A 57,671-nucleotide genomic window follows, 5' to 3' on the forward strand; every position below is an offset into this window, starting at 1 on the left:
CTGTGAAAATCTGGAGGATACAAAAAAGCATGAGCCAGACGCCACGCCATATCAATACCGATCGTTCGCTGAAGCGCCCGGAGCGGGCGGCAGATGCACCGCGTCACGCCGCGTCCAGCACGGATGCAAAGCAGAGCACAGGCGGTGCACACAATGAGCCGCCCCGCCGTCCGGCACAGGGCAGCGGACAGAATGAACCGCCGCGCCGCCGCAATAAGAAAAAGAAAACGCCCCTCTGGCTGCCTTTTGCAGTGGTCATGGCCATCATCGCGGTGATCTCCGGTGTGGTGGTGTATGGCGTAAGCCTTGTGAACAAGGTGGAGGACAGCATCCGTCCGGACGACAGCACCCCCACCATTGAGGAAGAGGTCAAGACAGCTGAGGAATACAAGGGCGATGTAGTGAACATTCTGGTCTGCGGCATCGACTATGAAGAGGGCCGTAATTATTCCAACGACCCCACTTCCAACGACGGCATGACCGACATGATCCTGTATGTGCAGTTCGACATCAAGAACGGCGCACTGCGGATGCTGCAGATCCCCCGCAACAGCCTTGTCACCACCAAGAACAAAAAGATTACCCTTTCCAATGGAAAGACCTACGCCGCCACGAATTATCAGATCAACTCGGTGGCGATCTCCAACGGCGGCAGCATCGCCGCTCTGGCCGATGTCATCTACGACCAGTTCCGGCTGCCCATCGATTACTATGTGACGGTGGATATGCAGGCACTGGTGGATATGGTGGATAACTTTGGCGGCATCGAGGTGTATATCCCCCACGACATGTCCTACGGCGGCAGCAAGCTGCTCAAGGGCTACCGCAATCTGAACGGTGCATCGGCAGAGTTCTTTGTGCGCTGCCGCCACGGCGACGGCTACGCCAATTCCGATATCGACCGCCTGAACATGCAGCGCTATTTCTATGCCGGCCTGTTCAAGCGTGCCCGCGCCATGGGTGTCACCGATATCCTGAACCAGCTGCCGCTGGTGTTCAAGAACTATATCAAGACGGATATGGACATTTCCACCATTGCAAAGCTGGTGGTGTCCTTCCTCAAGCTCGACAGCTCCAACATCATTCTGGCGCAGACGCCGGTGTTCATGGGCGTGCCCAATGTGGGCAAGACCGACACCTTTGCCGGTTACTCCTGCGTGGTGCCGGATGCGGGTTCCATTGCAAACCTGCTCAACCAGTATTTCTGCACCTACACCGGCCCCATTGATGTGAGCGAAATGAACCTTGTCACCGACGAGTGGCCCCACGGCAGTGCATCCACCGATGCCAACGTGCAGTATATGGGCCGCATCGATAAGGAGTCGGACGATGCCATCCTGAACGGCGATACAGACCTTGATGGCGCTGTTACCACCGACGGTCAGGCCGCAGGCTCCGCAAACTGAAACTGACAGAAAGGAAAAACATATGGAGAACTTCAACGACAGCAAGGCGCTTGCCATTGAGATCGCAAAGATCCTGGATAAGAAAAAGGCCCACGATGTGCGCGTGCTCAAGGTGGAAAGCCTGACCGTGCTCACCGATTACTTTGTCATTGCCTCCGGCACTTCCACCACGCAGGTGGCGTCTCTGGCCGACGAGGTGGAGTACGAGCTTTCCCAGAAGGGTCTGGAGCCCTACAGCACGGAGGGCTACGACTCCAAGAACTGGGTGCTGCTGGATTATTCCAACGTCATCGTGCACGTATTCGTGCCCAACACCCGCACCTATTACGATCTGGAGCACCTGTGGGCAGATGGTGAGCCCATTGATATCTCCGAGTACCTCACCCCCGACAGCACCCTTGAATAATTCAGGCAAACAGCTGTCTACCTGAAAAAAAGAACCCTCTCAGTCAGGGCGTCCGCCCTGACAGCTCCCCCGAAAGGGGGAACTTGCGCAAAAGAGGGAAGGCTGCGGTCTGCACAAAACCTCTCCCCTTCGGGAGAGGTGGCATCGCGCAGCGATGACGGAGAGGGTTTTCTGGCAAAGGCAGATGGCTTGAAAGCATACGCCCCCAAGCAACGGTATTTTGGATAAAGTCTGGAGCTGATTAACAACATGAAGTACGATTACAAGGCAGTTGAAGCCAAGTGGCAGAAGGTGTGGGAGGACGAAAAGACCTTCCATGTCGAGATCGACCACAAAAAACCCAAGTTCTATGCACTGGTCGAGTTCCCGTATCCGTCGGGTGCCGGCCTGCATGTAGGCCATCCCCGCAGCTACACCGCGCTGGACGTGGTCAGCCGCAAGCGCCGTCAGAACGGCTACAATGTGCTGTATCCCATGGGCTGGGACGCTTTTGGCCTGCCCACTGAGAACTTTGCCATGAAGAACCACATCCACCCGGCCATTGTCACCAAGAACAATGTGGACCACTTCCGCAGCCAGCTGAAGGCTCTGGGCTTCTCCTTTGACTGGGATCGCGAGATTAACACTACCGATCCGGAGTATTATAAGTGGACCCAGTGGATCTTCCTGCAGCTGTATAAGCATGGTCTGGCTTACAAGAAGGAAATGAACGTCAACTGGTGCACCGGCTGCAAGTGCGTGCTGGCCAACGAGGAAGTTGTCAACGGCGTGTGCGAGCGCTGCGGCAGCGAGGTCGTTCACCGTGTCAAGAGCCAGTGGATGCTCAAGATCACCGCTTATGCCGATAAGCTGATCGATGGTCTGGACGGTCTGGATTACATTGAGCGCGTTGCCACCCAGCAGAAGAACTGGATCGGCCGCAGCCACGGCGCAGAGGTCAACTTCGGCACCACCGCAGGCGATACCCTGACCGTGTACACCACCCGCTGCGACACCCTGTTCGGCGCCACCTACATGGTCGTTTCTCCGGAGCACGCCATGGTCAAGGAGTGGCTGGACAAGGGCATCCTCAAGAACGCCGATGCTGTCAAGGCCTATCAGGCCGAGGCAGCCCGCAAGAGCGACTTTGAGCGCAGCGAGCTGAACAAGGAAAAGACCGGCGTCAAGCTGGAAGGTGTCATGGGCATCAACCCGGTCAATGATACCGAGATCCCCATCTTTATCTCGGATTACGTTCTGTCCACCTATGGCACCGGTGCCATCATGGCTGTGCCCGCCCACGATACCCGCGACTGGGAGTTTGCCAAGAAGTTCGGCCTGCCCATCATCGAGGTGGTCAAGGGCAATACCCCCTCCAATCTGGACGAAGCTGCTTTCACCGATGTGGCCACCGGCACGCTGGTCAACTCCGGCTTCCTGAACGGCCTGTCCGTTACCGATGCAAAGAAAAAGATGATCGAATGGCTGGAGGCAAACGGCAAGGGCTGCGATAAGGTCAACTACAAGCTGCGCGACTGGGTGTTCAGCCGTCAGCGCTACTGGGGCGAGCCCATCCCCATGGTCAAGTGTGAAAAGTGCGGCTGGCAGCCCCTGCCCGAGAGCAGCCTGCCCCTGACCCTGCCGGACATCACCGATTTTGAGCCGGGCCCGGACGGCGAGAGCCCGCTGGCCCGCCACAAGGATTGGGTCAAGACCACCTGCCCCTGCTGCGGCGGCCCTGCTACCCGTGAGACCGATACCATGCCCCAGTGGGCCGGTTCTTCCTGGTACTTCCTGCGCTACATGGACCCCCACTGCAAGGATGCCATTGCGTCCAAGGAGGCTCTGGAATACTGGTCTCCGGTGGACTGGTACAACGGCGGCATGGAGCACACCACCCTGCATCTGCTGTACAGCCGCTTCTGGCATAAGTTCCTGTACGATATCGGCGCTGTGCCTTCTCCGGAACCCTACCAGAAGCGCACCGCTCACGGCATGATCCTGGGCCTGAACCCCCACAGCTTTGTCAACCTGCCCGCTGAGGAGCAGGAAAAGCTGCTGAAGGAGTACGGCAGCCAGAAGGCCGCTGAAAAGGCTCTGGAAGAAAAGTACGGCGAAATGGCACGCCACCCCATCGTGAAGATGTCCAAGTCTCTGGGTAACGTCATCAACCCGGACGAGGTGGTGGACCAGTACGGTGCCGACACCATGCGTCTGTACGAGATGTTCATGGGCGACTTCGAGCAGGCTGCACCGTGGCAGACCTCTGCCATCGCAGGCTGCAACCGCTTCCTTGACCGCGTGTGGGCACTGTCCGACAAGCTGGTGGAGGGCGAGGGCTATCGTCCGCAGGTGGAGACTCTGATGCACCAGACCATCAAGAAGGTGGGCGCTGACATCGAGACCCTGAAGATGAACACCGCCATTGCCCAGCTCATGACGCTGGTGAACGCCCTGTATGACAACGGCGGCGCAACCAAGGCCGAGCTGGAGACCGTTGTCCAGCTGCTGAACCCGTTTGCTCCCCACATGACCGAAGAGCTGTGGGAGAAGCTGGGCCACAGCCACGCTGAGCAGCTGGCTTACTATCCCTGGCCCAAGTACGAAGAGGCCAAGTGCGTGGAGAGCACGGTGGAGATCGCTGTGCAGGTGAACGGCAAGGTGAAGGCCCGCCTGAAGGTGGCAGCCGACATCGACGCTGCCGCTGCCATTGCTGCCGCCAAGGCTGACCCCGCTGTTGCCGCCGCTCTGGAAGGCAAGCAGCTGGTGAAGGAGATCTACGTCAAGGGACGTCTGGTCAATCTGGCCGTCAAAGGCTAAACCCCGATACCCTGCCGTACGGCTGGATATATAACTACCCGCAGAGGCGGACGAACGCATAAAACACCCGGGAGCGTCTGTTCAAAATCTTTTCAAAGATTTTGAGCAAAAAACTTTCAAAAAAAGGTTGACGAACCAGAGAAAATGCGCTATACTGTCTACTGTTAGTTACCATGTAACAACGAAATTCCTGCCTCACGGTCCAAGGGAGGGAATAAGATGTCGGAAATTCGTGTTAAAGAGGGCGAGTCGCTGGAAAGCGCACTGCGTCGCTTCAAGCGCAGCACTGCTCGCAGCGGTGTGCTCGCAGAGGTCCGTAAGCGCGAGGCTTACGAGAAGCCGTCTGTCAAGCGCAAGAAGAAGTCCGAAGCAGCCCGCAAGCGCAAGTTCAAGTAATTGATCGCTTGAAATCGCTGTTGCTTTAGATTTCATACGCGTTGCTAACGCCGATGTAGGAGAGCCTGATTTCAGGCTCTCCTATTTTCATTGCAGGGAGAACGGCCTCGCCCTCTCAGTCACCTGCGGTGACAGCTCTCCCAAAGGGAGAGCCTCTGGCGAACCCGGAAACCTTGCGTGGACTGCCAAGGCCTCTCCCTTTGGGAGAGGTGGATGCGAACAACGTGAGCAGACGGAGAGGGCGAGCATGCTACAGACAGGGAGAACTATTATGCTCATTACCCCCGAATATGTTTTCAAGGATGTCACCCACATCACGCCGGAATGGCTGTCGGCAAAAGGCATCACTGCGCTGGTGCTGGATATCGATAACACTCTCACCGCCGACCGCAGTCAGGAGCTGCCGGAAGAAGTGGCCGGGTGGCTGGACATCATGCGCAGGGCGGGTGTCAAGCTCACCATCGTGTCCAACGGCGCGGAAAAGCGGGTGCGGCCCTTTGCCCAGAAACTGGGCCTTGCGTACCTGTACCGTTCCGCAAAACCGCTGCCCTTTGCGCTGATGGCGGCACAGCACCGCATGGGCGTGAAGCGACGTCAGATGGCGATGGTGGGCGACCAGCTCTATGCCGACCGCATGGCGGCAGCGCTGTACGGCATTCCGGGCCTGATGGTGGTGCCCCGCGGCCCGGATCTCGGTGCGCAGGTCATCCTCAAGCGCAAGTGGGAGAAAAAACACTGGCAGAAATACTATGACCGGGGAGGCAGGACCCTGTGAGTGATTGGAAGATCCGGTTCGGCACTGCAGGCACCAGCGACAGCTTTGCAGCCCAAGGGTACAAGAGCAGTCTGGACGTGCCGGAATACACCGCAAAGATGGGGCTGAACGCCTTCGAGTACCAGTGCGGACGGGGTGTGCGCCTGGGACTGGACAAGGCCGCAAAAATGGCCGCACTGGCCGGGCCAAAGGATATCCTGTTCAGTGTGCACGCACCTTATTATATCAGCATGTCCAGTCTGGAAGAGGACAAGCGGCTCAACAGCATCCAGTATCTGCTGCAGAGCGCGGCAGTGTGCAGGGCACTGGGCGGCAGGCGAATTATTTTCCACTCCGGCAGCTGCGGCAAGCAGAGCCGGGAAGCGGCCCTTGAAAAAGCGCTGGATACCATGCGCCGTGCCGTGGAAGCGCTGGATGAAGCGGGCTTTGCCGATATGACTCTCTGCCCGGAAACCATGGGCAAGATCGGCCAGCTGGGCACGCTGGACGAGGTGCTGGCGCTGTGTGCGGTGGACAGGCGCATCACGCCCTGCATCGACTTCGGCCACCTGAATGCCCGCACTCTGGGCGGCATCCGCTCGAAAGAGGACTACGCTGCCATCCTTGACCGCATGGCAGAAAAGCTGGGGGACCAACGGGCAGAGCGGTTCCACGTGCATTTTTCCCGTATCGAGTATTCGGCAGGCGGCGAAAAGCGCCACTGGACCTTTGCAGAGACCCAGTTTGGCCCGGAGCCGCAGCCGCTGATGGAACTGCTGGCCCAGCGGAAGCTGCAGCCGGTCATCATCTGCGAGAGCGCAGGTACGCAGGCTGAGGATGCACAGACGATGATGAGAATGTACAAAGAGGCATTGTGATGGGCAGGCCGTCAGGGAGCTTTCTCCGCGAACAGCGACGGGTTGCGGCACCCATCATCCGCTTCGCTATCGCTTACGTCTTGCTGGCCGCTGCCCCAACAGCTTCTCCCTGTTTTCTGCCGCGGGCAGCGGTCGTCGCTGTTGCAAGACTCCAGTCCCGCCCCGACGCTTGCGCGCCGGGGCCCCACCACCAGGTCATTCGCTGGAAAAACTCCCCGCTGCCCTGCCCGTGAAAGGACCCATGTTGCCCGGTTTATGAAATATTTTCTGTTTTCATCGTCTTTTTTGCCGAAACCCCTTGCCAAATGCAAGAGGATTGGGTAAAATAAATAGAGATATGCGTTAAGCATTTGAGATTAAACTAATGGAGGAATTCCTATGATTTCTGCAGGCGAGTTTCGCAATGGCGTGACCTTTGAGCAGGACGGCCAGGTTCTTCAGGTCGTTGAGTTCCAGCACGTGAAGCCCGGCAAGGGTGCTGCCTTTGTCCGTACCAAGACCAAGAACGTGATCACCGGCTCTGTGGTTGAGACCAGCTACAACCCGACCGCAAAGTTCCCGCAGGCTTTCATCGAGCGCAAGGACGTGACCTATAGCTACGAGGATGGCGATCTGTACCACTTCATGGACAACGAGACCTACGATGACATCCCTGTCAACGCAGCCGATGTGCCCGATAACTTCAAGTTCTGCAAGGAGAACGAGCTGTGCAAGCTGCTGAGCTACAAGGGCAAGGTGTTCAGCGTCGAGATCCCCAACTTCATCGAGCTGGAAGTTACCCAGACCGAGCCGGGTGTCAAGGGCAACACTGCCACCAACACCCTGAAGCCCGCTACCGTCGAGACCGGTGCTGAGATTCGTGTGCCTCTGTTCATCAACGAGGGCGACCACATCCGCATCGATACCCGCACCGGCGAGTATATGGAGCGCGTCTGATCCTTTTAACGCCAAACCGGGCTGCGGGCAACCGTCTGCCCGGTTTTTTAAAACTCCGATTTTTCTCATTTTAAGGAGGGCATTCGTATGGAACTGAACAAAAAGGCAGCTTATCTGCAGGGTCTGGTCGATGGTCTGGGCATTGATGATACCACCAAAGAGGGCAAGATCATCAAGGCCATGAGCGCACTGCTGGGTGAAATGGCTGAGGTCATCGAGAGCGTGGACGAAGATCTTTCCCGCGCCTACGACCAGATCAACGACCTGAGCGATGAGCTGGAAGATCTGGAAGCAGATCTGTACGAGGAGGACGAAGACGGCGAAAGCGAGGACGCTGAGGACGAGGACACCGATGACGACGACGATGCCAAGGATGATGACATCGCCAGCGAGCCGTTCTATGAAGTGGCCTGCCCCAACTGCGGCGAGACTGTTTATGTCAGCGAGGATGATCTGGATGCAGGCGAAGCCAACTGTGCGCACTGCGGCGTGACCTTTGAGGTCGCTCTGGAAGGGGACGGCGAAGATGACGCCGAGGACGGCCCCGTGCAGTACGAAGTGACCTGCCCGGAGTGCGGCACGACCTCTGTGTTTGAAGAGGACGAGCTGCTGGACGGCGCACCCAAGTGCCCCAACTGCGGCAAGCCCCTCGACTTTGAAGTGACCGAAGAGTAAAAATCCTGCCGCGGAAGACAAACAAAAAAGCTGCTGCACATTTGCTGTGCAGCAGCTTTTTGCTTACTGTGCGTTTGCCTTCTGCAGCCAGATGCTGCCGATGTCCAAAGCGTTGTACAGACCGATCTTGGTCGTCTGACGCATCACGCGCTCCTGCGGAGCCTTGGTGGTGTCGGTAGAGAGCAGCATCAGGTGGACCTTGTCTGCAACCTGCTGATCGCCCACAGGCTTGGTGGTCATGATCTGCAGATAGAGCACGTATGGGTCGGTCATATTGCCGTAGTACAGCTCATTGTCCTTGCGGACGAGGGGCTTGCCTTTATAAGTCAGTTTTGGAGTGAATGCCATCGTGAAAGCCTCCCTATCAATAGTAGTTCAGTTCAGTATAACACATCTGTGGTGCAGGATGCAAGCTTTTGTACCCGCAAAAGGCAGGCTTTTTGCACACAATGGCATGCCTGCGTGCAAAAAAATCTGCAATTTTAGGCACTCTGGCAGAAAACAGGGCTTGTAGAGGCGCACAGATATGGTATACTAAAAGCAGAAAAAGCCCGGGCGGACCGGTGCGGAAAAGTGAGGGAAAACACCATGGCAGACTATCAGGAATACCGGCGGCGGGTGCTGCGCAGGCGCTGGCGCAGGCGGTTCATGGCGACAGGGCTTTTGCTGCTGCTCTTGATGGTGGGAGCCATCGGGATGCTGTGGAAAAGCCTGCACCGCGAAACGAGCCCCTCCGGCATGGGGCAGAACACCATCCTGCAGGAAGTGACACAGGACGACACATGGAACACGGTTTCCTATGCAGCGGCGCGGCCGCTCACGGTGCAGGCGCTTGCAGGCAGCACGGCCACGGCACTGGATTTCCGCATGGCGGCTGTGCCGCAGAGCACGGCTGTGGAAAAAAGCTGGTTCAACGATGTGAGCTTTGTGGGCGACAGCCTGACGCAGGGGATGCAGCTGTATGAGGAGGGAATGCAGAATGCCATGTTCTGCGCCTACAAGGGTGTGGGCCCGAATGTAATCGTCAACGGCACCACCTGCAAGCGTGCCGATGGCACGACCGAGGTGCCGCTGGAAGCCCTGACCGCCCAGAACCCAAGGGCGGTGTATCTGCTGCTGGGGACCAATGTACTGGGCCGCGATACGGACTATTCCAGCTTTCTGACCTACTACCGGCTGATGCTGGACATGCTGAACCAGACATTGCCGAACACCAAAATTTACGTGCAGTCGATCACGCCGGTGCGTCCGGAGGTGAGCCAGAAGTCCGGTCACGAGGGACTGAACCGTGACAGGCTGTACCAGATCAACAATGAGCTGGCAGCTATCGCACTGGAAAAGGACTGCTATTTCCTCAACCTGTGGGAAGTGCTGGCAGACGAAAACGGCGATCTGATCGAGAGCTATGCTCAGCCGGACGGATACCACCTGAGACCCGCCGGTTATGCGGCATGGGTGGACTACCTGCGGAACCACACTGCAGAGTAAAAAGAACAAGGGGCTGCTGCACTGAGTTTGGTGCAGCAGCCCCTTGTTGTGTGGGACGATTTGAAATGCCCTCCGCGTTGCTCTGGGCCACGTTTTCACAGAGAAAAGTTGCTAACGGAAGCGGCGCCCCTTCTGTGAAGTTTATTTAAAAGACGGAAAGTTTCAGGTCAGAACAGACCGGTGATCTTGCCGTTGGCATCCACATCGATGCCCACAGCGGCGGGCTTTTTGGGCAGGCCGGGCATGGTCATGATATTGCCGCAGATGACCACCACGAAGCCGGCACCGGCAGCAAGGCGCACCTCGCGTACCTCCATGGTAAAGCCGGTGGGGGCACCGATGAGCTTTGCGTTGTCGCTGAAGCTGTACTGGGTCTTGGCGATGCAGACAGGCAGATTCCCGTAGCCCATGTCGGTGAGCTCAGCCAGTGTCTTGCTGGCGGCGGCGCTGTAGTTCACGCCGTCGGCGCGGTAGATCTTGGTGGCGATGGCGCTGATCTTATCCTTCAGCGGCATCTCCAGCGGGTAGGTGTACTGGATGGGACGATCCTCCAGAACCTCCAGCACCTTTTCGGCCAGAGCCTTGCCGCCCTCGCCGCCCTTGGCGAACACCTCGCTCAGCACGCAGGAAACGCCCTGCTCGGCGCACACCTGCTCCACATAGGCCTGCTCTTCGGCGGTATCGGTGGGGAAGGCATTGATGGCGACCACCACCGGCAGTCCGAAGCCGTTTTTCAGGTTGTCGATGTGGCGGATCAGGTTGGAGGCACCGGCCTTGACGGCTTCGAGGTTGGGCTGGCTCAGGTCGGCCTTTGCCACGCCGCCGTGGCTCTTGAGGGCACGCACGGTAGCCACCAGCACGCAGGCGCTGGGTGCGATGCCTGCATAGCGGCACTTGATATCCAAAAACTTCTCTGCGCCCAGATCGGCACCGAAACCGGCCTCAGTGATGGTGTAGTCGGCCAGAGAAAGGCTCAGCTTGGTGGCCAGCACGCTGTTGCAGCCGTGGGCGATGTTGGCAAAGGGGCCGCCGTGGATGATGGCGGGATTGTTTTCCAGCGTCTGCACAAGGTTCGGGTCCAGTGCGTCCTTCAGCAGGGCGGTCATGGCACCGGCAGCACCGATCTCACCGGCGGTGACGGGCTTGCCGTCGTAGGTGTAGGCGCACACGATCTTGGAAAGACGCTCCTTCAGGTCGGAAATGCTGGTGGCGAGGCAGAAGATCGCCATCACCTCGCTGGCAACGGTGATATCAAAGCCGTCCTCGCGGGGGGTGCCGTTCACCTTGCCGCCCAGACCGTCCACGATGAACCGCAGCTGACGGTCATTCATGTCCATGCAGCGCTTCCATGTGATGCGGCGGGGGTCGATGTTCAGCGGGTTGCCCTGCTGGATGCTGTTGTCGATCATGGCAGCCAGCAGGTTGTTGGCTGTGCCGATGGCGTGCAGATCGCCGGTAAAGTGCAGGTTGATGTCCTCCATGGGCACCACCTGTGCGTAGCCGCCGCCGGCAGCACCGCCCTTGACGCCGAACACCGGGCCAAGGCTGGGCTCACGCAGGCAGAGCATGGTTTTTTTGCCCAGAGCATTCATGGCATCGGCCAGACCCACGCTGGTGGTGGTTTTGCCCTCGCCCGCCGGGGTGGGGCTGATGGCGGTGACAAGGATCAGCTTGCCCTGCTTTTTGGCATCGTGGATCAGGCGGTGATCGATCTTGGCCTTGTAGCGGCCATAGGGGATCACGTGCTCATCGGAAAGGCCCAGCTGGGCGGCGATCTCGGTGATGGGTCTCATCTTTGCTTCCTGTGCGATCTCGATATCGGTTTTCATCAGACATCCTCCTTTGGAAGTTGTTTTCACAAGCATTGCACGCCGCCTGAACGGCCTTTTTGCCCGCATCCTGTGTTGCTTTCCCTCTTGCAATCCGTCAGGATCACTGCGAAAAATCGCCTTGTCTGCGGGCAAAAAATCTCGCCATTCAGCGTACTCTGCTCATAAAAACAACTTCCGACAACAAAAAAGGCAGCTTTGCGCAGCAATTGCGCAAGGCTGCCCAGACGGTCGGCATTGACTCTCCTGCGCATCCGCACTGTGGTGCTCCACAAGGTTCCGTCAGCGGAAACGCGGTCTCTATGCTGTAAAGATAGCACATCACCGGGGTGTTTGTCAAGGAAAAACAGTGTTAAATATTTTGCGTTATAAGATGGGTTGTGGTATACTTATCATGGTTTATTCTGAAATTTTAGAAAGCAGGAATCCCTTTTATGCTGCAAAACCCTGAATTGCATTATCTGGATAACGCCGCCACCACGATGGTTGCTCCCGAGGTGGCGGATGTGATCGACAAGGCCATGCGGGAACACTGGGCAAACCCGTCCAGCCTGTACGGCCCCGGTGCCCGCAGCGAGGAAGCGCTGAACACCGCCCGTGCCGTTGTGGCCCGCACACTGGGCTGCAAGAGCCGGGAGCTGTACTTTACCTCCTGCGGCAGCGAGAGCAACAATCTGGCTCTGCTGGGCGCGGTGCGCACCCGCACCTTTGGCAAGGGCATCGTGGTGTCCGGCTTTGAGCACCCCAGTGTCCAGCGCCCGCTGGAAGAGCTGGCGAAGCAGGGCTATGATGTCACGGTGGTCAAACCCCGCCCGGACGGCACACTGGACATGGACCGGATGCTGGAGCATGTGGACAAAAACACCATCCTTGTGGCCTGCATGATGGTGAACAACGAGGTAGGCACCCGCAACGATGTGGAACGCCTTGCCGCCGAGGTCAAGCGCCGCAACAGCCGCACCATCGTCCATGTGGATGCGGTGCAGGCGTGGATGCGTGTGCCCATCAAACTGGACAACATCGACACCCTGTCGGTGAGCGGCCACAAGATCCATGCCCCCAAGGGCATTGGTGCGCTGTACCTGTCCGACCGTCTGGTGCAGGCGTTCCGGCCGCCCTATCTGGGCGGTGAGCAGGAGCGCGGCCTGCGCCCCGGCACCGAGAACCTGCCCTATGCCATGGGTCTGGCGGCAGCCGCCACCCGTCTGGCAAAGACCATGAAGAGCCGTGACACCGCCATGCGGGCGCTGAACCAGCGCCTGCGGGAAGGGCTGAAGGTTTTCCCGGAGGTGGAGATCAACAGCCCGGAAAACGCTGTGCCCGAGGTGCTGAACTTCAGCGAGAACTGCATCAAGAGCGAGACCATGCTGGCATGGCTGGCCGAAGCACAAATTTACGTTTCGTCGGCCAGCGCCTGCGGCCGGGGCCAGCCCAGCCATACGCTGGCGGCCATGGGCAAAGACCCGCTGGCCATCGATACGGCGATCCGGGTGTCCTTCTGCGGCGACAACACCCCCGAGGATGTGGATGCCTTCCTTGACCGCTTTGAGGACGGCATGAAGCATCTGCAGAAGATCCGGAAGTGATTCCGCAGGCAGGACCATCTGGAATGGCCTCCGCTTTGCTCTGGCCATGTTTAGAGGAAGGATCATTCTGATTAGGGCGTTTGTCGTGCCCTGCGGGGCACTCCAAACGCATTTTTACAGAAGGGGTCCGGACCGGCAGATGCAGCAAATTGTTTCTCTGCATTTTTGTCAGGATACTTTCGCGAATAGGAGGATGGATGCCGCTGACCGTTACGACCCTGCCCGTGAAAAAGTGTTCTGGAAATGACCGCAGTCATTTCCAGAACACAAGTATAAATATTAAACTTTCCGCTGAGAATGGCCAGAGCGCAAGCGGCGGCCATGTTAAATCGTAACCTAGGAGATACAACATTTATGCATGAAATCATTATGGGCTATCAGGGTGAGATGTCCCTGAAAGGCCTCAACCGCAACCAGTTCGAGTCGGCGATGATGAAGATCCTGCGCTACCGGCTCAAGACCGTGGGCAAATTCAAGGTCTACTGCACTCAGTCCACCTTTTACATGGAACCCGAGGAAGAGGATGTGGACATGGATCTTGCCTTTGACCGGGTGAGCAAGGTGTTCGGCCTTGCGGCACTCAGCCGCGCCGTGGTCTGCGACAAGGACTTTGACACCATCTGCCAGACCGCTGAGGATTACCTCGGTGCCAGCCTGCATGGCATCCGCACCTTCAAGGTGGAAGCGCGCCGCTCCGACAAGACCTACCCCATGACCAGCCCTGAACTGATGCGGGAACTGGGTGCCTATCTGCTGGGCAAACACAACTACCTCAAGGTGGATGTGCATAACCCGGATTTTAAGGTGATCGTAGAAATTCGTGATTACGGTGCCTACATCCACGGCCCCAAGGTGCCCGGTGAGGGCGGCCTGCCCGTGGGCACCAGCGGCCGTGCACTGAACATGCTGTCCGGCGGCATCGACAGCCCGGTAGCGGCATACCGCATGGCTAAGCGTGGTCTGGCTCTGGACCACATCCATTTTGCGTCTCCGCCGTACACTTCGGAGCGCGCAAAGCTCAAGGTGAAGGCACTGGCGCAGCTCACCAGCATCTATACGGGCAGCTCCAATCTGTTCGTCGTGCCCTACACCAAGCCGCAGGAGTACATCCGGGATAATGCTCCGGATGTGCTGTTCACGGTGCTGATGCGCCGCAGCATGATGCGCATTGCCAACGTCATTGCCAAAAAGCAGGGCTGTGAAGCCCTTGTTACCGGCGAGAGTCTGGCTCAGGTGGCCAGCCAGACCGTCAAGGCCCTGCAGTGCACCGATGCTGCGCAGGACCTGCCCATCCTGCGCCCGCTCATCGGCATGGACAAGACCGAGATCGTGGAGACGGCCCGCCACATCAACACGTTTGAGACCAGCATCCTGCCCTATGAGGACTGCTGTACCATCTTCACCCCGCCGCATCCGAAGATCCGCCCGGAGCTGGCCGAAATTCTGGAAGCCGAAGCCGCCATGCCCGGCCTTGCCGCGCTGGAAGCCGAAGCTGCAGAGAGTGCCGAGCGCATCCGCATCCGTATCACCGATCAGGTAGAATTTGAGGGTTGATTTATCCATGACAGCAGAGATCATCAGTGTGGGTACCGAGCTGCTGCTCGGCAACATTTTGAACACCAACGCCCAGTATCTGAGCCGCGAGCTGGCGGCACTGGGCATTACGGTCCAGCGCGAGAGCACCATCGGCGACAACCACGACCGTCTGGCAGATTTTGTCAACGAAGCAAAGCAGCGGTGCGACCTGCTGGTGTTTACCGGCGGGCTTGGCCCCACCGCAGACGACCTGACCAAGGAGACGGTTGCTGGCTGCTACGGTGACATGCTGGCCTTTGACCCGGAAGAATGGCAGAAGATCGTGAATTTCTTCACGCGCACCGGGCGCAAGACCACCCCCAACAACCGCAAGCAGGCCATGGTGCCGGCGCACGGCCACAAGATCATCAATAACCACGGCACTGCCCCCGGGGCATGGTTCGAGCAGGATGGCCATTGCGCCGTGCTGATGCCCGGTGTGCCTCACGAAATGAAGGCCATGTGGGAGGAGAGCGTGCGCCCGCTGCTGCTGGCCCGCCAGAACTGCACCCTGCATTCCATAACGCTGCGGGTGCTGGGCGGTGAAAGCGATATCGAATACCGTGTGCGGCATCTGCTGGAAAATGCAAATCCCACCGCCGCCATCTACTGCAAGACCGGCGAATGCGAGATCCGCATCACGGCCCGGGCAGAAAACGACAGTTCAGCCGAAAAAATGTGCCGCGCATACGCCACAAAGTTCTATGATCTGCTGGGTGATGCGGTGTATGATGAGGATGTGACCGGTCTGGAAGAGACTCTGGTGCACACCCTGAAGGAAAAGGGGCTCACCATTGCCACGGCAGAAAGCTGCACCGGCGGCATGATTGCCCAGCGGCTGACCAATGTGTCCGGTGCAAGCGAGGTGTTCGGCTTCGGCTTTGTCACCTACTGGGAACAGGCCAAGGCAAAAATGGTAGGTGTGGAACCGGCAGTCATTGCAAAATACAATGTGGTGTCTGCCCCTGTGGCGGCACAGATGGCGCTTGGCGCGGCAGAAGCTGCCGGGGCCGATATCGCTGTCAGCGTCACCGGTCTGGCAGGCCCCAACGGCGGCGATGCCGTCCGTCCGGTGGGCACAGTGTATCTGGGTGCGGCCTGCGGCGAGACCGTATATGTGAAAAAGCTCTTCGTCTCCCGCCCCGACCGTGCGCTGGTGCGTGCCCGCGCGGCACAGATGGCACTGGAACTGGCGCTGCGTCTGGCTCAGGGCAAAGTTCCTGCAGATACACAGGCACTGGCAAAAAGCGACCGGCATGACGCTGCGGCTCTGACGGCACTGGACAGCACCTTCCTCAAGGGTTAATACGAGCGGCCCCGGGCCGCGGGGGTGAAGCAGTTGATACACGAAGAAAAAACGCAGACCACCTGTGTGCTGCGTCTGTTTGGCGCACCGCTGTGGACGGTGCAGCAGGCAGCACAGCAGGCAGACATTGCAGCTCGATGCCGTGGCCGTGGGGCAGAGGTGCTTGCGGCCCTGCAGGCCGAAACGCCTGCCGGGCTGGAAAAGGCCCGCAAGGCCCTGAACGGCCGCTTTGCGGCAGAGCTCTATGGAGAAGGGGAGATGACCCTTGTTCATGCAGCGGTGCAGGCGCTGGAAACGCACCGCAGGCTGCTGGTATGCTGTGATGCGGACGCAGGCACCCTGCTGGAAGCCCGGCTGGAAACGGTGCCGGGTGCGGAAAAGGTGTTCGACTTTGGAGCTTTGAGCTATGCGGACGCAAAGATCCGGGAAAAGCTGAGCGCCAGAACCTGCCGCGTGAAAGGCGGGCCCATTCCGGCAAAACTGGCCCGTGTGCAGGCGGCACAGCGTCTTGTGGGCGCAGATCTTGCCGCCGGGTGTGTGGAGCGCGCCGAGGACACCGTGCTGTTTCTGGGCAGCCGCAGGGGCTGCTGGGTGCGCACAGTGGCGAATACGGACGCACCGGCCCTCTGGCTGCTGGACATGATCCGTCGTGCTGCATCCGGTCTGCCGCAGGCGGCGGGGACAAGCTGGCAAAAATACGGCAAGGCGGTCCCGGCGGATGTGCTGACGGCGCGGTCGCTGCCGGATAAGCCGGAAAACACCGCTCCAGCAAAGCCGCCCCGCAAACGGCACAGGGTGCGGAATGCCCTGATTTTTCTGCTGGTTCTGGCACTGGCCGCGTTTGCCGCCGCGTGGTATTACACCGGCGGCGACCTGACCGCCCTGCCCCAGAGACTGCAGAGCCTTGGTGCCGACAGCCTGCCCCACGCGGGGGCAAAGCTAATATAAAAAAGACCCCGGAGGGTGCGAACCTTCCGGGATCTTTTGTTTATAAAGGCGATTTTTTAAGAGATGCAGTGTGCTGCTCCGAACCCATCCGTGAAAAAGAACCTCCGGAAAATCCGCAGATTTTTCGGAGGTTCAAATAAATGATAAATTTTCCGAATGGTTATGCCTTGTGGTCGCTCAGCCACCGCAGAGCCATATAAACATAGGCCGCAGAGCCCTCGTACAGCACGCTGTCGTCAAAGCGCACCTTGGGGTGGTGCTGGCCGTAAACATAGCCCTCCTTGGCATTTCCGGCGGAGAGGAACATGCTCACGGTAGGCACTTCATGGCTGACAAAGGCAAAGTCCTCGCTGCCGCCGCCGGGCTTGCCGCCGGTGAGGGCGGTCATGTCCATGGCACCCCGGCCCAGCAGTTCGGTCATATAGGTGAGCGAATCTTTGGCAAGGGGCGTGTCCACCACCATACAGGGGCAGTGGTCGCTGAATTCCACCTCGGCGGTGCAGCGATAGGCTGCCGCCACGCCCTGCGCGATCTCGGTCATGCGCTGGTGAATCTGCTCACTGACTGCGCCCTCGGGGTCTACCGTGCGGATGGTGCCCCACATATCGGCAGAATCCGGGATGACGTTGGAGGCCTTGCCTGCCTCGAACCGGCCCGTGGTGAACACGCCGAACTTGGCGGGGTCCAGCTCACGGCTGTTGATCTCCTGCAGGGCAATGTGGATGTGGGCCGCTGCAGTGATGGGGTCGATGCAGGCGTTGGGCATGGAGCCGTGGCCGCCCTTGCCGTGGACGGTGATGTGGTACTGCTCGCAGCTTGCCATGGTGATGCCGCCGCCCGGCACCAGCACCGTACCCACCGGCAGGGGCATCCCGGCCAGAACGTGGAACATCACCGCGGCGTCCACCTTCGGGTTTTCCAGCAGGCCGTTTTTCAGCATGTCCAGCGAGCCCTGAAAAATCTCCTCGGCAGGCTGGAACTCCAGCTTCACGGTGCCTTCGATTTCGTCTTCGTGGGCCTTCAGCAGCTTTGCTGCGCCCAGCATCATGGCGGTGTGCATATCGTGGCCGCAGCCGTGCATCCTGCCCGAGATCTCGGAAGCAAATTCCTCACCGGATTCTTCCTGAATGGGCAGGGCGTCCATGTCGCCGCGCAGCAGGATGGTCTTGCCGGGGCGCTTGCCGCCTGCCAGCGCGAGAACGCCGCATCTGCCGCAGTCCTGCGGGGCATAGCCCATTTCGGTCAGGGCCTTTTCCACCAGCGCTTTGGTCTGCGGCAGATCAAAGCCCACCTCGGGGTGGCGGTGCAGGGTGCGCCGCCATTCGCGCAGCTGGGGTTCCAGCTCTTTTGCGGCGCTGAGCAGTTCTTCCGGTGTGATCATTTCAAAATCAACTCCCTCTTATTTTATAAAGAAAACCCTCTCGGGCATTGGCCGTGACGGAGAGGGCTCTTTATTACTTAGTTCTCGTCCGTCGGGGTGCCTTCCGGATGATATTTGGCACAGGTGCACTTTTTCCACTTCAGGCCGCTGCCGCAGGGGCAGGGGTCGTTGCGGCCGATCTTGATCACCCGCACAGGCTGGCCGTGGGGTGCACCCTTGGCACCGGGAGCGCCGTTGCCGGGCACAAAGCCTTCGCCGGTGGGCTTTGCCACCTGTTCACGCTTGGGGGCGGCACCGGCCTGACGGATCTCGATGGACAGCAGCATCTTCACACTGGACTCACGGATGGAATCCACCATCTGGTCGAACATGTCAAACCCTTCGATGCGGTACTCCACAACAGGATCCTTCTGGCCGTAGCCGCGCAGCGCGATGCCCTGACGCAGCTGATCCATGTTGTCGATGTGATCCATCCACATGCGGTCCACGCACTTGAGCAGGCAGATGCGTTCCAGCTCGCGCATGACCGGGGCACCGTAGCGCTGCTCCTTGTCGGCAAGGATCTTCATGCCGCGGTCATACAGCATATCGGCAATGCTCTGACGGGAGATATCCTCAAAGTCGGCCACATCATAGTGCAGGTCGGCGTCGGTGGTCAGCCAGCCCAGATAGTGGCGGCGCAGGGCACCAAAGTCCCAGTCGTCCTTCACATCACCGGCCAGGAACTGGGCGCAGCTGGAATCGATGTTCTCCCGCAGCATCTTGTGCATCTCGGTGCTGATGTCCTCGCCGTCCAGCACCTTGCGGCGCTGGCCATAGATGATCTCGCGCTGCTGGTTCATCACGTCGTCGTACTTCAGCACGTTCTTGCGGATCTCGAAGTTGCGGCCTTCCAGCTTTTTCTGGGCGCTTTCCAGCGTGTTGGTGATCATGCGGTTCTCGATGGGCGTGTCCTCGTCGATCTTGAGGGTGTCCATCAGGCTGGAGACGCGGTCACCGCCGAATAGGCGCATCAGGTCATCTTCCAGGCTCAGGTAGAAGCGGGAAGCACCCGGGTCGCCCTGACGGCCGGCACGGCCCCGCAGCTGGTTGTCGATGCGGCGGCTCTCGTGGCGCTCGGTGCCGATGATGAACAAACCGCCTGCAGCACGCACTTCCTCGGCCTCGGCATCGATCTGGGGCTTGCACTGGGCGTACAGCTCATCAAAGCGCCTGCGGGCCGCAAGGATGTTGGCGTCCTCGGTGTCGCCGTGGCCGTTTGCTTCGGTCAGCAGCATCTCCACCGCTGCCGGGTCGGCGTCCTCGGGCTTTTCGGGATTCAGCAGGTTCTCACAGAAGTGCTCCTTGCGCATCTGGGCCTTGGCCATGAACTCGGCATTGCCGCCCAGCATGATATCGGTACCACGGCCTGCCATGTTGGTGGCGATGGTGATGGCACCCTTTTTACCGGCCTGCGCCACGATCTCGGCCTCGCGCTCGTGGTTCTTGGCGTTCAGCACATTGAAGCTGCGGGTGTACTTCTGCAGCATTTTTGCCAGCGTTTCGCTCTTTTCCACGCTGACCGTACCCACCAGCACGGGCTGGCCCTTCTGGTGGCATTCCAGCACCTGCTGGATAACGGCATTGTATTTGCCGTTGACCGTCTTGTAGATGGCGTCCGGATAATCGATGCGCTGACGGGGACGGTTGGTGGGCACCGTGACGATGTTCAGGCCGTAGATTTCGGTGAATTCGGTGGCCTCGGTCTTGGCGGTACCGGTCATGCCGGACAGCTTTTTGTACATGCGGAAGTAGTTCTGGAAGGTGATGGTGGCCAGCGTTTTGCTCTCGGCAGCAATCTTTACGCCCTCCTTGGCCTCGATGGCCTGATGCAGACCCTCGTTGTAGCGGCGGCCGATCATCAGACGGCCGGTGAACTCATCCACAATGATGACCTGACCATCCTTGACCACGTAATCGATGTCCCGCTGCATCACGCCGTAGGCCTTGATGGCCTGATCGATGTGATGGGCAAGGGTCATGTTCTCGGCGGCGGCAAGGTTCTCGACCTTGAAGTAGGCTTCCGCTTTCTTGATGCCGCTGGCAGTCAGGGTACAGGTCTTGTGCTTTTCGTCCACGACGTAATCACCGTCTGCCTGTTCATCGGTGGACACCTTATCTTCCAGCTCCACCACTACGCTCTTGCGCAGGGTGCGCACAAAGCGGTCCACCTGCGTGTACAGGCTGGAGGAATCCTCGCCGCGGCCGGAAATGATCAGGGGAGTGCGGGCTTCATCGATCAGGATGGAGTCCACCTCATCGACGATGGCGAAGGCATGGCCGCGCTGCACCATGTTGGCTTTATAGGTCACCATGTTGTCGCGCAGGTAGTCAAAGCCGAACTCGTTGTTGGTGCCGTAGGTGATGTCGGCGGCGTAGGCGGCACGGCGTGCATCGCCGTCCATGCCCTGTGCGATCAGGCCGACGCTCAGACCCAGCCAGCGATAGAGCTTGCCCATCCACTCGCTGTCGCGCTTGGCAAGGTAATCGTTGACGGTGACAACATGCACGCCCTCGCCGGTGAGGGCATTCAGGTAGGCGGGCAGGGTGGCAACAAGGGTCTTGCCTTCACCGGTCTGCATTTCGGAAATATCGCCGCGGTGCAGGGCGATGCCGCCGATGATCTGCACGGGGAAGTGCTTCATGCCCAGCACGCGCCATGCGGCTTCGCGGCAGACGGCAAATGCATCGGGCAGGATATCGTCGGTGGTCTTGCCGTCGGCCAGCTGCTGTTTGAAAGCGGCCGTCTGGGCCTGCAGCTCAGCATCGGACAGGGCGGCATATTTGCCTTCCAATGCAAGCACCTGCTTGGCGATGGGGTTGATCTTTTTCAGCTCCCGATCGGAGAAGCTGCCAAAGAGTTTTTCAACAAGGGACATTGGTAACACCTCATAGATCAAATTCGGGAAAAGGCTTCCCGGAGATAGACATAACAATACTACTATATGATACACCAAAGCGGCAGACGCGTCAAACCTGCAAGGTTATTTTAGCCGGTTTTTGAATGAATTTTCTGTAAATTTGCGCTGGCAGGAGGTTCATAAAAGGAAAAGACCACCCGCTTCATCAGCAGGTGGTCCGTTTTGATTTACAGTGTTTCCAGCAGCTGTGGCAGCTGGGCCAGATCGTCGATGACGTGGGGGCATACCGCTTCCAGCCGTTTGCGGGACTGATGCCCGCCGGTGTAGAGCACACACCCTGTGCCCAGTGCAGCGGCAACCTCGGCGTCGTGCTGCGTATCGCCGACCATTACGCAGGCGGCAGGGTCGATGCCGCTTTGGGCAAGCCAGTTCCGGCCCACCTGCACCTTGCTGACGCCATAGATGTCTGCAAGGCCGAGCAACTCGGTAAAATAGCCCTGCAGGCCCCGCGCGGCCACCTGCTCGATCAGGTAGTCCCGGCGGGAGGCAGACAGCACGCTCTGCCGCCAGCCCCGGCGCGAAAGCTCGGCCAGCGTCTCGGCAGCGTGTGCAGAGGGGGGACAGGCATCCACGCCTGCGTTGTAGTGCGCCATAAAGCACTCGGCCAGCTCCGGATAGGGATGTCTGGCAAAGTCGAAGCCGGCGCGGATGTAGTATTCCTCAATGGGAAAACCGAAAATTTCCCGGTAGGTGGCAAGATCGTACCGCTGCGGATAGCCGTGAGTCTCCAGCATCCAGTTGAGACAGCCGTGGGTAAAGTCCAGATCATCCATCAGGGTGCCGTTCCAGTCCCAGAAGATCATACCGTTTGCCTGCATGGAAACCTCCGATTTTTAAAAAGCCGTTTTCCGCGAACGGATCAGCGCGCTGCGAAAACAGCGGCTTATTCTGCTGCAAAGAGCTCGTTCAGGGCCTTGCTGCTCTCGATGATCTTCACCAGCAGCACACCCAGAACGGTGCAGCTGATGAGCTCGCCGATGCCTACGGAGATGCCGTTGGTGATGCAGGCCAGCCAGATGGGAGCGCTGGAGGTGGGGTCCGGGAACATGACGGCGATCTCAATGCCGATGATCACTGCATTGAACAGCACCGGCGGCAGGGAAGCCGCCACAGCCAGACCCTTGAAGCGGATGTTCCGCAGCTTGTAGGTGACAAGGCAGGCCAGCAGGGTGGCAAGGGTGCCGAAGATGACATCCACGATGGTGGAGCCCAGCAGGTTTGCCAAAAAGCAGCCCAGTACCACACCGGCAATGTACTCGGCACCGAACACCGGCAGCAGGCAGAGCGCCTCAGCCACACGCACCTGTACCGCACCATAGGAGAGCGGCTGCAGGGCCATGCAGAGCACAACATAAATGGCTGCGACCACGCCGCAGCGCACCAGTTTACGGATAGAAGGATTCTGATTCATGATATAATACTCCAGCGGGATGATTTTGACCGCACAGGGCCGCCAGCCCCTGTGGGTTTGGCCCGGCATGGTTCGAGATACACCGGGGAGCCTAAAATCCTAAGTTGCTCTGAAAGGATGCTGCGCAAAAAGCACAGCAGAAGGCAGTATAGCATAAAATCAGACGGAATGCAATGGGAAGAGGACGATTGAAAACGCCCTCCGCATTGTTTTGGGCATATTCGGCGGAAAGAAATCTTTTATTTGCAGTTTCAAAACTGCCTTTTCACGGGAAAGGCCGCAACGGTGAACAGGCGCTGAAAACTGCCGATTGCCTTTGCGACCCCTGCTGTGAAAATGGGGTTCAGGAAAGTCCGCAGACTTTCCTGAACCCCAAAATTTTAAATGATGATTCCTCTGAATGTGGCCGGAGCGCAGCGGCGGCCATTTCAGATGGTTTTACCCTCTGGGATGGCCGGTATACACCAGAGCCACCGTGTCGGGGCCGGTGTTGGCGGAAACAACGCCGCCCAGCTCAAACACCAGCAGCGGCGGCTTGCCAAAGGCCTTGCGGCAGGCCTTTTCCAGATCCGCTGCCTGCGGGATGTTCGTGTGGCCGATCATATAATCGAAGTCCTCTACGCCCTCGCAGCGCTGTTTGCACAGCTCCACCATGGCGGGCACCACCTTGTCATCGCCGCGCACCTTGGCTTCCACCCTGGTCTTGCCGTCGATCAGCGTAATGATGGGACGAATGCCCATCAGCTCGCCCATGACGGCGGCAGCGGCAGAGATGCGTCCGCTCTTTTTCATCTGCTTCAGGCTGTAGGGTCCCAGAATGACCTCCATGCAGTCCATCTGGGTCTCGAACTCATGGATCACATGGCTGATCTCTGCGCCGTTCTTCAGCTTGCGGGCCATTTCGCACAGATACCAGCCGAACACCATGGAATAGGTGTGGGGGTCCAGCAGATGGATCTTCAAGTGGTGCTCCGGGCGCTCTTCCCGCAGCATCCCCTGCGCCATGAGTGCGTTGTTATAGGTGGAAGAGCCGGATTTGTTGATGGGAACATGGATGACGTCGGTATAGCCCTCATCCACGTACTGGCAGTATTTTTCACAGAACTGGATGGGGGTGATGGCGGCAGTGGAGGGCACGCCCTTAGCGGCACGCATCTTATCGTAGAACTCGGTGTTGGTGCAGCTCTCACGCTCGATATAATCCACATCATCCAGCAGGATGTGGAAGCTCATGATGTCAATGCCGTATTTTTCGGCCATCTCCTGCGGGATATCGCAGGAGGAATCGGTCAGGATCGCGATCTTGCTCATAATTTCCCTCATTTCCATTGGTAATCTCGTAAATGTCCGTGGTCCAGAAGCTCCGGAAAGTCCCACTGGCGCAGCACCTCGTATACGCCCACAGCCACGCTGTTGGAAAGGTTCAGGCTGCGGCAGGTGTCCCGCATGGGCATCCGGATACAGTGCTCCTGATTGGCCGCAAGCAGTGCTTCCGGCAGGCCGGCGTCCTCGCGCCCGAACACGAGATAGCTGCCGTCCGGGTAGCTCACATCGGTGTAGCGCTGGGGTGCCTTGGTGGTAAAATAGTAATAGGGGCCGCTGTTTTTGGCAAAGAACTCGTCCAGACTGTCGTAATAGCTGATGTCGAGGTAATGCCAGTAGTCCAGCCCCGCGTGCTTGAGCTTTTTGTCATCGATGGCAAAGCCCATGGGGCCCACCAGATGCAGGCGGCAGGCCGTGCAGGCACAGGTGCGGGCCACGTTGCCGGTGTTCTGCGGGATGCGCGGCTCCACAAGAACGATGTTCAAAGTCGGTTTTTCGTTCATGGATCGGTCTCCTTATTCGGTCACGGACACAGGGCACAGGCGCGGCAGCAGCGGCTCGAACCAGACGCCAAAGCGGGTATCCTGTGCGGCGGGAGTGCTCTGGATGGAAAGTGCCACGAACTCGGCGGCGTTGTCGGCGGCGGCACTCAGGGCGTTGCCCTGCAGCAGCGAGCCGATGAGCACGGCACCGTACAGATCGCCGGTGCCGGGAAAGCTGCGGCTGATGTGCAGCTTTTTGACCAGAAAGCGGTCTCTGCCGCTGCCTGCGCAGCCGATGTACTTGCCCAGCGGCAGGCCGGTGACGACAGCCCCCGGGGCCAGAGTGGTCAGTTCGTCGGCCAGAGCCTGTGCAGCCTCGTCGGTGAGCGGCTCGGTGCACGGCTCACGCTGCAAAAGCAGCTGCGCCTCGGTGTAGTTGGGCAGGATCAGGTCTGCGGACTGGCACAGCGCGCGGATGCGGTCGATGAGGGCAGAGGTGACGGTGGAATAGGCCTTGCCGTTGTCGCCCATCACCGGGTCCACCACCTTTTTGGCAGCGGGCCAGTACGCAAATGCTTTTTCAGCCAGCGCTACCTGTGCCTCGCCGCCCAGATAGCCGGTATAGATGCAGTCAAACTCCACACCCAGAGCGTGATAATGCTCCAGCGCCTGCTGGCCGTAGGCAGAGCCGTCCAGCCGTGCAGGGGTGCCCAGACCGCCCGTGTGGGTGGAAAGCACTACCGTGGGCAGGGCCACCGGCTGCACGCCCATGACCGACAGCACCGGCAGGATGACCGCCAGACTGCAGCGGCCCATGCCGGAAAGATCGTGGATGCAGAGAACTTTTTTGGGTTCAACAGGGTGTATCAAATAAGGGGACCTCCTTGCCAGTATGCAGTACGGGCTGCGGCCGGTTTGGGCCGGGCACACAGACCCATAATAAATTTCACGACACAGTATACCACAAATTTCTGCATAAAAAAAGCGGATACCAGATACTTTATTGGAAATAATAACGCCGGAGACCGGATCTTTTCACCGAAAGGAGCTTTGAAGATGAAACACGAAACGAACAGTTCTTCCGGGATGCTGCTGGGGATGGCGGCCGGCGCGGCACTGGGTGCCGTGGGCGTGATGGCTGCCACCCAGAACCAGCGCCAGCTGCGCCGCACCACCCGCAAGGTGGTGAAAGGCGCGGAAAACGCCGTTTTGCAGCTGGACAAAATGGTGGGGGACTTTGTGGAAAAGCACATGGAAGGGTAAAAAACAAAGAACGGCGTTCCGGACGGGACGCCGTTCCTTGCTTTGAAAAGCTCATTTGTTCCAGATGCACATGCGGGCCGAAGTATTGATCTCGCCCAGAACGCTCAGATCCATCTGGATGTTGCAGGTCACGGTAAGGGACTTGTTGACATCGTCACCGGTCAGCACCGAGGCGGGCAGGTTCTTGATGGTGAGCACGCCGGTGCCCTTGGACACCTCGCCGGTCACAGCGCCGGTATAGTTCACATCGCCGATGGTCAGGCCGGTCAGGTAACCGGTGACGCCCATCTTGCTCACCTGCCGGATGGGCAGGGTGAGGGTATAGGTGCCGTTGGACTGGCGGGTAAGGCTGGCATCGCGGTCCGTGTCGATGCCGGAGTTGGCCATGGATTCCTTATCGGATCTTTCCTTCCAGAATTTAACGCCCACGTTCAGGGTAGCAGCAGCGCTGGCACCAAAGGTGAACATGCACAGCAGCAGTACCGAAAGCAGGGCGGCGCTTACGCGTTGACAGGTCTTAGTCATGGATATCTGCCTTTCTTTGCCGCAAAGGCGGCCTTGTCCGGCACACGAAATACCGGAATTTTCAATGCTAAAATAGCATGGACGTGCAAAAATGTCAATCTGCTTCGTGAACCTTTCACAAAAACGTTGCACATCAGAAACAAAAAACAGATGTTTTTGACCTGCTGGTTCCTATGCTGCAGGCAGCCCGGTCTTTTACCGGGAAAACACAACACCGGACAGCCCGCAGGCCGTCCGGTGTTGGAACCTGAAAAACTAGTTCGGCTTAGACCTCAAAGTTGGGGTCGTCCTTCAGCACATGAATGTTGGTCATAAAGGCGCTCTGCTCCGGGTCAGCGAAGGGAGCTTCCTTGACGTACTTGTTCAGCTGGATGGCCGTACGTGCGGGGTCGGCAATGGTGCCTGCGCCGCCGATGCAGCCGCCCGGGCAGCCCATGCCTTCCAGCAGGTAGCCGTTGTACTTGCCGGCCTTTGCCAGCATCAGCAGCTTCTTGCACTCGGCCAGACCCTGTGCGGATGCGATCTTCACATCCATATCCGGGTGCCATTCCTTGATCTTATCGGCAACGGCCTTTGCCACGCCGCCGGACTGTGCAAAGCCGCGGCCTGCAGCGGAAGCGTGGATCAGATCCTGCTCGTTGGGATCGACTTCCAGATTTGCCACGTCGATGTCCTTTGCCTCGATGATGCCGGCCAGCTCCTCAAAGGTGAGCACGAAGTCCACATCCGAGCGGACGGTGCGGCGGGAAGCTTCCAGCTTCTTGGCGGCGCAGGGTCCGATGAAGCACATACGGGCTTCGGGGTCGGCCTTCTTCATCATGCGTGCAGTGAACACCATGGGGGTCATGGTCATGGAGATGTTCTTGGCCAGATCCGGGAATGCGGTCTTTGCCATCATGCTCCATGCCGGGCAGCAGGAAGTAGCCATGAAGTTCAGCTTTTCGGGCACTTCCTCCAGGAAGTCGTGGGCCTCGTCCACGGTGCACAGGTCGGCACCGATGGCAACCTCCACCACATCGCAGAAGCCGACGGCCTTCAGGGCAGCCTTGAGCTTGCCGGTGGAAGCCAGACCCGGGAACTGGTTGACAAAGGCGGGAGCCACCAGTGCATAGATGTGGTCGCCGCGGTTGAAGCCCTGGATCAGCTGATAGATCTGGCCCTTGTCCGCAATGGCGCCGAAGGGGCAGTTGACCAGACACTGGCCGCAGGAAACGCACTTGCTGTAATCGATCTCGGCACGGCCCAGCTCATCGGAGTGGATGGCACCCATGCCGCAGGCAGCGGCGCAGGGACGCTCGGTCTTGACGATGGCGTTGTAGGGGCACACGCCGACGCAACGGCCGCACTTGATGCACTTGTCCTGATCGATGGTGGAACGGCCGCTCTCCCATGTGATGGCCTTCTTGGGGCACACTTCCATACAGGGGTGGGCAAGGCAGCCCTGACACAGGTCGGAGACCTTGACCAGCTTTTCCGGGCAGCGGTTGCAGGCAAACTTGATCACGTTCACCAGCGGGGGATCGTAATACTTATCGGCGATGGATGCATCCTCCAGACCGGAGACGACACTGTTGTGCTCGTCCATGCGGCGGGTGGGCAGACCCATGGCCAGACGCACACGCTCCTCAACGATGGCGCGCTCCAGGAAGATGTCCTTGCGCAGCTTGCCTTCCTCACCGGGGATGATGGTGTAGGGGATCTTGCGCATCAGGTGGTTGGCCTGCTCGCCCTTGACGTTGGCGTAAGCCATGCGTGCCACCTCGGTGAACACCTGACGGCGGATCTGGATGACCGTGGTATTGATTCCTCTGAAACTCATTCCAATTCTCTCCTTGCTTTGCTAAAAACAAACGGGCTGCACCCGGCTGTCGGCAGCGTTCTGCCGCGCAGGGCGGGCGTGTTACAGGGCACATTGGTAACGCACTGCTGCAAACAGCGCTGTGCCCGGGATGATCCACTTTCATTTTAGCATAAAGCGTGCCGGATGAAAAGGGATAAAACGCAAAATTTGTTAAAAAATTGTTGTATCTGTCCTCGTGTACAGAATCAACAATTTTAATCGCGTAAACTCAGCAAAGTGCTGCACGGACGCGCTCGCCGTCGTATTCGCCCAAGCGTACATGCACGATCTCGCCGCTGACATGGCCGGGGGCGGACACCACCACCGGGATGTACAGCCGGGTGTAGCCGGTGAACAGGGTGCCGGAGAGGGGAGTCTCCAGCAGCACATCGTCCTCGGTGCCCACATGGGCGGCCAGCACCTCGCGGCGCACCTCCTCGGCGATGCCGTTCATCACGCGGCTGCGCTCCTGCTTTTCCCGCTCGTGCACCTGCTCCGGGAAATCGTAGGCCGGGGTGCCGCTGCGGCGGGAGTAGGGGAACACATGCACCTTGAGAAAGCCGATCTTTTTCAAAAATTCGCAGCTCTCCTCAAAGTCGGCCTGCGTCTCGCCGGGGAAGCCGCAGATGCAGTCGGTGGTAAAGCTGACCGGGCGCGCACCGTAGGCGGCGCGGATCTGGTCCACCACCTGTGCGTACTGCTCGGCGGTGTACACACGGCGCATCCGGCGCAGGGTGGCGGTGCAGCCGCTCTGCAGGCTCAGGTGGAACTGCGGGCAGAGCTTTTCCACGGCGGCAAGGCGGGTGATGAACTCCGGCGTGAGCATATCCGGGTCCAGACTGCCCAGACGGATGCGCTGGATGCCCTCCACCTGAGCGCAGTGCTCCACCAGCTCCACGAGGTTGGTGCCGGTGTCCAGACCGTAGCTGGGCAGAGAGATGGCGCTGAGCACCACCTCGCGGTAGCCGGAAGCGGCCAGCTGGCGCAGCTCGGCAAGGATGCTGGCTTCGCTGCGGCTGCGCACCGGGCCGCGGGCCCGGGGGATGACGCAGTAGGCGCACTGGCGGTTGCAGCCGTCCTCTACCTTGATAAAGGCGCGGGTGTGGGTCTCGAACCGCTCCACGGGCAGCTCCTCAAATTTTTCGCCGCGCTGATGAGGCGTGATGGCAACGATGCGCTCGTGGCCGTCCAGCAGCTTTTGCACATTGTCCAGAATGGCTTTGCGGTCGCCGTTGCCGCACACAAGGTCGGCCTCGGTGAACTGGGCGGCTTCCTCCGGAAAGGCCTGCGGGTAGCAGCCGGTGAGCACCGTGACCGCGCCGGGGTTCTCGCGCTTTTTGCGGCGCAGCCACTTGCGGCTTTTCTGGTCGCCGAAGTTGGTTACGGTGCAGCTGTTCACGATGAACACATCGGCCGGTTCACCTTCCTGCGCAATGGTGAAGCCGTTGGCGCGGAACAGCTGTTCCAGTGCGCCGGTCTCGTTCAGGTTGACCTTGCAGCCAAGGGTATAAAAACAAACTCGCATGAGAGGGTATCCTTTCGACTAAAAACGGGGTGATGCTTGCAATACTCTTTATTATATATCACAGCGGCCATGCAGTGCAAGAGCGGATATGCGCAGGCGGGGCAAAACAAAAAGAGACGGGCAAATGCCCGTCTCTCATGGGATGGCGTGGGAAAATCAGCCGTTGGTAGAGGTGGAAGTCTTCTTCTTCAGCACAGCGCTGATAACGTAGACCTGCTTGCCGTTTTCAACGACCTTCTCGCCCTTCTCATTCAGCTTAAAGGTGATAGTAGCGGTATCAACCTCAACATCCTTTGCACCGGGGATATCAGAGAGCAGCTGAGCACCATTCAGCTGGTTCTGAACAGTGCTCTTGCATTTAGCATCGTCGTTGGAGTACAGATCGGAGTGGCCGGGAACAGCGTTAGCAAACTTGTTCTCATTCAGCGCTTTGATGAGTGCTTTATCGATGCCAGAGCCTTCCTTAGCGGAATAGACAACACCGGTGGAGAAGAGATTGTTGACGCTGCAGCCGGTGAACATGGAAGCACCTGCAACAGCAACAGCGGACAGACCTGCGACCTTCAGGAAAGAACGACGAGACAGAATCATGGTAGTATCCTCCTAATAAATAAAAATCATTCCACAAATTGAAGCAATACAGCCCGGAGTGGGCTATTCCACCTTTAGTGTAGCGTTTTTGGTAAAAATAGTCAAGCGTTTTTGCGTAAGACGACCAAAGTTAAGCACAAACAAAAAGAGACAGACCGCAAAGCCTGTCTCCTGAAGAAATACAGTTTATGCGTTTTCTTTGACCTTAAAGGTAAAGGTGATGGTGTGCGCGGTGGCAGTGCTCTTGACCGTGGGCTCGACATCAGTGACCATTTTACCATCCATCTTATAGTCCTTTGCCAGCTCGGCAGTGATCTTCTTTGTAACTTCTTCGCTTTCAGACCAGCCCTCGACATCCTTCAGCAGATCAAGGAAGAACTGCTCCTTGGACTGGACGGTCTTTTTACCATTCTCCCACATCTTGCCGCCTGCCTTGACATTGGCCTCAGTGCCGGTAAAGGCGTAAATTTCACCGGTCTTTTCCTCCTGATAAACAATGGTCAGGTTGGGGGTAAAGACGGTTGCGCAGCCGGTCATGGAAGCGGAAACTGCAACAGCAGCAGTGGACAGAGCGGCGAGCTTCAGGAAAGAACGACGAGAAATGTTCATTGGTAGTATCCTCCTACAATGATTCCACAAGTTTTAAAGCAATGACCCTCTTGGGTTCATCTACAATTTACACGATATGAGGGGCAAAAGTCAAGTCTTTTTGGGAAAAATGCATGAGAAATCCCTGAAAAGATGCCGCGGGATGCTGCATGGGGCGAAAACACGGCTTCTAAAGCGCCCGCTGTCCGCATACTCTCTCACCAAGAGACATTGCGCAGGGAGGGACCGGAATGGAGCGAAAAAACTTGGCGCTTTTGTGCGCGGGGGTGGTGTGCTTCTGGCTGTTTGCGCTGGCCTTTGGCACGGCACAGGGCGGCGGCCTGCGTCGGCAGAGCCCGGCGGTGCAGACGGCGGTGCAGCCGCAGGGGCCGGTGCAGCTTACCGCAGAGCCGCCTGCGCTGGAACTGCCCTGCCGCGCCGCCTGTCTCATCGACCAGCAGACCGGCACGGTGCTGTACGAAAAGAACGCCGACCAGCAGATGCCCATTGCGTCCATCACCAAGGTGATGACCCTGCTGCTTACCTTTGAAGCGGTGCACAACGGACAGCTGACCATGGACACGCCGGTGCCGGTGAGCGAGCACGCCTACCACATGGGCGGCAGTCAGATCTGGCTGGAGCCCGGCGAGCAGTTCACGCTGGACGAGATGATAAAAGCTATCTGCGTGTCCTCCGCCAACGACGCCGCTGTGGCTGTGGCGGAGCTGGTGGGCGGCAGCGAGCAGGGCTTTGTGCAGAGCATGAACGCCCGCGCCGCAGAGCTGGGCATGACGAACACGGTCTTTCACAATGCCTGTGGACTGGACGCCGAGGGCCACCTTTCCACGGCCCGGGATGTGGCGGTGATGAGCCGGTACATCCTGAACACCTGCCCGGAGGTGCTGCACTACACCGGCATCTGGACCGACACCCTGCGGGGCGGTGCCACCCAGCTGGTGAACACCAACAAGCTGCTGCGGCGGTATAACGGCATCACCGGCCTCAAGACCGGCACCACCAGCGGTGCGGGGGTGTGCATCAGCGCCAGCGCCACCCGGGACGGGCTGAATCTGATTGCGGTGGTACTGGGCGCACCTTCCAGCTCCGACCGGTTCGACGCAGCCACCACCCTGCTGGACTACGGCTTTGCGGCCTACCGGGCCGTGCCGCTGCCGGCAGTGGAAGACCAGCCGCTGCTTATAAAGGTAAAAGGCAGCGCGGAGGAGAGCGTGCCGCTGGATTACGCTGCCCTGCCCGGGACCCTGCTGATGCCCAAGGAGGGCAGCGCTGCCCTGACCGCCCGGGCTGATCTGCCGGATGCGCTGGACGCGCCGGTGCAGCAGGGGCAGGCGGTGGGCACGGTGCGTGTCCTGAGCGGGGAAACGCTGCTGGGCGAATACGAGATCCGCGCGGCGGCGGATGCGCCAAAAATGGATTTTGGCACGGCTTTCGGCCTTCTGTGGGACGCGCTGACCGGCCGGGATAACTGAATGCACGCTTCAGCGTACAAAAGGGCGCGGCGGCAGGCTGCATGGAACTGTCTGGGTGAACAATTCTGGATGAAGAAACAAAAAAACACTATTAAAATTGTATGAAATCCAAGGATTTTGACCTTGACTTTGCCCGGAGGGAACGGTACACTTATACCAAGATATTTCCTCGCAGGGCTGAGAACCTGCAAATCGTTTGGAGGTTATAATAAAATGAGTGTCACGTTGAACACCAAGCACCTCTCCAGTTTTATCAGTGAAGAGGAATATGAAGCCATCTACCCGCAGGTAGAGGCCGCGCATAACCAGCTGGAAGCAAAGACCGGCCCGGGCAATGATTTCCTTGGCTGGATGTACCTGCCCCGCGATTATGATAAGGAAGAGTTTGCCCGCATCAAGGAAGCAGCTGCCAAGATCCGCGAGGATTCCGATGTGCTGGTGGTTGCCGGCATCGGCGGCAGCTATCTGGGTGCCCGCGCTGTGATCGAGGCCGTCAAGGGCCAGTTCCACAATGAACTGGAGAACGGCCCCAAGATCTACTTCTGCGGCAACAGCATCAGCCCCACTTACCTGAACAACATCATCAACCTGTGCAAGGGCAAGCGCTTCTCCATCAATGTCATCTCCAAGTCTGGCACCACCACCGAGACCTCTCTGGCATTCCGTGTGCTGCGTGAGCTGCTGGAAAAGGAAATGGGCGTGGAAGAAGCCAACAAGCGCATCTACGCCACCACCGACCGTGCCAAGGGCACTCTGAAGCAGCTGGCCGATGCACAGGGCTGGCCCACCTTCGTGGTCCCCGATGACGTGGGCGGCCGTTACTCCGTGCTGAGCGCTGTGGGCCTGCTGCCCATTGCCGCTGCCGGCATCAGCATCGACGACCTGATGAAGGGCGCTGCCGACTCCATGGAGCGTTTCTCCGTGCTGGGCAAGGACAACGATGCCTACAAGTACGCTGCCATCCGCAACATCCTGTACCGCAAGGGCAAGAGCGTGGAGATCCTGGAGTGCTACGAGCCGGACTTCGCCCTGATGAACGAGTGGTACAAGCAGCTGTTCGGCGAGAGCGAGGGCAAGGACAACAAGGGCCTGTTCCCCGCAAGCTGCATCTTCTCCACCGACCTGCACTCCATGGGCCAGTTCATTCAGGAAGGCTCCCGCACCATGTTCGAGACCATCGTGGATGTGAAGAAGCCTGCACAGGATCTGTTCATCGACCCGCTGGAAGGCAACTTTGACGGCCTGAACTTCCTGGCAAACCAGAACATGAGCGTTGTCAACCGCAAGGCCATGGAAGGCACCATTCTGGCACACACCGACGGCGGCGTGCCCGAGGTGCTGATCGAGGTGGACGACTTGACCGCCTACAATGTGGGCTACCTGATCTACTTCTTCTGGCGTGCATGTGCATGCAGCGGCTACCTGCTCAGTGTCAACCCCTTCAACCAGCCGGGCGTTGAGAGCTATAAGAAGAACATGTTTGCACTGCTGGGCAAGCCGGGCTACGAGGGCCTGACTGCCGAGCTGGAAGCAAAGCTGAAGTAAATGACAATGATCTCCCGCCGCAAGGCGTGGAAAATACAGGAGGACTGAACTATGATTAAACTGATTGTTGGTACCAAGGGCTCCGGCAAGACCAAGGCTATGATCGACCAGATCAATGATGCGGTCAAGACCTCCAAGGGCAACGTGGTCGTCGTTGAAAAGGGCATGAAGCTCACCTACGACATCTCTTCTTCTGCACGTCTGATCGATCTGGACGAGTACAAGATCTCCGGCGGCGAAATGCTGTACGGCTTCATTGCTGGCCTGATGGCAAGCAACTACGATATCACCGACCTGTACATCGACGGCATCCTGAAGGTGCTGGATCACGATCTGAACCGTCTGGGCGTCGTGCTGGACGAGATCGCTGCCATTGCAGGCGACAGCGTCAAGGTGACTGTGACGGTCAGCGCTGACGAGGCTGCTCTGCCCCACAACGTGAAGAAATACCAGTGATCTGTTGAATTTCGGAATCTGAACTCTATGCAACAGGCAGAAGACCGAAGAAAAAATAAATTTTTTCGGTTTTCTGCCTGTTTTGGTGTTGACAAAGGGGTGCTTTGGCGCTATACTAACAAAGCAGCCTTTTAGAGGTGTACTATGCAATTTGACCTGAGAAAGTTTATCGCCACCGGCAGACAACCCTATCATGCAGAGTTTCAGTGTGATTTATCTGCTCATGATTATGCCGGGGCAAGGATCCCGGAGCCTGTCACTGCCGTGTTCAACGCAGAGACGGATGGCAAAGAGATCCGGATGACACTGCGGGCAAACGCATCGGTGCACGGAGAGTGCGCCCGCTGCCTCGACCCGGTCGTTCGGGAAGAGACGGTCGATACGGAGTGGACAGTCAAGGAACGGGATCTGGATGATCCGGATTTCGATCTTCCGCTGGACGAAAAAGGCCATCTGGATGTGGACGAATGGCTCAGCCAGGAATTTATGTTCCAGATCCCCACGGTGCTGCTTTGCAGTGCCGACTGCGCCGGGCTTTGTCCCGTGTGCGGCAAAAAGAAGGCGGAATGCACCTGTCAGCCGACAGAGCAGGCCAAAGCTCCCGTAGACACAAGGCTCGCAATCCTTAAATCACTGCTGAACTGATAAACCCATCAAGGAGGTGCAAAAATATGGCAGTACCTAAGAGACATCTTTCCAAGGCCCGCCGCGACAAGCGTCGCAGCAATGTTTGGAAGCTGGAGGCCCCCGCACTGGTCAAGTGCAGCAACTGTGGCTCTCTGAAGCTCCCCCACCAGGCATGTGGCAACTGCGGTTACTACAAGGGCGAGGAAGTCATCAAGAAGGCCTAATTTGCGCGTAATTGGTGGCATAATGGTGTTATGTACAGAAGGGGAGGGCGCATGCCTTCCCCTTCTTGTTCTGTAAAAAGAACGAACTCTCGGCCGTTTGTGCGGAAAAGAGACCTTTTATAAAGGAAAAGGAGGTGGATGCGGTGGCAATGAAGATCGCACGGGTGGACCCCGGCAGCGAAGCGGAAGCGCTGGGCCTTGCTGCAGGCGATGAACTTCTGAGCGTGGATGAGAACGAGCTGAACGATAGTCTGGACTACGATTTCTACACCGACAGCAAAAGCTTCCATCTGAAAGCAAGGGTGGCAGACGGCATCCGCGAGTGGGACGTGCAGCGCACGGAGCGCGGCCCCTTTGGCTGCGATTTCCAGACCTATCTGGGCGACCAGAAGCACTCCTGCTCCAACCACTGCATGTTCTGCTTCATCGACCAGCTGCCTCCTGGAATGCGCGAGAGCCTTTATTTCAAGGACGACGACGAGCGGCTTTCCTTTTTGTTCGGCAACTATATCACCATGACGAACATGCAGGACCACGAGATCGACCGCATCATCAAGATGCACATCTCGCCCATCAACATTTCGGTGCACACCACGAACCCGCAGCTCCGTGTGCGGATGCTGGCCAACAAGCGCGGCGGCGAGGTGCTCAAGTACCTGCCGCGTCTGGTGGAGGGCGGCATTGCCGTCAACTGCCAGCTGGTGCTCTGCCGCGGCATCAACGACGGTGACGAGCTGCGCCGTACCCTGAGTGACCTGTTGGAACTGACCCCCATGGTGCAGAGCATCGCTGCGGTGCCCTGCGGCGTGACGGACTACCGCGAGAAGCTGTTCCGGCAGACGCCCTACGACGCAGCCACCAGTGCCGAGGTCATCGACATCATGGAAGAATTCGGCGATGAGTGCAAGCGCCGCCATGGCAAGCGCATCATCTATCCCAGCGATGAATGGTATCTCAAGGCAGGCAGGCCCATCCCGCCGGAGGAGTTCTACGAGGACTTTGACCAGCTGGAAAACGGTGTGGGAATGATGCGCCTGTACGCTTCGGAATTTCTGGCCGAACTGGAAAAGCCCCACCGCATCTACGGCACCAAAAAGATGGACGTGGTCACGGGCGAAATGGCGTCGCCGCTCATCCACCAGATGATGGCCGAGCTGCACCGCCAGTATCCCATGGTGGAGGTGACGGTGCACACCATCAAGAACAAATTCTTCGGCGGCAATGTGGGGGTGGCCGGTCTTGTGACGGCGACCGATATCATTGCCCAGTGCGAGGGCAGATTGACCAGCGGCACACTGGGTGTGCCCGCCGTGATGCTGCGGGAGGAAAAAGACACCTTTCTGGACGACATCACCATCGACCAGCTGGCCCAGCGCCTTGGCGTGAAGGTGGAGGTGCTGCCCACAGCCGGCGGCGATGAAGCCCGTGCCCTGCTGCGCAGCGGCCTGCACATTGCAAGGAGAAGAAGAGCATAAAAGAAAACCCTCTCCGTCATCGCTGCGCGATGCCACCTCTCCCGAAGGGCGAGGCTTTATGCATCTTTCGGCAGAAGTGATAAAAGCTTCCCTTTTCGGGGAAGCTGGCGCGGCGTAAGCCGTGCCTGAGAGGGTTGTAAGAAAGGAGGAACCCCTATGAGCAAACCGATCGTAGCGGTGGTGGGCCGCCCCAACGTGGGCAAGTCCACCCTGTTCAATAAATTATGCGGCCAGCGCCTTGCCATCGTGGAGGACACGCCGGGCATTACCCGCGACCGCATTTTTGCCAACTGCGAGTGGAACGGCCACGAATTTCTGCTGGTGGATACCGGCGGCATCGAGCCCAAGGCCACCGAGGGCATTCTGGCCCACATGCGGGAGCAGGCCGAGATCGCCATTGACACCGCAGACTGCATCATTATGGTTGTGGATGTGCGCGACGGCCTGACCGCAGCCGACGAGGACGTGGCCCACATGCTGCGCCGCAGCCACAAGCCCATCATTCTGGCCGTGAACAAGTGCGATAAGGTGGGCGAGGCCCCCATGGAGATGTACGAGTTCTACAACCTCGGCTTTGATGAGGTAATGCCCATTTCGTCCGTGCACGGCCACGGCACCGGCGACCTGCTGGATGCCGTGTGTGCCCACCTCGATTTCAGTGAGACCGTGGTGGAAGAGGACCGTATCCCGGTGGCCATCATCGGCCGTCCCAACGTGGGCAAGTCCAGCCTGACTAACCGCATTCTGGGCGAGAACCGCATGATCGTGGCAAACGAGGCGGGCACTACCCGGGATGCGATCGATACCCCGGTGGATAACGCTTATGGCAAGTTCATCTTTACCGATACCGCCGGTCTGCGCAAGCGCAGCAACATCACCGATGGACTGGAGCGCTATATGGTGGTGCGCGCACTGGCTGCCGTGGAGCGCAGCCGCGTGGCGCTGATCCTGGTGGATGCCACCGTCGGTTTTACCGAGCAGGACAGCAAGGTGGCTGGTTACGCCCATGATCAGGGCAAGGCATGCATCATCGTTGTGAACAAGTGGGATGCCGTGGAAGGCAAGGAGACCAACACCATGGAGCTGCAGCGCCGCGGCTATGCCGAGTGCTTCAGCTTTATGGGCTATGCACCCATCATCTTCATTTCCGCTCAGACCGGCTACAACGTGAACAAGCTCATGCAGCTCATCCGGGATGTGGACAGCCAGAACGGTGCCCGCGTGCCCACCGGTGTGCTGAACGAGATGCTGGCCCGTGCAACTGCCCGGATGCAGCCGCCCAGCGACAAGGGCCGCCGCCTGAAGATCTTCTACCTGACCCAGGCATCCACCCGCCCGCCGACGTTCGTGGCTTTTGTGAACTCGAAGCAGCTGTTCCACTTCAGCTATCAGCGGTATATCATCAACCAGATCCGCGAGAACTTTGGTCTGGAGCACACTCCCATCCGTCTGGTCGTGCGTGAGCGCGGCTCCGGCGAAGTGGGCGCAAAGGACGTGTAAGCGCCCGCAAAGGAGGCATCTGTCTTAATGATGAAAACGATCCTGATCGCCGCAGCCACCATCCTGCAGGCGTACCTGCTGGGCAGTGTGGATACCGGTATCCTCGTCAGCAAATTCGTATATCATGACGACGTGCGCAATCATGGCAGCGGTGCAGCCGGCATGACCAACATGCTGCGCACCTTTGGCAAGAAGGCTGCCGCCATGACCGCGACAGGCGATGTGCTCAAGGGCGTTCTGGCCGTGTGCATCGGCCGGTGGCTGTTCCAGCTTCTGCCTGCCGACGCCGGTGTGTCGCCGTATCTGGGCGTCTATCTGGCCGCTATCTTTGCAGTGCTGGGCCATCTGTACCCGCTGTACTTTGGCTTCAAAGGCGGCAAGGGCGTACTGGTGGCAGCGGGTGCCATTCTGGCCATCCAGCCGGTGCTGCTGCCTTTTCTGGCCATTATCTTTCTGGTGTGCCTGATCCCCACCGGTATGGTGTCGCTGGGCAGCGTGACCATGGCAGCACTCTACCCGGTGCTGACGATCATTTACGGTTCCCTGCAGGGCTATGCCGCCGGTGATATGCTGGTGTGCGCCATTGGCTCCGGTTTTATGTCCGGTATGGTGATCTATATGCACCGCGCCAATATCCAGCGCATCCGCGAGGGCAAAGAGTACCGCTTCGGAAAGCACAATAAAAAATAAAGCATCATAAAATGCCCCGCAGTCTGCTGGTTTTCCGGCAGTGCTGCGGGGCATTTTTGTTTATGTTATTTTGGTTCCGGGGCGGCCTGCTCAAAATCGTACTCGTCAAAAGTCTCTTCTTCGGAAGGAATGGCCTCGGAGACCTCCGTTCTGACGTGCTCCTTCAGGCGGGAGAAAACCTCGTCGGCAGGGATGCCGCTCTGGCGGGGCGAAAGATCCGGTGCCGGGTGGCCGTCCGGCAGGTGGGCACCGAAAGCTGGGACAAAGAAGAACTTGCGTACAATGAAGATCAGCGCGATGGCTCCCACACTGAGCAGGTTTTCTACTGCCGAGTCATGGCCCACCACCAGATGGCGGGCAATGGCGTAGAGCAGCACTTCCAGACTGCTGCCGGGGCTGTGCTTGGCCAGCATCTTGATGAACTCAATGCCGATCACGATGTCAAGGCTCCGCTCCAGAAAAATGCGGATCTCCACTTCGTTGCCGTCAAACAGCAGGCCGGGCATCCACTTGATGAGCGGCACAGCGCTGAGCAGCAGACCGATGAGCACAAGGCCGGAGAGCAAAATTTCCAGCAGACTGGAGGCCTGAATGATGCGGTTGCGCAGCTGGGTGCGCCAGCGGCTTTCCACATGGGAGGAGGAATTGTCCATACTGAGCCTTCCTTTGCAAAAAAAGTTTCAACATTTATGTGTAATATTGTAACAGAAATGCAGAAGGCTGTCAATTGCTGGAAGATCAGACGGCACTGTTCGCTGCAGTGGTGGGTGCCACCGCTACATAACCGGATTTTTTGATGCAGTCCTGCCCGGCGGCGGTGTCCAGCCAATCGTAGAGCTGACGCTCCGGGCTGTCGGCGGCAGCGTCCGCATGGAGAACGGCATAGAACTCGTTGCACAGCGGGTAGCTTTCGCTGGCGATGGAGTCGTTGGAAGGGGTGACACCATCCACGGCCAGCAGACGCAGGCCGGGCTGGGAGTACATCTGGTCGATGTAGTAATACACCGAGAAGCCGATGGCGTTGGCGCTGTTGTTGTAGGCGGCAATGCTGTCCACCAGCTCACCCATGGCAGCGGGAGCCAGCTCGGTGGGCGGGTCCATCAGTTCGCCGCCCTGAATGAGCAGCTTGCGGAACAGAGTCTGGCTGCCGGAGTCCTCGCCCCGCTGGAAGGGCACGATGGCAAGATCGTCACCGCCTACATCCTTCCAGTTGGTGATCTTACCGGCGTAGATGTCCTTCAGCTGCTGCCGGGTCAGGCTCTGGACCGGATTGTTCTCATTCACAATGAACACCAGTGCGTCCCGGCCAATGGGCTTTTGTTCCAGCTGGGCACCGGCCTCCTGCAATTCTTCCTTTACGTAGTCCGGTGCTTCGTAGACCACCAGCATCCTGGCAGTGTACTCCTCATCCGGGTACAGGCCAAAGTTTTCCCACGCATAGGCCGTGGTGCTGACCGAAATGCCGCTCTGGGCTACTTCCAGATCAAGGCCGGTGGTGTCGGCCATCATCTGTGCCATCAGCGGGATGCAGGCGGTGCTGCCGTCCAGCTTGGGAAACTCTTCCGGCGAGAACAGCCCGATGGGTTCAAACTCGCTCACGGAAGAGGCGGGTGCTTCCGGCGAGGTGGACGCGCTGCTGGCGGGGGTGTCAGCTCCCTTGCAGGCGGTCAGGATGCCTGCGGCAGAGCAGGCGGCAAGGCCCAGCAGAAAGCTTCGGCGGGAAATTTTAGCATTTTTCATAAGGCGTTCCTCCTATTGGGTCAGTAGCCCATTTCGTCGTCGGCATTGATGGAAGAGAAAATGCTGCGGCAGTAAAGCCATTTGCCGTCGGTATCCATCCAGCCGTAGTAAAAGCCTCGGCGTGCCACAAATACATGATCCGGCAGCTGGTTCAGGCTGTTGCCGTAGTAGCTGTAGCAGCTGCCCAGATCGCCCAGCCCAAGCGCTACATTGCCGGTCTCATCCAGCACATCGCACAGCGAGCCGCTGCGGCTGGGGGCTTCGGTGGTGCCGTAATACAGCGGCCTGCCCTCCGGCGTGGTGGTGAGGTAGTTCAGGGCATAGTATTTGCTTTGCAGGTGGGTCAGATCGGAGACAAGACCCTCCGGACCGTAAACGCGGGTGGCGGTAGTTTCATAGCGGTCGTTATCCCGCAGTTCCAGCCAGACATAGCCGTCGCCTTCGTTGTTCATCATGGCGCTCTGCTGGTTGTCCACCGGCTCCACGGCGGTGTCGGTGATCAGGTCGCCAGTGGCGGTGCTGAACACCTTCAGGCGGCCATCCTCGTAGTAAAGGGCGATGGTGTCGCCCATGACGCTGGAAGCGTACAGCGGTGTCACCTCACCGGTAACAAGGTCGTTCAGGTCATAGCCAAAGTCGCCGCTCGTGCGCCACGTGACCACATAGCCCGGGAAATAGCTGCTGGGCTGGTCGTCGAAGGTGCCGATGAGGGTGCGGTCCACGGTGGTGAGATCCCGCAGCTCATAGCGGCCATCGCTGGTCTTGAAGCAGGCGGTGCCGCTGCCGCACACCTTCTGGAGATCAGCAAAGCTTTCACCGGTGGAGGGGTTGTAGAGCGTCTGGGTGGTGGGCGCACCGGAGGCGGTGTAGGTGTCCAGTTCCACCCAGCCGTCCAGCTCGTCAGGCGAATAGGAGATCCTGTAGGCATAGGTGGAGTCGGCACGGAGGGTCTGGGTGCCGTCCCGGGTCTGGACGATGACCCAGCTGTTCAGGTTTATGTTGTCGTCCCACTCATCCTCGGCAAGGCCTGCCGGGCGGGCGTAGCAGTTGAACACCAGATAGTCCCCGCAGACGATGCAGTTGTAAGCGCCTTCCGGCACCGGCAGGCTCTTGCCGGTGGCAAGGTCGATGACCTGACAGGCACCGGTGGGGGCGGCTTCGTTGATGCCGGTGTTTTCATGCAACACCAGCAGGCCGTTCTGCAAGGTGGCACTCTGTTCGCCGTCAAAGGCCATTACTTCGCTGCCGCTTTTGTCGAACAGGCCGCTGCGGCGGCCGCACCGGGCATCCGGATCGGCCCAGGTGCGGAACCAGTAGTCTGTCTCACCGGTCACGGTATCCTGCAAAAGGCTTACATTTTCGCTGCGGAGGGACTGGTACAGGACTTTTCCGCCGCAGAGCACCGTGCAGCTGTTGCCGGAACTGTCGTAACCGTAAAGCATCCGCAGCCGACCGTCATCCAGGCGGGAACTGTCGTAAAGCAGATTTCCATTTTTGTCGGTGGGGACAGAGGGAGCCGCCGCAGCAGGCTTGCCGGAAGCGGGCGGCAGCACGCTGCAGCTGCAGCCAAGAGCAAGGCACAGCGCCATGCAGGCGGCAGCGCAGCCGATGCGGGAAACGGTACACTTCATAAAGATCACTCCTTTGAAAGGCCTGAAACAGTACACAGAGAAGAAAGCAGGGACTTCCTTGATTTCCCAGTTCAATTATAATACGAAACAGCCGTGCTTTCCATTGCAGGAAAACACGGCTGCTGGTTACAGTTTTATGACAGCGGTTCAGGAAGCGGATCTGGCTTTTTCGGCGTCGTCCATCCGGCTCAGCTGGTTCAGGAACGCCAGCAGAAAGGGCAGGGAGACGATAAAGGTGAACACATCCGCAATGGGCTGGCAGGTCTCCACGCCCATGAGTCCCAGCGTGCGGGGCAGGATGAGGATGAGCGGGATAAAGAACACGCCCTGACGGCAGCAGGCCAGAAAGGTGGCGCGTCCGGCCTTGCCTACGCTCTGGAACAGCATGTTTGCCACCACCATCACCGGCTGCAACAGGATGGCCAGACACTGGAAGCGGAAGGCAGGCAGGGCCACGGCGGTCACATCCGGGTCGTCGCGGAACAGGCGGATGAGGGCATCGCTGTCCACCCAGCACAGGGCGACCAGAACCACCAGCATACAGAAGGCGGCACCCATGGTGAAGATGGCCGCCTGCCGCACCCGGCGGAACTTGCGTGCACCATAGTTGAATGCGGCTACCGGCTGCAGGCCCTGTCCTACGCCGATGACGACCGAAATGATGAACATGAAGATGCGGGAAACGATGCTCATACCGGCCACGGCAGCGTCGCCATAGCTGCGGGCGGCGATGTTCAGCAGCATGCCGCCGATGCTGTTCAGACCCTGACGGCCAAAGCTGGGAGCACCGCCGATCAGGATCATGCCGAATTCCCGTGCTTCGCGGGTGACGGAATGGAGGCGGAACTGACTGACCGTTTTGCCCCGCAGGAACATGGACAGCAGGATGAAAAAGCTGACCGTCTGGCTGAGAGCCGTGGCGATGCCTGCACCGGCGGTGCCAAGGCCCAGCACGAACATGAAAACGGGGTCCAGCAGGATGTTCAGCACGCCGCCGGTCACAAGGCCGATCATGGCAAAATTGGCCTTGCCCTCGTAGCGCAGGATGTTGTTCATCACGAGGCTGGAGATCATCAGCGGGGCCGCGATGAGGATGGGCCGCGCATAGGCGCAGGCGTGGGGCAGGATGGTCTCGGTGCTGCCCAGCAGCAGCATGAAGTCGGGCAGCGTGGCAAGGCCGATGAGGGCCAGCACCACACCAACGGCCAGCGCCGTGAAAAAGCTGGTGGAAGCGAACCGGGTGGCTGCTTTGGTGTTCCTGCTGCCCAGACTGCGGCTGATAATGGTGCCGGAGCCGTGGCCCAGCGTAAAGCCCAGAGCCTGAATAATGGCCATCAGGCTGGAAGCGACGCCTACCGCGCCGGAAGCGCTGGTGGAGATCTGGCCCACAAAAAAGGTGTCGGCCAGATTGTAGATGCTGGTGATCAGCATGCTTAAGATCGTGGGAGCGGCAAGCCCCAGAATCAGTTTGGGGATGGGGGTCTCGGTCATTTTTTTGTATTGCTGGATATTGAGCTCGTTCGATGCCATGAAAGGGCCTCCCTCTGTATAAGGTGAGAAAAAAACCGCCCCTGCAGCAGAGCGGCGGATAGCTTTGGCAGATGCGCAAGGGATGCTGGCACATAGTATAGCGCATGTACGACAAAAAGTCGAGAGGTGCGGCACCGCAAAAGGAGCCGCATAGAGACGGTCGAGCAGGAGAAAAACAGGCGGAAAGAGTGTCTCTTTTTGTCTGTTTTGCTAAAGGATGGTCGATTTGCTTGTAGAAAATCACGATATGTGGTATCATTTACCATAAGGAGAACAAAAAAGCCTGCATTTTATGCGGGCTGCGCGTAAACAAAAGGCGGCTGCAGGCAGGACCCGGCTGCCGCAATTCCAATAGGAGGGAAAAATCATGAAAACTGTTGCACAGACTGTGATCGGAGCGGATCACTTCTATACCATTGCCGCACACACCGGCAATGTCATTCAGGCTGTGGAAGGCGTCAAGGGAGCCGGCACCGTCCGCTTGGGCAAGTACGAGCACAAGCCCGAGCAGGAGTGGAGCTTCATCCGTGTGGGAGACGGCGTTTACCGCATCCGCAACCGTGCTTCCGGCAAGCTGCTGGACCTGACCATGACCGGTACTGCCAACGGCACATGGCTGCATCTGTGGGAGGATGTGGGCGGCACCTCCCAGATGTGGACGGTCCAGCCCACCCCGGAAGGCAAGGTGCGCCTGCGCTCTTCTTGGGCAGGCGGCAAGTGCGTGGATACAGTCGGTATGGGCGCTGACGTGGGCACGGTGCTGCAGATCTGGCAGGAAGTGCCCGGTGCAGACGATCAGCTGTGGACCATTGCCGAGGTAAAGGAGCGCGCAAAGCGTGCCGTCAAGAAGGCTGAAGAACCCGCTGCGGAAGCTGCAGCAGCTCCGGCAGAGGAAAAGGCACCGGCCAGGAAGCCTGCAGCCCGCAAGCCCCGGACCACCAAAAAGGCGGCTGCCGCCAAGGCAGAAGAGCCTAAGACCGCCGAAGCGGAAGAAACGGTGAAGGCAGAAGCTGCACCCGCAGAAAAGCCTGCCCGCAGGACCGCAGCCAAAAAGACTGCCGCCAAGGCAGCGGAAAAGGCTGAGCCTGCAAAGGCAGAGACCGCTGCAGAGGAAAAGCCTGCTGCGGAGAAGCCCAAGCGCAAGTGCGCACCCCGCAAGAAAAAAGAGACCGTCTGATCGCGGACGGCAAAAACGATAAAAGCAGCGCCCGCCGAGAGGTTCAAGCCCGGCGGGCGCTGCTGCTTTTATTCCGGAAGTGGCCCTGAAAAGGTTCCGGATTTTGCGTGCTGATCTATGGTCAGCCTGCCTTTTGCATGCTGTCGGCAGTGCTCTGCACAAACTGCAGCACGCTCTGGATGGTATCACGGATCTGCACCAGAGTCTGAATGTCCTCATCCTTCATGCGGGAGGTGGGCGCGGTGAGCACCACAGTCTGGGCACTTACGGTGCCGGTGAGCTGGATGCGGACCTGATGCTCCGGGATGGTCAGCAGGATGTGTACCGGGAGGGGATCCTCAAAGAATTTGCTCTTTTCAAAGCCGATGACCAGCACCGGGGCAGAAGCACTGGTGTCGCCGGTGTCCAGCTGATAGTAAAGGTAGCCGTCCAGCGCACCTTCCGGCTGCACGCGCTGCGGCTTTTTCTGCGGCAATTCAAATTCAGTCATGTCCTGCAGGCTGGTGGCCTCGGTACCAACGCCCAGAAGGCTGGCCAGCTGGGCCTGCGAGATATAATTGCCAAGGGTCCAGTCCGGCATCAGAAAGCTTGTCAGCGGGTAGCTGCCGGTGATGGAGGAGCGGATGTTCTTGTACAACTGCCCCACATCGTATAATGTCTCGCTGCCGCTGACGTACACGCGGGTGAGCGGGTCGGCGGGAATGACCGCGCCCGGGGCCGTGATGCTCAGCTGCAGAGCGTCCGGCGCGTACAGGCCGCTGACTGTGCCCTTTGTGGAGCCGGTTTTTTGCAGGATGGTGTACAGGGCGGGGGAATCGGCAGTGGATACCGCCTCGTAATCAAAGGTGAATGCCGCGCCGGCCTGCAGGGCTTTCACGCGGCGGGCCACCAGACTGTAGCCGACCGTAACGGCGATCACTGCGATCAGGGCAAGGCACAGGATCAGGATCAGTACCACGCGGCCGACACCGCGCTTTTTTTTGCGGGAAGATGCCATAAGAAATCCTCCTTTTGTGAGAAGATATTTTATTCAGCATAGCGGAACGGCAGGCAAAAGTCAAGCGAAGCCGGATAAAACAAAAAGTCCGGAACCCAAAGGTTCCGGACTTCTGGCGGAAAGATGGGGATTCGAACCCCAGAACGCTTTTGACACGTTACACGATTTCCAGTCGTGCGCCTTAGACCAACTCAGCCATCTTTCCATATTCAGTTGTGCGTCACAGCGCTCTACTATAATACCTGAAAGGTGCGCATTTGTCAAGCACTTTTTTTAAAATGAAAAATGAGCCGATAAAACAAAAAATCCGGGACCCAAAGGTTCCGGATTTCTGGCGGAAAGATGGGGATTCGAACCCCAGAACGCTTTTGACACGTTACACGATTTCCAGTCGTGCGCCTTAGACCAACTCAGCCATCTTTCCATATTCGGTTGTGCGCCGCAGCGCCACACTATAATACCTGAAAGAACCGCTTTTGTCAAGGATTTTTTGAAAAAAATGTTTTTTTCAAAACGACATCTCTGTGCAGGCAAAAAACGGCAAAAAATTCAGGGATGCAGCAAAAGCCCTTGACGAAGCGGTTGAACCGGACTATGATGAAGCAGGAGAGTACTGCGGCGGGAAATCTTTGCGGCCGCAGAGTGGAATAAAAAAGGAGGATGCTTTCTTATGACTTATCCTGAAGTGCTGGCCAATGCCCGTGAGTGCATTGGCAAATACTGCAAGGCCTGCCCGGTGTGCAACGGCGTGGCCTGCAAAAACCAGATCCCGGGCCCCGGTGCCAAGGGCGTGGGCGATACCGCCATCCGCAATTATAATAAGTGGGCCGAGATCCGTGTGAACATGGACACCCTGTGTGAGGGCGGCACGCCGGACACCCACGTGGAGCTGTTTGGCAAAAGCTTCAAGTACCCCTTCTTTGCAGGCCCGGTGGGTGCGGTGAACCTGCACTACTCCGAAGCCTACACCGATATGACCTATAACGATGTTCTGGTGCGCGCCTGTGCAGAAAATGGCATCGCGGCCTTTACCGGTGACGGCACCAACCCCACCGTGATGGAAATGGCCACCAAGGCCATCGGCGCGGCAGGCGGCTGCGGTGTGCCCACCATCAAGCCTTGGAACATCGACACCATCAAGGAAAAAATGGCGCAGGCCAAGGCCAGCGGCTGCTTTGCCATGGCCATGGACGTGGACGCCGCCGGTCTGCCCTTCCTGAAGAACATGACTCCTCCGGCAGGCAGCAAGAGCGTGGAAGAGCTTGCCGAGATCGTCAAGCTGGCCGAGCGGCCCTTTATCGTCAAGGGCGTTATGACGGTCAAAGGCGCACAAAAGGCAAAGGAAGCCGGTGCTGCTGCCATCGTGGTATCCAACCACGGCGGCCGTGTGCTGGACCAGTGCCCTGCCACTGCCGAGGTGCTGCCCGAGATCGCAGCAGCCCTCAAGGGCACCGGCGTGAAGGTGCTGGTGGACGGCGGCATCCGCACCGGTGTGGATGTGTTCAAGGCACTGGCGCTGGGCGCAGACGGCGTGCTGATCTGCCGACCGTTCGTTACGGCTGTGTATGGCGGCGGCGAAGAGGGCGTGAAGTGCTACATCGACAAGCTGGCCGGTGAGCTGGCTGACACCATGCAGATGTGCGGTGCACATTCTCTGGCGGAGATCACGCCGGATATGGTGCGGGTTTGAGTAGAACCATTTAAAATGCGCTCCGCTCTGAGCATATCAGCGGAAAAATTTTTGTACTTGTAAATCGGCAAAGCCTGCGGGCTTTGCCGATTTACTTTTTCACGGGAAGGGTCGGAACGGAAAGCAGCATCTGCTTCATGAAATTGAGTTTCCCGTTACGACCCCATCCTGTGCAGCTGTGTTCCGGGGTAGTAATGCGCTAATATATCCGCATAGTCTGCGTCCTGCTCTGCCATGGCCTTTGCACCCCACTGGCTCAGGCCCACGCCGTGGCCGTAACCCCGGGTGGTAAAGCTGAAGTTTCCACTCTGGTACTGCACGGTAAAGCAGGTGCTGCGCAGACCCAGTGCCTGACGCAGGGCTGTGCCGGAAACGGTCTGTCCGCAGACGGTGAGCGATTTTGTGTAACCGGAGGAGGTCTGTTCGACCGGGCCGAACCAGCTTTCCGGTGCGGTGAGATCGGCCGTGATGCCAAGGCCGGAAAAAGCCTGCTGCACCTGCGCGGCAGAAAATACAGCAGTATACTGATAATTATCAGCGGAAAGGTCAGTGCCGCTGTCCACCGGGATCAGATAGGGCAGGGCGGTGCCCCACACATTTTCGCTGGCCTCTGTCCGGCCGTTGGAAATGGCAAAATAGCTGGTGCAGGCGGGGGCGTTATCGTAAAAAAGAAGATCGTTCAGGACCTCGTCCACAAGGGCCGAGAGCCGGGCATAGTTCTGCTCGTAGGCGGTGCCCCAGTAACTGCGCAGCACCGGTTCGGTCAGACAGCCCTGACGCCGGGCAGGATCAACGGTGAGCCATGCACCGCTTTGCAGGGCGGCATGATCCCGGCAGTAGAGCGCGTAGGTGTGGGCAGCAACAGCCTGTGCCTTGAGTGCCTCGTCCGGCCAGCTGACCGGCATTTCGGCGGCGACAGCCCCCAGAACGTATTCCCGGCGGGAGAGCTGCACTACCTTTCCGGCGGACTGATCCTCCACCGGAAAGGTTTCGGCGTCTGCGGAAGGAAGGTCTTTTGGCTGCGATGTGGGCAGCTCAGGCACAGAAGATGCTGCGGGCAGAGGCGCTGTATGGCCCAGCACAGCCCGCGTGACCCGGTAGGCGGCCAGAGGCAGAGCACTGCCCAGAACCAGCAGGACTGCAAAGATCAGCAGAAATAACTTTTTCATAGTCCAAACCCCTCCGACAGCGGTGTTTTTTAAATCAGAATACCGGATACACCCTGAAAAAAGATGCGAAACAGGGAGAACGTCTTTTGCAGCGCAAGCCAAAAAAGGTGATGAGCGGGCAGTTTGTGTGCCAGATGATGCACTTGATGCTTGAATTTACTCTTCAAAAGCGATATCATAGAATTATACCCATCACAGAGGATGGGCGGGAAAGTATAAGAAATAGGACGAAAGGAGAATCCCCCGTATGAATTTTGCACATTCAGAAGTGGCTGCACTGGACCAGAACACGATGCGGACGTTGTGTGAGGAATATGTGGCCAATAACTACATCGACCCGGAGACGAGTGAGCGTCTGGGCGTCAAGCGCGGCCTGCGCAACCCGGACGGCACCGGCGTTCTGGCTGGCCTGACCAATGTCTGTGACGTTGTGGGTTATAAGAAGGATCAGGAAGGCCATGTGATCCCCACTCCCGGCAAGCTGATCTACCGCGGCGTCAACATCAACGAGATCGTGGACGAGGCCTACCGCAACGACCGCTTTGTGTTTGAAGAGGTGATCTGGCTGCTGCTGTTCGGCAGCCTGCCCAACCGGGAGCAGCTGGATGATTTCTGTGAGATCCTGGCAGAGCACCGCGCCCTGCCGGAAGGCTTCATGGACACCATGAACGCCCCCTCGCCCAATATCATGAACAAGATGCAGCGCTGCGTGCTGGGCCTTTACTCTTATGATGAGCACGCCGAGGATCTGAGCCTGGAGAATATCCTGAACCAGAGCATCAATCTGATCGCCAGCATGCCCACCATGATGGTGAACGCATACCAGATGAAGCGCCGCTACTACGATAAGCAGAGCATGTTCTTCCATCTGCCCAAGCCCGGCCAGAGCACGGCGGAGCACATCCTGAGCACCTACCGTCCGGATCAGAAGTTCACCCACGAGGAAGCAAAGCTGCTGGATATGTGCCTGCTGGTGCACGCCGACCACGGCGGTGGCAACTGCTCCACCTTTACCACCCGTGTGCTGTCCTCCTCCGGCACCGATACCTACTCTGCGATCGCGGCGGCCATCGGTGCGCTGAAGGGTCCCAAGCACGGCGGTGCCAACCTGATGGTGAACCGTCAGCTGAAGGATATCCTCAAGCATGTTGAAAACCCCGAGGACGACGATGAAGTTCGCGAGTATCTGCGCCGCATCCTGCGCAAGCAGGCGGGCGATGGCTCCGGTCTGATCTACGGCATGGGCCACGCGGTGTATACCATCAGCGACCCCCGTGAGGTGGTCCTGAAACAGCGTGCCCGCCATCTGGCTTACGAGAAGGGCTTTGAGGAAGAGTACAACATGCTGTGCAGCATCGAGCGGCTGGCCCCCGGCATCTTTGCCGAGGAAAAGGGCAGCACCAAGCCGGTGTGCGCCAACGTGGACCTGTTCAGCGGCCTGATCTACAATATGCTGGGCATTTCCGAGGATATCTACACCCCGTTGTTTGCCATTGCCCGTGTGCCCGGCTGGTGTGCACACCGCGTGGAAGAGGTGGTATTCGCCAACCGCATCATTCGCCCCGCTTACAAGTATCTGGGCGTGCGCCAGAAATATAAGCCGATCGAGGAACGCTGATGAATCCTTCTGTTTTGTTCGTTTTTATCCTGAGTGCTCTGCTGGGCGTGCTGCGCGCGGCAGATCTGGCCTTTGGCACCGATGCCGTTACCGGCCTGTGTCTGGTGGGCTCGGTGTGGTGGCGTTATCTGGCGCTGGGTATTGTGGTACTGGCTGCAGTGCTCGTGGGCCGTACACAGCCTTCCCGCTCTGAAGCGGTGCGCAGCCGCAGGCCGCTGGCCGGTGTGCTGGCGTTTGCCGGTGCAGTATGTTTTCTGGCCGCAGCGGGTGCACAGATCGCGCTGGGTGCAGCTTCCGGTCTGGGCGGCTTTGTGCGGTGTATTCTGGAATGCGTGTGCTCTGTGTGGCTCAGCACGATGGGCCGCTGCTGGCTGAGCCCTGACGCGTGGAAGAAGCCCTTCGGCGGGCTGTACCTTGCCGTTGCAGGAAGCCTGCTGTTCTATTGGAACGTACTGATGCGCTTTATGGAGAACAGCTCCAGCTGGCACCGGGTGCAGCCGACAGCTGCAGTGTGGCAGATGCTGGCAGTGCTGGTGTTTCTGGCAGCACTGGCTCGGGCACTGCATATCCCGCAGCCGGACAATGGCAGAACACTGTGTGCAGCCGGGCTTGCCGCCTTTGCGCTGGGCCTGTGCTGGCAGCTGCCCCAGTGCTTTGCGCTGCTGGCAGGCAATGGTATGGGCCTTGCTGTGATGCCTGACTTTTTTGCAGGGCTGGGCCTTTGCTGTGTGGGCGGCATTGGCGGCGTGTGCGCTGCAGCCTGCCTGAACAGACAGAGCTGACAAAAGTACTGGCACTCCGTTGGTGCAATTGCCCAAAACCGGCGAGTGAAAGGAAGCAAAATCGTACAAAAGCAAAAAATGATGGAAATGTCTTGTTAATTTTTTGGCAGACACTTGAAACTTTCTGCGTTTTGGTCTAAAATAAAGATACCGTGATTTATCCGATTATGGGTAAAATAATTAGGAGGTACTATTAACATGGCTGTTAGAGTTGCTATCAATGGTTTCGGTCGTATTGGTCGTCTGGCTTTCCGTCAGATGTTTGATGCTGAGGGTTACGAGGTCGTCGCAATCAACGACCTGACCAGCCCCAAGATGCTGGCTCACCTGCTGAAGTACGATACTGCTCAGGGTTCTTTCTGCGGCAAGATCGGCGAAGGCAAGCACACTGTCGAGGCTACCGAGGACTCCATCATTGTTGACGGTAAGGAAATCAAGATCTACGCTGTTAAGGATGCAAAGGATGCTCCCTGGGGCGAACTGAACGTTGACGTCGTTCTGGAGTGCACCGGCTTCTACACCAGCAAGGAGAAGAGCATGGCTCACATCCAGGCTGGCGCAAAGAAGGTTGTTATCTCTGCTCCCGCAGGCAACGATCTGAAGACTATTGTCTTCTCCGTCAACGAGAAGACCCTGACCGCTGAGGATCAGGTCATTTCTGCTGCTTCCTGCACCACCAACTGCCTGGCTCCCATGGCTAACACCCTGAACAAGACCTACCCCATCGTCTCCGGTATCATGACCACTGTTCATGCTTACACCGGCGACCAGATGATCCTGGATGGTCCTCAGCGCAAGGGCGATCTGCGCCGTGCTCGTGCTGGCGCACAGAACATCGTTCCCAACACCACCGGTGCTGCTAAGGCTATCGGCCTGGTCATCCCCGAGCTGAACGGCAAGCTGATCGGCTCTGCTCAGCGTGTGCCTGTTCCCACCGGCTCTACCACCATTCTGGTTGCTGTCGTCAAGGGCAAGGACGTCACCAAGGAGTCCATCAATGCTGCTATGAAGGCTGCTACTTCTGAGTCCTTCGGCTACAACGAGGATCAGATCGTTTCTTCTGATGTCATCGGCATGCGTTATGGCTCTCTGTTCGATGCTACCCAGACTATGGTCGCTAAGATCGACGACGACACCTATCAGGTTCAGGTCGTGTCTTGGTACGACAACGAGAACTCCTACACCTCTCAGATGGTCCGTACCATTAAGTACTTCGCTGAGAACTGCTAATCACAGCTCTACGCTCAAAAGTGCTTGAGGTGCCGTGCTGAATGACAACTAGTATTGGCTTTGCTGATACGAACATGCTGTGATCGGTACGACAACAGGATAACGAGTTCAACACCCTTCTTTTTGCGGATTTCCGTGAGAGGAAGGGTGTTTTTTTGCTTGCGGAATTCTGGATTGCTGCTTTTTTGTCTGGACAATGGTTGATTTGTTTATGCGAGAAAATATGCATTTTTTCAGGCTGGATGGATAAATTCGAATAGTAATGGCGGTGAGAAGGCAAATACAGAAAGAATGAAAAAATGAGGGGTAACGTTGATTTTTGGTCAAAGGAAAAGAGGCTTTGTCGAAGAATTAAAACAGGCAATAGATGAAAAAGGAAATCTCTTGACGAATTGGGTATTTTAGCAAGAAAATGCGTAAAATAGACTGAAATCTTATCCGTAAAATGAGCAACGATAGTGCAACGAAGTATTGTATGCAAGAAGAAAACATGCTAAAATAATACTGATAACAACAGGCTGAAATTGGTGGAAAGTTGGTATCGAAAGGTTACTCAAAGAACGAAATCTCCTGAGTTGCGGTTGGGGGAAATAAGTATGCTTTTGGTGAGTGGGAGAACAGAAAAACATCTGTACTTTCGAGCAGAGAAACTGCGCAGAATTAAATCACATGGATGAGATACCCTGGGCGAAAGATCGTCCGGGGTTATTGTGGTACAAAAACAACATAAAATCAAATTTGGAAATCCAGAGGACAAAGCGGGTGAAATGGATTCGATTGCGGAGAATACAGAACCCGTATGGAACCTGTGAAACAATACGCGGCTGTCATAATAGGGACAAGGGTACGGCAGAGAATGAAAGGCTCCGCAACCAGAAGTTCATATTTCCTTACCCGAAGAATGAACGACTGATCTTTCTGAGCGGCAGCAATGCCATCCAGAAAGAAATCTCGACCATGAGGGTGGGGTGACTGCCGGCGGACAGGTGTACGAGCCTATCCGCTCTTTGTGTTGGCCGAGATATTGATGAAGAAATTGAGTGGGATTGTGGGAAAGATTTATGAGTAAAAAACTTGCGATTGCAATGTTCGGACAGAAGCGATTATCAAGAGAAGGCGGAGTAGAGATCGTTGTCAAAGAGCTCTGCACCCGAATGGCACAGAATGGTTGTGACGTGACCTGCTACAACAGAGCAGGCCATCATGTGAGTGGTGCAGAATATGACGATGCTGGTAAAACGGAGTACGAGGGAATCCGTCAGAAGTCTGTTCCGACCATTGAACGGCGCGGACTTGCTGCGGTCAGCTCCTCCGCATTTGCGGCACTTTATAGTGCATTTGGAAAATACGATGTGGTGCACATCCACGCCGAAGGACCAGCGTTCTTTGCATGGCTGCCGAAGATGTTTGGGAAAAGAGTTGTTGTTACCGTCCATGGAACCTGTGAAATAATGTTTGTAACCAGAAAAAATCCTGATTTCATGCGGGTTTGCGCGGCTTGACCTTTTTTACCTTAACTTGTTTCTGTTTACCATGGTGCGTTGCGTTCCGGCGTGATTTCGGGGGTTAGTGGCTTCTGGTTGCGCTCTATACTTAACCCACCACAGCGAAAGCTGATAGAGCAGAAAACAGAATAAGGAGGTACGAGGACAAGCCTGCGTATAGATTGTTGCTGCAATCTGTATACAGGCTTGTTGTTGTGCTATGAAGTAGGAAAGGTGAGTAGTGAAAGACGAGCATGACAATTTAAGGAAAAGAACTGCTGGGATTGTGTATAAGCCTAGGACAAGAATAGAAACTATGGAATGACGGCTGGAGAGAAGTAATGGAAGAAAAAATCAGACTTGCGGTTTTCGGACAAAAACGTCTTTCTCGTGAAGGCGGGATAGAGATTGTTGTAAAAGAGTTATGCACCCGAATGGCACAGAATGGTTGTGATATAACTTGCTACAATAGAGCAGGCCATCATGTGAGCGGTGCAGAGTATGACAAAACAATTGAATATGATGGCATCCGTCAAAAGGTTGTTCCGACCATTGAGAAGAAGGGACTTGCAGCGGTAAGCTCTTCCTTTTTCGCAGCACTTTGTAGTGCATTTGGAAGATACGATGTGGTGCATATCCATGCAGAAGGTCCTGCCTTTTTCTGTTGGATACCAAAACTTTTTGGCAAGCGTGTAATCTGCACTATCCACGGTTTGGACTGGGATCGCGAGAAGTGGCGCGGAAGCGTTGCATCCAAGTTCATTCGTGGCGGCGAAAAGAATGCTGTGAAATATGCGGACGAGATCATTGTTCTAAGCAAAGACGTGCAGAAGTATTTCTTGGAGACCTACGGAAGGGAGACACATTTTATCCCTAATGGTGTCAATCGGCCAGAGGTTCGGGAAGCAAAGCTGATCACGGATCATTTTGGATTGGAGAAAGATTCCTACATATTATTCCTCGGTCGTCTGGTGCCAGAAAAGGGTATTCGATATCTGGTTGAGGCCTTCAAGAATGTCAAGACGGATAAAAAGCTGGTTATCGCAGGCGGCTCTAGTGATACGGATTCCTTTATGGAGGAATTGAAAGACCTGGCGAAGGGCGACGATCGGATTCTCTTTACCGGGTTTGTACAGGGAGCAATGCTGGATGAACTATACAGCAACGCTTACATCTACACGCTGCCGTCTGATCTGGAAGGAATGCCATTAAGTCTGCTGGAGGCAATGAGCTACGGCAACTGCTGTTTGGTTTCGGATATTCCGGAGTGCGCAGAGGTTGTGGAAGATAAGGCATTGATTTTCAAAAAGTCAGATGTAGAGGACTTGCAAGAAAAATTGCAAGATGCCTGTGACCATCCTGAAATGGTTATGAAAATGAAGAATCAGGCTGCTGACTTTATCTGCGAGAAATATAACTGGGATGAAGTCGTAAAGGAAACGATGAAGTTATATAGGAAATGATGAAGAATAATTTTATTGATAAACATCTCTGCTATTGTTTTATCTGGACAGGAAATACGAAATAAAGCAAACTCACAGAAAAGGAAGTTAAAATATGCGGATTTTACTTGTAAATAAATTTATATTTCCCAAGGGTGGAGCGGAAACGTATACATTCGATGTGGGAAAAATGTTAAAAGAACATGGGCACGAAGTCCAATACTTTGGCCTTGAGAATGAGAAAAATATAGTAGGAAATCGTGTAGGCTCATATGTGACGAATATGGATTTTTCTCAAGGAATAAGAGCAAATTTAAATGCGCCTTTTCGTATTATTTACTCAAGAGAAGCACGAAAAAAAATTCGTGCGGTTTTAGATGACTTTCAGCCGGATGTAGTACATCTCAACAATATACAGTATCATCTGACCCCTTCTATTATTCTGGAAACTAACAAATGGCGTAAAGAAACAAAAAAAGAATGTAAGATTGTTTACACGACACATGACTATCAGCTTGTTTGCCCCAGCCATGGAATGTTCGATGTGAACATGAAACCATGTGAACGATGCTTGGATGGTCATTATATTCATTGCCTTCAAACTAAATGTTTGAAAAATTCCAGAGCAAAAAGTCTCCTTGGAACGTTGGATGGATATATGTGGAAATATAGCAAAGCATACTCATATGTAGATGCCTATATTTGCTGCAGCTTTTTTCTTAAATCAAAATTAGACACGCAGAAAAGATTCCGTGATAAAACTATTGGGCTGCACAATTTCAAAAAAGAGATGCCGCACTTGGATAACATTCAAAAAAAAGGTTATGTATTAGAGTTTGGCCATCTTTCGCGAGATAAAGGAACGGATACGTTGCTTGAAGTAGCCAAGAAGATGCCCAATACCGAATTTGTGTTTATTGGTTATGGCCCGTCGGCTGATAAAATGAAGGATATTCCAAATGTGAAGTATCTGGGATTTAAGACAGGAGAAGAACTTTATCGCATTATTGCTGAGGCTGCAATCAGTGTCTGCCCGTCTGAGTGGTATGAGAACTGCCCGTACTCCGTTATGGAGTCTGTACTTTTGGGTACACCTGTTGTTGGATCTAAAATGGGAGGCATCCCCGAATTGATTGAGCCGGGTAAAACCGGAGAGTTGTTTGAAGCGGGTAATGTGGAAGAACTTATGAAGGCGATAAAGAAAGTTCTTCAAACACAAGACGTATTGGAAAGATATACAAAGAATTGTAGTCAGGTGAAATATGAAACGACAGAGAGCTACTATATAAAACTGATGAAAATTTATCGAGGAGAAAAGAATGTGGAACAAATTTCTTCGTAACCCACTTCATATTGTCAAGGATTATGAGCTGAGAAAACTGCTTTGGCAATCGGGGGGGGCACAGAGGTCTGCAAAAAATATTTGAAGTTCAGAGATACCGTTCCTGAAAAGCTGACATTTCCAGAAACCCAAGTGGATGAGCCTATTTGGTTATTTTGGAATACAGGGTTGGAGCAGGCACCTGAGATAGTGAAGACTTGCTATCAATCTATAAAAAAATATGCTGGCAGACAAGTTGTTTTGCTTACAGAAAACAATGTGCAGAACTATATAAATATGCCGGATTATCTAAATGAGAAATTAAAAAGCGGAGTCCTTCCATTAGCGATTTATACAGATTTGATGCGTGTAGCATTATTGGAGCATTATGGTGGGACATGGATGGATGCGACAATACTGCTAACAGATGAAATCCCACAGGAAATATTAAATAGTGATTTTTTTGTGTTTCACAATTCACTCGGTGAAATTGATAATCCCGTATTGTATCCGGTCTGGTTCATCCACGCCAAGCAACATAACAGAACGATTTGTGAGATTCGTAATGTCCTATTTGCTTACTGGAAACGAAATAATCATGTACCAGAATATTTGTTTTCAAATATTGTAATTACACAAATAATGAGGTCATCACCAGAGGTTGAGAAAAAGATGCCTTATTTGAATAGTGACTACAGCGAATATCTGGTTAGAGTATTAGGAGATAAGTTTACAGAGGAAAAATTTAATTGGATTAAGCGACTTACTGGGATACATAAACTAACCTATAAATTAGAACCATCGATTGATAAGGAGGAAACAGTTTACCATTATCTGGTGCGGAATCTATGAGCCTTTTGAATAGTAGTTTCTGCAAGATAAAGGGAGACAATTAAATTATTATGCTGAATGACTACTATCAAAATATTGGCATGAAAGGCTTTATTCAAAGATATGGAATTGTGAATGCCGTCAAACGAGG

The 57,671-nt window shown here is 57.0% G+C and carries 52 protein-coding genes, 2 tRNA genes and 2 riboswitches (1 of these 56 cut by a window edge); of the genes, 32 read left to right on the top strand and 22 right to left on the bottom strand.

The genetic code is table 11. The features are described from left to right. The first annotated feature begins 29 nt into the window (after positions 1-29). The 8 genes from MTP37_RS04300 (at position 30) to MTP37_RS04335 (ending at position 8,250) form a co-directional block, all read left to right on the top strand. Positions 30-1,406: an LCP family protein gene (locus tag MTP37_RS04300; protein ID WP_249238349.1), complete on the top strand. Its 1,377-nt coding sequence runs from the start codon at positions 30-32 to the stop codon at positions 1,404-1,406. A 22-nt stretch (positions 1,407-1,428) separates the two neighbouring features. After that, a complete protein-coding gene (gene rsfS / locus MTP37_RS04305; RefSeq protein ID WP_005944348.1) occupies positions 1,429-1,812 on the top strand; it encodes a ribosome silencing factor in 384 nt (127 codons plus the stop codon). 249 nt (positions 1,813-2,061) lie between these two features. Further along, positions 2,062-4,611, top strand: a complete 2,550-nt coding sequence (leuS, locus tag MTP37_RS04310) for a leucine--tRNA ligase (RefSeq protein ID WP_249238350.1) — start codon at positions 2,062-2,064, stop codon at positions 4,609-4,611. A 219-nt stretch (positions 4,612-4,830) separates the two neighbouring features. Continuing rightward, positions 4,831-5,007 (top strand): 30S ribosomal protein S21, encoded by a 177-nt coding sequence (gene rpsU / locus MTP37_RS04315; protein ID WP_005928271.1) that lies wholly within the window; start codon positions 4,831-4,833, stop codon positions 5,005-5,007. Positions 5,008-5,278: 271 nt separating this feature from the next. Continuing rightward, positions 5,279-5,782, top strand: coding sequence for a YqeG family HAD IIIA-type phosphatase (locus MTP37_RS04320; protein WP_249238351.1), 504 nt, complete (start codon positions 5,279-5,281; stop codon positions 5,780-5,782). Then, complete coding sequence (locus MTP37_RS04325) at positions 5,779-6,639, top strand: TIM barrel protein (RefSeq protein ID WP_249238352.1); 861 nt, start codon at positions 5,779-5,781, stop codon at positions 6,637-6,639. The genes MTP37_RS04320 and MTP37_RS04325 overlap by 4 nt, the downstream gene beginning before the upstream one ends. Positions 6,640-7,017: 378 nt before the next feature. Further along, positions 7,018-7,575, top strand: coding sequence for an elongation factor P (efp, locus tag MTP37_RS04330; protein WP_005928281.1), 558 nt, complete (start codon positions 7,018-7,020; stop codon positions 7,573-7,575). Between the two features lie 87 nt (positions 7,576-7,662). Continuing rightward, entirely contained in the window at positions 7,663-8,250 is a 588-nt protein-coding gene (locus MTP37_RS04335; protein WP_249238353.1) for a CD1247 N-terminal domain-containing protein, read from the top strand. Between the two features lie 63 nt (positions 8,251-8,313). On the opposite strand, the gene MTP37_RS04340 is transcribed toward MTP37_RS04335, so the two are convergent. Then, positions 8,314-8,598 carry a hypothetical protein gene (locus MTP37_RS04340; protein ID WP_118526302.1) on the bottom strand — a complete coding sequence of 95 codons (285 nt, stop codon included), beginning with the start codon at positions 8,596-8,598 and terminating at the stop codon, positions 8,314-8,316. 240 nt (positions 8,599-8,838) lie between these two features. On the opposite strand from MTP37_RS04340, the gene MTP37_RS04345 reads away from it, so the two are divergent. Continuing rightward, positions 8,839-9,738, top strand: coding sequence for a GDSL-type esterase/lipase family protein (locus MTP37_RS04345; protein WP_249238354.1), 900 nt, complete (start codon positions 8,839-8,841; stop codon positions 9,736-9,738). Positions 9,739-9,905: 167 nt separating this feature from the next. On the opposite strand, the gene MTP37_RS04350 is transcribed toward MTP37_RS04345, so the two are convergent. Continuing rightward, complete coding sequence (locus MTP37_RS04350) at positions 9,906-11,567, bottom strand: formate--tetrahydrofolate ligase (protein WP_249238355.1); 1,662 nt, start codon at positions 11,565-11,567, stop codon at positions 9,906-9,908. 214 nt (positions 11,568-11,781) lie between these two features. Next, positions 11,782-11,867: riboswitch (ZMP/ZTP riboswitch) on the bottom strand. A gap of 134 nt (positions 11,868-12,001) precedes the next feature. Between MTP37_RS04350 and MTP37_RS04355 the strand changes: the two genes are divergently transcribed. The 4 genes from MTP37_RS04355 (at position 12,002) to MTP37_RS04370 (ending at position 16,982) form a co-directional block, all read left to right on the top strand. Then, positions 12,002-13,153, top strand: coding sequence for a cysteine desulfurase family protein (locus tag MTP37_RS04355; RefSeq protein ID WP_249238356.1), 1,152 nt, complete (start codon positions 12,002-12,004; stop codon positions 13,151-13,153). A gap of 354 nt (positions 13,154-13,507) precedes the next feature. Further along, complete coding sequence (thiI, locus tag MTP37_RS04360; RefSeq protein ID WP_005944312.1) at positions 13,508-14,707, top strand: tRNA uracil 4-sulfurtransferase ThiI; 1,200 nt, start codon at positions 13,508-13,510, stop codon at positions 14,705-14,707. A 7-nt stretch (positions 14,708-14,714) separates the two neighbouring features. Continuing rightward, positions 14,715-16,034: a competence/damage-inducible protein A gene (locus MTP37_RS04365; RefSeq protein ID WP_249238357.1), complete on the top strand. Its 1,320-nt coding sequence runs from the start codon at positions 14,715-14,717 to the stop codon at positions 16,032-16,034. Positions 16,035-16,058: 24 nt separating this feature from the next. Then, positions 16,059-16,982, top strand: coding sequence for a competence/damage-inducible protein A (locus MTP37_RS04370; RefSeq protein ID WP_249238358.1), 924 nt, complete (start codon positions 16,059-16,061; stop codon positions 16,980-16,982). Between the two features lie 160 nt (positions 16,983-17,142). Here the strand turns inward: MTP37_RS04370 and MTP37_RS04375 are convergent, their stop codons facing one another. The 7 genes from MTP37_RS04375 to MTP37_RS04405 all read right to left on the bottom strand — a co-directional run bounded on the left by MTP37_RS04375 (position 17,143) and on the right by MTP37_RS04405 (position 25,409). Continuing rightward, a complete protein-coding gene (locus tag MTP37_RS04375) occupies positions 17,143-18,363 on the bottom strand; it encodes a M20 metallopeptidase family protein (RefSeq protein WP_249238359.1) in 1,221 nt (406 codons plus the stop codon). Between the two features lie 77 nt (positions 18,364-18,440). Further along, positions 18,441-21,281, bottom strand: coding sequence for a preprotein translocase subunit SecA (secA, locus tag MTP37_RS04380; protein ID WP_249238360.1), 2,841 nt, complete (start codon positions 21,279-21,281; stop codon positions 18,441-18,443). Positions 21,282-21,490: 209 nt separating this feature from the next. Continuing rightward, complete coding sequence (locus tag MTP37_RS04385) at positions 21,491-22,141, bottom strand: HAD family hydrolase (RefSeq protein ID WP_249238361.1); 651 nt, start codon at positions 22,139-22,141, stop codon at positions 21,491-21,493. A 65-nt stretch (positions 22,142-22,206) separates the two neighbouring features. Continuing rightward, positions 22,207-22,734: a QueT transporter family protein gene (locus MTP37_RS04390; RefSeq protein WP_249238362.1), complete on the bottom strand. Its 528-nt coding sequence runs from the start codon at positions 22,732-22,734 to the stop codon at positions 22,207-22,209. 9 nt (positions 22,735-22,743) lie between these two features. Then, positions 22,744-22,844, bottom strand: a riboswitch (PreQ1-III riboswitch). A gap of 328 nt (positions 22,845-23,172) precedes the next feature. Continuing rightward, positions 23,173-24,063: a DegV family protein gene (locus MTP37_RS04395; RefSeq protein WP_249238363.1), complete on the bottom strand. Its 891-nt coding sequence runs from the start codon at positions 24,061-24,063 to the stop codon at positions 23,173-23,175. Then, on the bottom strand, positions 24,054-24,560 hold the full coding sequence (locus MTP37_RS04400) for a tRNA (cytidine(34)-2'-O)-methyltransferase (protein ID WP_249238364.1): 507 nt from the start codon (positions 24,558-24,560) through the stop codon (positions 24,054-24,056). Before MTP37_RS04400 ends, MTP37_RS04395 begins: the two co-directional genes overlap by 10 nt. 12 nt (positions 24,561-24,572) lie before the next feature. Further along, on the bottom strand, positions 24,573-25,409 hold the full coding sequence (locus tag MTP37_RS04405) for a bifunctional hydroxymethylpyrimidine kinase/phosphomethylpyrimidine kinase (protein WP_249238365.1): 837 nt from the start codon (positions 25,407-25,409) through the stop codon (positions 24,573-24,575). A gap of 186 nt (positions 25,410-25,595) precedes the next feature. Here MTP37_RS04405 and MTP37_RS04410 point away from each other — a divergent pair, with 186 nt between their 5' ends. Then, positions 25,596-25,802, top strand: coding sequence for a hypothetical protein (locus MTP37_RS04410; protein ID WP_249238366.1), 207 nt, complete (start codon positions 25,596-25,598; stop codon positions 25,800-25,802). 51 nt (positions 25,803-25,853) lie between these two features. Here MTP37_RS04410 and MTP37_RS04415 read toward each other — a convergent pair whose 3' ends face one another. From MTP37_RS04415 to MTP37_RS04435, 5 genes are all read right to left on the bottom strand, one after another. Then, on the bottom strand, positions 25,854-26,327 hold the full coding sequence (locus MTP37_RS04415; RefSeq protein WP_249238367.1) for a pilin: 474 nt from the start codon (positions 26,325-26,327) through the stop codon (positions 25,854-25,856). Positions 26,328-26,592: 265 nt separating this feature from the next. Further along, positions 26,593-28,146, bottom strand: a complete 1,554-nt coding sequence (locus tag MTP37_RS04420) for a 4Fe-4S dicluster domain-containing protein (RefSeq protein WP_249238368.1) — start codon at positions 28,144-28,146, stop codon at positions 26,593-26,595. Between the two features lie 250 nt (positions 28,147-28,396). Beyond that, positions 28,397-29,692 (bottom strand): tRNA (N(6)-L-threonylcarbamoyladenosine(37)-C(2))-methylthiotransferase MtaB, encoded by a 1,296-nt coding sequence (gene mtaB / locus MTP37_RS04425; protein WP_249238369.1) that lies wholly within the window; start codon positions 29,690-29,692, stop codon positions 28,397-28,399. A 156-nt stretch (positions 29,693-29,848) separates the two neighbouring features. After that, positions 29,849-30,283, bottom strand: coding sequence for a twin-arginine translocation signal domain-containing protein (locus MTP37_RS04430; protein WP_249238370.1), 435 nt, complete (start codon positions 30,281-30,283; stop codon positions 29,849-29,851). A gap of 186 nt (positions 30,284-30,469) precedes the next feature. Beyond that, positions 30,470-30,892 (bottom strand): twin-arginine translocation signal domain-containing protein, encoded by a 423-nt coding sequence (locus MTP37_RS04435; protein WP_249238371.1) that lies wholly within the window; start codon positions 30,890-30,892, stop codon positions 30,470-30,472. Between the two features lie 230 nt (positions 30,893-31,122). Here MTP37_RS04435 and MTP37_RS04440 point away from each other — a divergent pair, with 230 nt between their 5' ends. The 8 genes from MTP37_RS04440 (at position 31,123) to plsY (ending at position 38,878) form a co-directional block, all read left to right on the top strand. Further along, positions 31,123-32,361: a D-alanyl-D-alanine carboxypeptidase family protein gene (locus MTP37_RS04440; protein ID WP_249238372.1), complete on the top strand. Its 1,239-nt coding sequence runs from the start codon at positions 31,123-31,125 to the stop codon at positions 32,359-32,361. Positions 32,362-32,574: 213 nt separating this feature from the next. Then, positions 32,575-33,906 (top strand): glucose-6-phosphate isomerase, encoded by a 1,332-nt coding sequence (locus MTP37_RS04445; protein WP_249238373.1) that lies wholly within the window; start codon positions 32,575-32,577, stop codon positions 33,904-33,906. A gap of 51 nt (positions 33,907-33,957) precedes the next feature. Next, complete coding sequence (locus MTP37_RS04450; RefSeq protein ID WP_249238374.1) at positions 33,958-34,362, top strand: ATP-binding protein; 405 nt, start codon at positions 33,958-33,960, stop codon at positions 34,360-34,362. A gap of 144 nt (positions 34,363-34,506) precedes the next feature. Beyond that, on the top strand, positions 34,507-35,007 hold the full coding sequence (locus MTP37_RS04455) for a YceD family protein (RefSeq protein ID WP_249238375.1): 501 nt from the start codon (positions 34,507-34,509) through the stop codon (positions 35,005-35,007). 26 nt (positions 35,008-35,033) lie between these two features. After that, a complete protein-coding gene (gene rpmF / locus MTP37_RS04460; RefSeq protein ID WP_005920250.1) occupies positions 35,034-35,213 on the top strand; it encodes a 50S ribosomal protein L32 in 180 nt (59 codons plus the stop codon). A 149-nt stretch (positions 35,214-35,362) separates the two neighbouring features. Beyond that, positions 35,363-36,688: a DUF512 domain-containing protein gene (locus MTP37_RS04465; RefSeq protein WP_396344073.1), complete on the top strand. Its 1,326-nt coding sequence runs from the start codon at positions 35,363-35,365 to the stop codon at positions 36,686-36,688. A gap of 156 nt (positions 36,689-36,844) precedes the next feature. Next, the gene (gene der / locus MTP37_RS04470; protein ID WP_249238377.1) at positions 36,845-38,188 is read left to right on the top strand and encodes a ribosome biogenesis GTPase Der; all 1,344 of its coding nucleotides are present in this window, start codon (positions 36,845-36,847) and stop codon (positions 38,186-38,188) included. 27 nt (positions 38,189-38,215) lie between these two features. After that, positions 38,216-38,878 carry a glycerol-3-phosphate 1-O-acyltransferase PlsY gene (plsY, locus tag MTP37_RS04475; protein ID WP_249238378.1) on the top strand — a complete coding sequence of 221 codons (663 nt, stop codon included), beginning with the start codon at positions 38,216-38,218 and terminating at the stop codon, positions 38,876-38,878. Between the two features lie 65 nt (positions 38,879-38,943). On the opposite strand, the gene MTP37_RS04480 is transcribed toward plsY, so the two are convergent. From MTP37_RS04480 to MTP37_RS04495, 4 genes are all read right to left on the bottom strand, one after another. Beyond that, on the bottom strand, positions 38,944-39,531 hold the full coding sequence (locus tag MTP37_RS04480) for a transporter (RefSeq protein ID WP_249238379.1): 588 nt from the start codon (positions 39,529-39,531) through the stop codon (positions 38,944-38,946). Between the two features lie 85 nt (positions 39,532-39,616). After that, positions 39,617-40,618: a substrate-binding domain-containing protein gene (locus MTP37_RS04485; RefSeq protein ID WP_249238380.1), complete on the bottom strand. Its 1,002-nt coding sequence runs from the start codon at positions 40,616-40,618 to the stop codon at positions 39,617-39,619. A gap of 20 nt (positions 40,619-40,638) precedes the next feature. After that, positions 40,639-42,249 carry a DUF5046 domain-containing protein gene (locus MTP37_RS04490; protein WP_249238381.1) on the bottom strand — a complete coding sequence of 537 codons (1,611 nt, stop codon included), beginning with the start codon at positions 42,247-42,249 and terminating at the stop codon, positions 40,639-40,641. Between the two features lie 147 nt (positions 42,250-42,396). Then, the gene (locus MTP37_RS04495; protein ID WP_249238382.1) at positions 42,397-43,779 is read right to left on the bottom strand and encodes an MATE family efflux transporter; all 1,383 of its coding nucleotides are present in this window, start codon (positions 43,777-43,779) and stop codon (positions 42,397-42,399) included. A 367-nt stretch (positions 43,780-44,146) separates the two neighbouring features. Here MTP37_RS04495 and MTP37_RS04500 point away from each other — a divergent pair, with 367 nt between their 5' ends. After that, on the top strand, positions 44,147-44,956 hold the full coding sequence (locus MTP37_RS04500) for an RICIN domain-containing protein (RefSeq protein WP_249238383.1): 810 nt from the start codon (positions 44,147-44,149) through the stop codon (positions 44,954-44,956). A gap of 121 nt (positions 44,957-45,077) precedes the next feature. On the opposite strand, the gene MTP37_RS04505 is transcribed toward MTP37_RS04500, so the two are convergent. From MTP37_RS04505 to MTP37_RS04515, 3 genes are all read right to left on the bottom strand, one after another. After that, positions 45,078-45,953, bottom strand: coding sequence for a hypothetical protein (locus tag MTP37_RS04505; protein ID WP_249238384.1), 876 nt, complete (start codon positions 45,951-45,953; stop codon positions 45,078-45,080). A gap of 113 nt (positions 45,954-46,066) precedes the next feature. Beyond that, a tRNA-Ser gene (locus MTP37_RS04510) sits at positions 46,067-46,158 on the bottom strand. A 127-nt stretch (positions 46,159-46,285) separates the two neighbouring features. Next, positions 46,286-46,377: transfer RNA gene (locus MTP37_RS04515), tRNA-Ser, on the bottom strand. Between the two features lie 246 nt (positions 46,378-46,623). Here MTP37_RS04515 and MTP37_RS04520 point away from each other — a divergent pair. Continuing rightward, positions 46,624-47,643 carry an alpha-hydroxy-acid oxidizing protein gene (locus MTP37_RS04520; RefSeq protein WP_249238385.1) on the top strand — a complete coding sequence of 340 codons (1,020 nt, stop codon included), beginning with the start codon at positions 46,624-46,626 and terminating at the stop codon, positions 47,641-47,643. A 155-nt stretch (positions 47,644-47,798) separates the two neighbouring features. Here MTP37_RS04520 and MTP37_RS04525 read toward each other — a convergent pair whose 3' ends face one another. Further along, positions 47,799-48,812 (bottom strand): SpoIID/LytB domain-containing protein, encoded by a 1,014-nt coding sequence (locus MTP37_RS04525; protein ID WP_249238386.1) that lies wholly within the window; start codon positions 48,810-48,812, stop codon positions 47,799-47,801. A gap of 247 nt (positions 48,813-49,059) precedes the next feature. Between MTP37_RS04525 and MTP37_RS04530 the strand changes: the two genes are divergently transcribed. From MTP37_RS04530 to MTP37_RS04565, 8 genes are all read left to right on the top strand, one after another. Then, positions 49,060-50,430 (top strand): citrate synthase, encoded by a 1,371-nt coding sequence (locus MTP37_RS04530; RefSeq protein ID WP_249238387.1) that lies wholly within the window; start codon positions 49,060-49,062, stop codon positions 50,428-50,430. Beyond that, positions 50,430-51,212, top strand: coding sequence for a hypothetical protein (locus MTP37_RS04535; protein WP_249238388.1), 783 nt, complete (start codon positions 50,430-50,432; stop codon positions 51,210-51,212). Before MTP37_RS04530 ends, MTP37_RS04535 begins: the two co-directional genes overlap by 1 nt. Before the next feature lie 198 nt (positions 51,213-51,410). Beyond that, positions 51,411-52,442, top strand: a complete 1,032-nt coding sequence (gene gap, locus MTP37_RS04540) for a type I glyceraldehyde-3-phosphate dehydrogenase (protein WP_005945602.1) — start codon at positions 51,411-51,413, stop codon at positions 52,440-52,442. 1,061 nt (positions 52,443-53,503) lie between these two features. Next, positions 53,504-53,944: a glycosyltransferase family 4 protein gene (locus MTP37_RS04545; RefSeq protein WP_396343998.1), complete on the top strand. Its 441-nt coding sequence runs from the start codon at positions 53,504-53,506 to the stop codon at positions 53,942-53,944. Positions 53,945-54,267: 323 nt separating this feature from the next. Further along, a complete protein-coding gene (locus MTP37_RS04550; RefSeq protein WP_249238389.1) occupies positions 54,268-55,389 on the top strand; it encodes a glycosyltransferase family 4 protein in 1,122 nt (373 codons plus the stop codon). A 94-nt stretch (positions 55,390-55,483) separates the two neighbouring features. Next, complete coding sequence (locus MTP37_RS04555; protein WP_249238390.1) at positions 55,484-56,710, top strand: glycosyltransferase; 1,227 nt, start codon at positions 55,484-55,486, stop codon at positions 56,708-56,710. 81 nt (positions 56,711-56,791) lie between these two features. Then, the gene (locus MTP37_RS04560) at positions 56,792-57,541 is read left to right on the top strand and encodes a capsular polysaccharide synthesis protein (RefSeq protein WP_118574130.1); all 750 of its coding nucleotides are present in this window, start codon (positions 56,792-56,794) and stop codon (positions 57,539-57,541) included. A 50-nt stretch (positions 57,542-57,591) separates the two neighbouring features. Then, positions 57,592-57,671 carry the start of a capsular polysaccharide synthesis protein gene (locus tag MTP37_RS04565; protein WP_249238391.1) on the top strand. It continues 850 nt past the right edge of the window, so only the first 80 of its 930 coding nucleotides appear in the window; the start codon lies at positions 57,592-57,594; its stop codon lies beyond the right edge, outside the window.

The sequence above is a fragment of the Faecalibacterium sp. HTF-F genome, from assembly GCF_023347535.1.
GTDB classification, from domain to species: Bacteria; Bacillota; Clostridia; order Oscillospirales; family Ruminococcaceae; genus Faecalibacterium; species Faecalibacterium wellingii.

Coding starts and splice junctions, on each gene's coding strand:
- MTP37_RS04300 (WP_249238349.1), top strand. CDS start 30: ATGAGCCAGACGCCACGCCATATCAATACCGATCGTTCGCTGAAGCGC.
- rsfS (WP_005944348.1), top strand. CDS start 1,429: ATGGAGAACTTCAACGACAGCAAGGCGCTTGCCATTGAGATCGCAAAG.
- leuS (WP_249238350.1), top strand. CDS start 2,062: ATGAAGTACGATTACAAGGCAGTTGAAGCCAAGTGGCAGAAGGTGTGG.
- rpsU (WP_005928271.1), top strand. CDS start 4,831: ATGTCGGAAATTCGTGTTAAAGAGGGCGAGTCGCTGGAAAGCGCACTG.
- MTP37_RS04320 (WP_249238351.1), top strand. CDS start 5,279: ATGCTCATTACCCCCGAATATGTTTTCAAGGATGTCACCCACATCACG.
- efp (WP_005928281.1), top strand. CDS start 7,018: ATGATTTCTGCAGGCGAGTTTCGCAATGGCGTGACCTTTGAGCAGGAC.
- MTP37_RS04335 (WP_249238353.1), top strand. CDS start 7,663: ATGGAACTGAACAAAAAGGCAGCTTATCTGCAGGGTCTGGTCGATGGT.
- MTP37_RS04340 (WP_118526302.1), bottom strand. CDS start 8,598: ATGGCATTCACTCCAAAACTGACTTATAAAGGCAAGCCCCTCGTCCGC.
- MTP37_RS04345 (WP_249238354.1), top strand. CDS start 8,839: ATGGCAGACTATCAGGAATACCGGCGGCGGGTGCTGCGCAGGCGCTGG.
- MTP37_RS04350 (WP_249238355.1), bottom strand. CDS start 11,567: ATGAAAACCGATATCGAGATCGCACAGGAAGCAAAGATGAGACCCATC.
- MTP37_RS04355 (WP_249238356.1), top strand. CDS start 12,002: ATGCTGCAAAACCCTGAATTGCATTATCTGGATAACGCCGCCACCACG.
- thiI (WP_005944312.1), top strand. CDS start 13,508: ATGCATGAAATCATTATGGGCTATCAGGGTGAGATGTCCCTGAAAGGC.
- MTP37_RS04365 (WP_249238357.1), top strand. CDS start 14,715: ATGACAGCAGAGATCATCAGTGTGGGTACCGAGCTGCTGCTCGGCAAC.
- MTP37_RS04375 (WP_249238359.1), bottom strand. CDS start 18,363: ATGATCACACCGGAAGAACTGCTCAGCGCCGCAAAAGAGCTGGAACCC.
- secA (WP_249238360.1), bottom strand. CDS start 21,281: ATGTCCCTTGTTGAAAAACTCTTTGGCAGCTTCTCCGATCGGGAGCTG.
- MTP37_RS04385 (WP_249238361.1), bottom strand. CDS start 22,141: ATGCAGGCAAACGGTATGATCTTCTGGGACTGGAACGGCACCCTGATG.
- MTP37_RS04390 (WP_249238362.1), bottom strand. CDS start 22,734: ATGAATCAGAATCCTTCTATCCGTAAACTGGTGCGCTGCGGCGTGGTC.
- MTP37_RS04395 (WP_249238363.1), bottom strand. CDS start 24,063: ATGGAAATGAGGGAAATTATGAGCAAGATCGCGATCCTGACCGATTCC.
- MTP37_RS04400 (WP_249238364.1), bottom strand. CDS start 24,560: ATGAACGAAAAACCGACTTTGAACATCGTTCTTGTGGAGCCGCGCATC.
- MTP37_RS04410 (WP_249238366.1), top strand. CDS start 25,596: ATGAAACACGAAACGAACAGTTCTTCCGGGATGCTGCTGGGGATGGCG.
- MTP37_RS04415 (WP_249238367.1), bottom strand. CDS start 26,327: ATGACTAAGACCTGTCAACGCGTAAGCGCCGCCCTGCTTTCGGTACTG.
- MTP37_RS04420 (WP_249238368.1), bottom strand. CDS start 28,146: ATGAGTTTCAGAGGAATCAATACCACGGTCATCCAGATCCGCCGTCAG.
- mtaB (WP_249238369.1), bottom strand. CDS start 29,692: ATGCGAGTTTGTTTTTATACCCTTGGCTGCAAGGTCAACCTGAACGAG.
- MTP37_RS04430 (WP_249238370.1), bottom strand. CDS start 30,283: ATGATTCTGTCTCGTCGTTCTTTCCTGAAGGTCGCAGGTCTGTCCGCT.
- MTP37_RS04435 (WP_249238371.1), bottom strand. CDS start 30,892: ATGAACATTTCTCGTCGTTCTTTCCTGAAGCTCGCCGCTCTGTCCACT.
- MTP37_RS04440 (WP_249238372.1), top strand. CDS start 31,123: ATGGAGCGAAAAAACTTGGCGCTTTTGTGCGCGGGGGTGGTGTGCTTC.
- MTP37_RS04445 (WP_249238373.1), top strand. CDS start 32,575: ATGAGTGTCACGTTGAACACCAAGCACCTCTCCAGTTTTATCAGTGAA.
- MTP37_RS04450 (WP_249238374.1), top strand. CDS start 33,958: ATGATTAAACTGATTGTTGGTACCAAGGGCTCCGGCAAGACCAAGGCT.
- MTP37_RS04455 (WP_249238375.1), top strand. CDS start 34,507: ATGCAATTTGACCTGAGAAAGTTTATCGCCACCGGCAGACAACCCTAT.
- rpmF (WP_005920250.1), top strand. CDS start 35,034: ATGGCAGTACCTAAGAGACATCTTTCCAAGGCCCGCCGCGACAAGCGT.
- MTP37_RS04465 (WP_396344073.1), top strand. CDS start 35,363: ATGAAGATCGCACGGGTGGACCCCGGCAGCGAAGCGGAAGCGCTGGGC.
- der (WP_249238377.1), top strand. CDS start 36,845: ATGAGCAAACCGATCGTAGCGGTGGTGGGCCGCCCCAACGTGGGCAAG.
- plsY (WP_249238378.1), top strand. CDS start 38,216: ATGATGAAAACGATCCTGATCGCCGCAGCCACCATCCTGCAGGCGTAC.
- MTP37_RS04480 (WP_249238379.1), bottom strand. CDS start 39,531: ATGGACAATTCCTCCTCCCATGTGGAAAGCCGCTGGCGCACCCAGCTG.
- MTP37_RS04485 (WP_249238380.1), bottom strand. CDS start 40,618: ATGAAAAATGCTAAAATTTCCCGCCGAAGCTTTCTGCTGGGCCTTGCC.
- MTP37_RS04490 (WP_249238381.1), bottom strand. CDS start 42,249: ATGAAGTGTACCGTTTCCCGCATCGGCTGCGCTGCCGCCTGCATGGCG.
- MTP37_RS04495 (WP_249238382.1), bottom strand. CDS start 43,779: ATGGCATCGAACGAGCTCAATATCCAGCAATACAAAAAAATGACCGAG.
- MTP37_RS04500 (WP_249238383.1), top strand. CDS start 44,147: ATGAAAACTGTTGCACAGACTGTGATCGGAGCGGATCACTTCTATACC.
- MTP37_RS04505 (WP_249238384.1), bottom strand. CDS start 45,953: ATGGCATCTTCCCGCAAAAAAAAGCGCGGTGTCGGCCGCGTGGTACTG.
- MTP37_RS04520 (WP_249238385.1), top strand. CDS start 46,624: ATGACTTATCCTGAAGTGCTGGCCAATGCCCGTGAGTGCATTGGCAAA.
- MTP37_RS04525 (WP_249238386.1), bottom strand. CDS start 48,812: ATGAAAAAGTTATTTCTGCTGATCTTTGCAGTCCTGCTGGTTCTGGGC.
- MTP37_RS04530 (WP_249238387.1), top strand. CDS start 49,060: ATGAATTTTGCACATTCAGAAGTGGCTGCACTGGACCAGAACACGATG.
- MTP37_RS04535 (WP_249238388.1), top strand. CDS start 50,430: ATGAATCCTTCTGTTTTGTTCGTTTTTATCCTGAGTGCTCTGCTGGGC.
- gap (WP_005945602.1), top strand. CDS start 51,411: ATGGCTGTTAGAGTTGCTATCAATGGTTTCGGTCGTATTGGTCGTCTG.
- MTP37_RS04545 (WP_396343998.1), top strand. CDS start 53,504: ATGAGTAAAAAACTTGCGATTGCAATGTTCGGACAGAAGCGATTATCA.
- MTP37_RS04550 (WP_249238389.1), top strand. CDS start 54,268: ATGGAAGAAAAAATCAGACTTGCGGTTTTCGGACAAAAACGTCTTTCT.
- MTP37_RS04555 (WP_249238390.1), top strand. CDS start 55,484: ATGCGGATTTTACTTGTAAATAAATTTATATTTCCCAAGGGTGGAGCG.